Here is a 53420-nt window from a genome sequence, read left to right as displayed (position 1 = left end):
GCCCAGCGGCAGCTGGTGTTGCGGCAACTGTTCAAGGCGGGGCGCAACCGTACCCGATGCTTCCTCAGATCGGATTGCTGCACGCTGCATTGGGTTCCGAGCTGTCGGACTTCTTAAAAGGTGACGAAAGCGCCGAGAAGGCGCTTGCCGATGTTGAGGCAGCATACAGGACAGCGGCGAAAGAAGCGGGCTTCCTTCAGTAACTCCCCTGATCGAGCGCGCGAGGGGGGTACTTGTAAGCCCCCCTCAACCTAACACCCACCGACGGGGACATTTGACATGAAGCATCGCACATTCTTCTGGTTCATCCTGCCAACTCTTTCAGCAATGATTTTGTTCATCGCTCTGCCAATTGTTTCTGTCTTTATCCAATCGCTTTTCGTTCAACACGAACAGGTTCTGGTTGTTTCGGAAAGTTGTGGACCTTTTGGATGCAAGGAGTCCACCTCGGTCGATCTTGAGGCGACACAGAAACTTCGTGATGAAGCACCTTTAGGCAAGTTCAATGGATTGGGTACATATACAAACCGCTCGCACTTGGCCTTTGCCGAAATTGGCGAGGCTTGGGCAAACACCGAGACAATGGGCGAGTTCTGGCGAGAGCTGGGTGACCTGCCATTTTATAATGCTCTCACCTTTACCCTAGCATACACGTTCATAGTAACGCCGATGGTCCTCATCCTCGGTATGGCCGTAGCGGTGGGTGTGAACACCCTGCCGCGCAAGCTCAAGGGCGCAGCGATCTTTGTCTCACTCTTGCCCTTCCTTGTCACACCGCTGGTCGGCTCGCTGATCCTGTTCTGGATGGTGGATGGCGACGGTGTCATCGGCGCAACCATTCAAAACATCTTCAATGACCCGAACCTCAGCTTGAAAGCTTCCACCGGTCTCATGTGGTTCATGCTTATGGTATATGGTGTCTGGCACACTTTGCCTTTCAGCTTCATCACATTTTATGCCGGGCTACAAACGGTTCCCGCGGACACAATGGAGGCCGCGCAGATCGACGGAGCCTCGAAGTGGCAACGCTTGGTCTATGTCGTGGTGCCACATCTGATGCCACTCGTGACCTTCGTGACACTGATGCTGATCATGGACAATTTGCGGGTGTTTGAACCGATCGTGAGTTTCTCTGCCGAGGCCCACGCCCGGTCACTGAGCTGGATTATCTTTAACGACCTGCGCGAAAGCGGCAACCCACTCTACGGTTCGGCCGGGGCAACGTCTTTGATCACAATCTTCTTGGTTGTCATCCTGATGATGCCGGTACTCGTTCGCACTTGGCGCGATTTCACGCGCAAATCTCACTGAGGACAAGATCATGGCGAGAAAAGCAGAAACACGCATGACCCCACTGAAACTGTTCTCCTTCACGATGGTAGGGTTATGGCTGCTTATCGCAGCGTTCCCCTTCCTTTGGACCTTCTGGGGAAGTTTCAAGGTGCAAGCCGATTTCCTGTCCAAAGCGGATTGGATGAACGCCGTGCGAGGGACCAACACACTCGAACAAACCGGCAGCACATTCACTGGACAAGGCTATTACGGCGCGTGGGTGACGGAAGATTTTTGGTTCAACTTTAAGAACACCAGCATTGTCGTGTTCTTTACAGTCGTCATTTCCCTGACGTTCGGCACGCTTGGAGGCTATGCGCTGGCGCGCTCGGGTTTTCGGTATGCATTTTGGATTCTCATGGCCGCACTCGTGTTTCGTGCCATGCCACATATAACATTGGTTTCGGGTTATCTGTTGTGGTTCTTCGAGTGGAATGTCTGGGGCATATTGCCGACCACAATCATAGTGTTGGTGGCAATAAATCAACCCTTTACCCTTTGGATGTTGCATTCGTTTTTCAAGAACATCCCTAAAGACATGGACGAGAGTGCCATGGTCGACGGTTGTACACGTTTTCAGGCCTTCAGACACGTGATTGTTCCCGTAATGTGGCCTGGTGTAATCACCACCGGTTTGTTCAGCTTTCTGCTGGCGTATAATGATTTCACCGTCGCCGTGATGCTTCTCAGCGAAGAGAACGAGACGATAATCCCCGCAATCAACAGCTTCATGGGGACCACTCAAGTCGAAGGCAAGGTAATGTATGCGGTTGCCGCCGTGGTATCCGCAACAGCACCGCTGTTTGTCCTGATCCTATTCTTCCAGCGCCAAATCGTAAGCGGTCTGACCGCTGGAGCAGTCAAAGGCTAATACTATGAACGACGCTAGTCCCGTCTCAGACATACACACGCGAAACAAGGCGATCTTGGAGCCTCTTCGAAATGCGATGGTCAATTTTGAACTAAGTAACGTTCGCTCGGCCATTGCCGATATCTTTACGGCAGATGCGGTCATACACATGCCGCACCCGTTTGGTGATTTTTGCGGCCCGACAGACTTTTTCGACGCCTGCTATGTGCCACTTTTCGAAGCAATGCCCGACCTTGAGCGTCGAGATTGGATTGTAATGGCAGGCCGGACCGAGCGGGGGGATGATTGGGTCGGATGCGGCGGCCACTACGTTGGCACCTTTGTAGGGCCGTGGTTGGACATTCCGCCAACCGGGCACCTGACACATATGCGTTTTCACGAGTTCTATCGGATTGTGAACGACAAAGTTGTCGAAATTCAAACCCTTTGGGACATTCCGGAAGTGATGATGCAAGCCCAGGCTTGGCCGATGGCGCCGTCATTGGGGCTAGAGTTTTGCATACCGGGCCCCGCCACAAACGACGGCATCATACCCGGACCGTGGGACGAAGTGAAGGCGAACGCATCCTGCGACCACATCGTTACAATGCTGAAGCATATGAAAAAACACCCGAGTCAAGGCGGCCCCGAAAAGATGGAAATGCCGCGTTTCTGGAGCGAACGCGTCAACTGGTACGGCCCGGCCGGAATTGGCACAGGCCGAGGCATCGCTGGTTTCCGCAATTGGCATCAGATCCCGTTTCTGAATGGGATGCCGGATCGCGGCCGATACGTAGATGAAATAACCTATCACTTCTTCGGTGACGGCAACTATGCAGCCGTGACCGGGTGGCCGAATATGATCCAAACCGTGACCAACGATGGGTGGATGGGTATTGCACCCACGGGCAAACGCATCACCATGAAATCATTGGATTTCTGGCGTCTAGAAAACAATAAGATTCGGGAAAACTGGGTCATGGTTGACCTTCTGGATGCCTATCAACAACTCGGCGTGGACGTTTTTGCGCGATTGCGTGAATTCAACAAGGTGCGCGTTCCGGGTCGACTATCCTACCCGATTGGAGACGCTTGATGCCGTCATACCAAGGACACTAGACATGAACGGTTTTGACCCAAAGTTTGTCGATTTGCCCGACTATATCATCAGCATCACGAAAGAACTGTGGGAAGACCGCCGCATCGCCAAACTGCACGACTATTACGCTCCAGATATTGTCGTTCGCTCGCCCGCGTCGGTTGTTGTAGGCAACAAGGACGTGATCGCAGCGACTATGGCGACGCTTTCGGAGTTTCCAGACCGCAAGTTGCTGGGCGAAGATGTGATTTGGTGTGGTACGCCAGAAGACGGAATGCTGTCATCGCACAGGCTTTTGTCGACAGCAACGCATACGCATCCCGGCGTTTACGGCGCACCCACGGACAAACAACTTCAATACAGGATCATCGCCGATTGCCACGTCATCAACAACCAGATCAACGACGAATGGCTTATTCGCGATCAAGGCGCAATTGTGCGACAATTGGGTCTGAACCCGAAAGAATACGCACGCGATTTGATTGAACGAGAAGGCGGATCTCAATCGATACACAGCACTCAAGGTCAATCGGCTTAACTGGAATATGTTACCTCCGGGCAAACACCCGTGGCCAAAATTGCACGTACATCTGAAAGGTTGTCTCGGACGGCTGTCGGAGAATACACAAAGCGTGATTTTCGACCGCCAGAAAACAATCCTCGATTTTGAGCCGGATGAGCAATTTATCGGGGCTGGAGGCTTCTCCGACTACATCGCCTATGTGTTTAAAGATCGCGGTATCGTTGTTCTGGAAAGCATCTGCAAAGGGAACGCGATCTACGTCTTTGGTGAGAATTGGGCGCAGTTTTCGCGTCTGAGCAAAGCAGAGGTGTTGAACAAAGATCTGCACCTTACGCGGCTGATTCACACAAAAGGTTGGAAAACAAAGTTCGCGCGGCTGATGGACGGTCGCGAAGCTGCGTGACCAGTTACTGGCCCGGTTTCTAGCCGGGCCAAATTCCCTCCTCAAATATCGAAAGCTGAATGAAAATGACCAGAAAAAGAAATACCGAAACCACGAGTAAACGAGTCGCCTCTGCCGCTGCCAAGACTCTACGGAATCCTAAAGCCAGCAAAGCGGCAAAGTCTGCGGCTGGATCGGCTTTGACGCAAGTGCGTAGTCCTAAGGAAGTCACCAGTAAAAGGGCGGCAAGCGCGGCATCTAAAACACTGCGAAACCCGAATGCATCCAAGGCTGCAAAATCTGCTGCGGGTTCGGCACTAACACAGCGACCGAACCGTAAGAAATAGAGGTTTACTCTGCATTAAGCATCGGACGGCTCAGAACCCGCGCTAGGCGACAGCCGCAGACGTGATCTTATCCACTTTGGGCCGTCCGTTGAACTTCGCAAAGCCTGCTTTCTGCGCATTACTGCCATTGTGGACGTATGATGATGCGGCAGCAGCTAACGGCAACTATGTGGCCATTGTGAGTTCCGCGAAACCTCAATATTTCGCGTGGTGCGAACGGCAGCAATGCGGGCTGCAAACGCAGCATTTCAAAACGGCGCTCAATGACCTGTGTGGGCCGAACTTACTAGTTGTGGTGGCATCATCGGTCATCGACTTTTTTTGAGGGCCAGCGGGATTTGGACAAGCCAAACGCCACTGGCCGTCAGGGTGAGGGCGCTGCCCTCCCCCTCCCGCGTTCGCCACGTGGCAGATCAGCAGGAACAGGCGGCTTCGCCGTCTGATCTGCAAATCAGCCCTGATTTCCGGAAGGGAAGTCAGATCAAACGAAACAGTCTGTGGGAGTATGGCAAGGGGGGTGTTGGGTCAGTTTATGACGCAAAAGTCAAATTCGTCTGACGTCCAACAGCACCAAGTGGCGGACCGAGGAGGATTCGAACCCCCGACCCCTTGATTCGTAGTCAAGTACTCTATCCAGCTGAGCTATCGGTCCGCATTGGTGAGGCGGTGTTTAGACCTGAGGCCGAGGGCGCGCAAGTCGATTCTTCAAAAAAACTTCAAAAAGTCATATCGCCGCGTGGAAGCCTTATTTCAAAGGTGGTTCCATCAGGCCCTGTGTCTTTCAGAAACAGGTCTCCGCCGTGACCCCGCACCAATTCTTGCGAAATCGCAAGCCCAAGTCCCGAGCCGCCTTTGCGAACACCACCCTGAAATGGTGTAAACAGATTCTCTCGGGCCTTAGGGGGCAGGCCTGGACCCGTATCGCTGATTTCGATGCACCAGTCGGCTTCAAGCTCAGATGCAGACACCGTTACGCGCCCCGCCTTACCCGAGACCAGAAGTGCTTGCCGGGCATTGCGCACAAGATTCATGACAACCCTGAAAATCTGTTCCGGGTCGGCACGGATAACAAGATCTTCGGGTACGTCGTTCACGATCTCAACGCAGGCATCGGCAATGGCGAGTTGTTCGCTGGCGACAACATCTGCGGTAACGTCCCGCAAGCGCACCATGGTCAGGGTTGGGGCTGGTTCTTCGGCGCGTCCGAACGCCAAGGTGCTTTCGCACAAAGAAACCGCCCGCGTGATCGAATTGACAAGTTTGGGTGCCATTCGCGCCACCAGGGGGTCATTGCTGGCCTCAATTCGATCGGTAAACAGCTGAGCAGACGTCAGAATGTTGCGCAGATCGTGGCTGACCTTAGCCACCGCCCCGCCCAACTGGGCCAGACGTTCACGTTGTTTCAGGGCCTGGGTCAGATCGGTTTGAAGCATCTGCAGGGCCTCTTCGGCCTCGCGCAGTTCGGTCACCTTTGAATTGGGGGAGATGATGCCGCGCGCATCCTCAGGTGCGCTGGCATAGCGCTGCATGTAGCCAACAACGCTTTTGATCGGACGCACCAGTACCACGCGCACAGCCAGAAACAGGAACGAGGCCGTTATGATTGAGATCACAAAGGACAGCCCAAGGATGCGGAGCCCATAATCCGTCATGGCCATGCGCAAGGGCTCACTGTCCATTGTCACTTCGATCAACAGTCCTGCGTCTTTGACCGGTGCGCCGATCACACGGATAACTTCGTTTTCGGGGATGAACAGCCGCGAGACCGCATCACGGATCAGCACCCAAGCGCTGGCATTACGCAAATCAAAGGTCTTGGTGATCTGGGTCGGGATCGGTGAAGACAGCATGAGCTGACGCACCTCGTCGCGGCGCAATACGACGTTATAGACCCCCGCATTTGACAGCAATTCCGCTTCAAGCTCATCAGCCAGCATATCGTCGGCCAACAAAGCAAGCGAGGCGATCTGGGCGCGTTCCAGCCGGTTCAGCAGAAAATCTTCACGGAAACGCGCGATCGAGGGCACAAAGATCAGTACTTCGGCCAACATGACGAAGACCGTCGTCAGGATCAGAAATCGGCCCGACAGCGAGTTCACTTTGCGCTCCTCCTTGGGTCAGGGAATCCAGCGCTGGACGAACCTGACCACTCGTTTAACCATTTGATTCTCAAACAGCCTTGGAGAGAAATAGGCTCCTGCCACACGTTTGTTAAGCTCTCCGACCGTTGGGTAAGGCGAAACCATCGTTGCGATCTGACCCATCTTGAGATTATTGACCAGCGCCAGCGACCACAAGTTGATCAATTCTCCGGCCTGATATCCGACGATTGTCGCGCCCACAGGTCGGCCCTTTACGACCATCACCTTGATGAACCCCTTGGTCTTGCGCTCGGAAACTGCGCGGTCATTGTGATGATAGTCGAACCGGGCAACCTCCACCGCGTCGCCATGCTGTTCACGGGCTTGTGTCTCGGTCAGGCCGACCTGTGCCAGTTCGGGATCTGTATAGGTGGCCCATGGGATATGAGCGGTCTTCGCTTTCGACGGAAGCCCAAATAAGGCAGAGCGGATGATGATCCCCGCATGATATCCGGCGACATGGGTAAATTGCAGCCCACCTGCAACATCACCAATGGCATAGACCTTGCGATTGCTCGTGCGTAAAGAGTCGTCCACCTTGATGCCTGCCCGCGTGCTGTCGATCCCGGCAGCGCCGAGGTTCAGACGGTCGATATTGGCCTTGCGTCCGACGGCCAGCAACAGATGAGAGCCCGCGTAGACCTCATCATTCTCAGTGACCACCTCAATGGTGCCTGCATTTTCTCGGATCTGGGACACCATGGCGTTTTCATGGATTTCGACACCTTCAGTCCGAAGACTATCCAGCACGACGGCTGCAGCTTCAGGGTCGTCTTTGCCCAGCGCACTAAGGCCCTCGATCACGGTCACTTTGCAGCCCAGCCGGATATGCGCCTGCGCCATTTCCATGCCGATGGGACCTCCGCCGATGATCAGCAGGTGCTCGGGCTTATCGCGCAGGTCGAATATGGTCTCGTTGGTGTAATACGGCACTTGATCCAGCCCGGGCAGCGGCGGCACCAAGGGCGATGAACCTGTGGCCACCACGACGCGTCGGGCGGTGATCAGGTGATCTCCGGCCTGTACCTGCGTGGGTGAGATGAATCGGCCGTACTCCCGGATTACCTTGACGCCAAAGCCTTCAAAACGCTCCTGACTGTCCATGGGTTCGATCTGGGCGATAACACTCTGCACATGATCCTTGGCAGCTGCGTAATCCACTTGTGGCATCGCATCCGCGACGCCAAAAGCCGACGCGTGGGCCTGAGCATATGCAGCCTTGCCGCTGGCGATCAGAGCTTTGGATGGGACACAGCCGAAGTTCAGGCAATCCCCACCCATCTTGTGGCCTTCCAGCAGGATGACATCCGCACCCATCTGGCTGGCCCCGGCGGCTACAGACAACCCGCCTGACCCGGCCCCGATCACCAGGATATCGGTTTTCAACTCTTGCATGGATCAGGAGCCCTTTCGACCACGGAGGGATTTGATGACAATCGGCAGCGCTGCCAGCGCGCACAAGCCAATAATTGGCCCGATCACGAAGGGTTCCCATAACAGCGAGACATCCGGGGTTTCGCCGCGATCAAAGACACCACCCAGCCCAACACCGATCCAGGTATAGACAATCCCACCAGGGATGATGCCCAGCGCCGTCGTAATCAGGAAGTTTCGGAACTTTACCCCAACCAATGCGGGCACCAGATTGGCAACGAAGAAGGGCACCACAGGTACAAGACGCAGCAGGAACAAAACCGAGATTTCATTCTCACGCAGCCCGTCCTTCAGTTTCTTGACCGTCCCTTCCGAGGCTTCAAGCTTGGCGGTCAGAGATTCACCCAAACCCCAGCGTGCGGCCAGAAAGATCGTCGAAGCGCCTATGGTTGCGGCAAAAACATTAAAAACCGTTCCTGCAAGCAACCCGAACAGGAACCCACCGGTCATCGAGGCGACCGCAGCGCCAGGCAGCGAGAAAGCAACAATAATGATGTAAATCCCTACGAAAGCCGCAGCCATCGCCCAGTAGTTTGAATCGCGCCAGGCCAGCAACGCCTCGCGATTGTCGCGCAGGGTTTCAAAGGTCAGATAGTCGCCCAGCGCAAAGAACCCCACGGCGGCAACGGCGAGAATCACCACCAATGGGATATGACGTGCCAGCCCGTTGCGCGGGATCTTGGTGGTTTCGTTCATCTGGGTAGCAGGTTCTTGTTCATTCATCTTGCCCACAACATGCGCCGCCCGCGCGCGCTGCAACAGAGGCCTCACGGGGCCTTGATGTTTATGGCACTTAATGTGAGGGATACGCGCTCTGAACCCGGTTTTTGAAATCTTTTGCCCGGGCAGATTACAGATTTGTTGCAAAACGCACCAAAACCCCCACCTAGGGGTTTGACTTACCCCCCGCTACCCAGTAGAGGACGGGCTTCGAACACTAGGGCCAGGCGAATCCGCGCCGCACCCACCGCTATAGATTGGAGACGGAGCGATGAAACGCACCTATCAGCCTTCGAACCTGGTTCGCAAACGCCGCCACGGTTTCCGCGCGCGCATGGCTACCAAAGCCGGCCGCAAAATCCTGAACGCACGTCGCGCACGCGGCCGCAAGTCGCTTAGCGCATAAATCGCTCGACCTTTCAGGTTATGAACATGACGCCGCCGGAGGCCCCTGAGGATGGTAACAACCAGCCGAGGGTGATGCCCCCGGCGGCGTCCGTTTGCGCATCTGAATCATTGACCGTACTGCAGAATCGCTCGGACTTTCTGAAAGCCGCGCGGGCCAAACGGCAAGGCACTGCATCGATGATGGTGCAGGCGCGTAAACGTGGCGCTGATGAGGCTGCGGGCATTCGCATCGGGTTCACCTGCTCAAAGAAGGTCGGCAATGCCGTCGCCCGCAACCGCGCCAAACGCCGCCTGCGTGAAGCCGCGCGAGCCGTATTACTTATTCATGGGCATGCGGGCTGGGACTACGTGTTGATCGGCCGCGCCGAGGTTACCGCTGCACGGCCCTTTGATGCGCTGAAAGACGATTTGCGCTATGCGCTGCGCAAAATACACGGGGGTGGCAAATGACCCTCTTTGCCCATCTCCTCGCCCTGCCCGTCCGGGCCTACCGGTTGATCTTCAGCCCCTGGGTTGGATTTAACTGCCGCTATCAGCCGACTTGTTCCGCCTATGCACTGGAAGCGCTTGATAAACACGGCGCCATCAAGGGCGCATGGCTGGCGGCGCGCCGGATCGGGCGCTGCCATCCGTGGGGTGGCGATGGCTATGACCCTGTGCCCGACGACGAACGACCCTGACCCTTGCCCGGTTCACCCAACTGCGATAGGCCCCGCCCATGTTTGATGAAGCCGACGATATCCATCCGCTTTTTGCCGGTGCGCCTTCAACCACCGAGTTCAAGAAGCTGCGCAAGCGCATCGTGCGCCAGACGCGCGAGGCCATTGAGCAGTACGGCATGGTGGACCGCACCGCCGAAGGTAAAACACCCCGCTGGTTGGTCTGCCTATCGGGCGGCAAGGACAGCTATACCCTTCTGGCGGTGCTCTACGAACTGAAATGGCGCGGTCTGCTGCCCGTGGATCTTCTGGCCTGCAATCTGGATCAGGGGCAACCGGGGTTCCCGGCAACAGTCCTGCCAGAATTCCTAGACCGTATGGGGGTGCCACATCGGATTGAGTATCAGGACACCTATTCCGTTGTGATGGACAAAGTTCCGCAGGGCCGCACCTATTGTGCGCTGTGTTCACGCCTGCGTCGGGGCAACCTCTATCGTATCGCGCGCGAGGAAGGTTGTTCCGCAGTTGTGCTTGGCCATCACCGCGATGACATCCTTGAAACCTTTTTCATGAACCTGTTCCATGGCGGTCGTCTTGCAACCATGCCACCAAAACTGGTGAATGAAGAAGGAGATCTGTTCGTCTATCGCCCGCTGGCCCATGTGGCCGAGGCGGATTGCGAGAAATTCGCCAAGGCGATGAACTATCCCATCATACCCTGCGATCTGTGCGGCAGTCAGGACGGGCTGCAGCGCCAGCAGGTCAAGCAGATCCTAGATCAGTGGGAAAAGAACAGCCCCGGTCGGCGGCAAGTGATGTTTCGGGCATTGACCAATGCGCGGCCTTCGCATCTTCTGGACCCAAAACTGTTTGATTTCGCAAATCTTTCGATCGACCCGATTCAAAAAGACGAAAATTCAGACGAAATTCCCCAGTTACGTTAACGCCTGACTCAGATTGATTTCCTACGGTTGGCTTGCGCGATCCTAGCCCAAGCTGAAGGCCGTAAAATCTATGCGGAAATTCCTCTTTGTCGACCGTTGTTCCGAAACACTGCGGATACTTCTCACCGGACCGCAGGTTCTGGCCTTTATTCCTGCGGCGTGTTTAGCCGCCTTCTGGTTGGGCGGTGAACGGGCGCTTGTTACCACAGCGTTGGGGTTGCCCCTTGCTTTTGCCGTCATCGGAAATTGGGGAAGCCGTTCTTATACAGCCCACAATTCAGGTATGCGCCCCAGCGGCCTGGTTCCATATGACGTATTCCAATCAGAGTTGGAGGCGTTGAGTGAATCGGTCAGCAAATCAGGTGAGAATGCCGCCTGTATCGCAATTGCTTTGGACGGCTATGCCGACCTTCAGGATCTGCACGGTCAGGCTGCCGCCACTCATGTAAAGCAGCAATTCAGTGATCGCATCCTGTCGATCATCCGAAATCAGGACATCTTTTCGCAGATCGATCAGAACCGGTTTCTCATTGGCCTGCATCCCTCCCCACATCTTGATCTGGAAGCCTGCATTCAAATGTCTGGCCGCATCCAAAGCGCAGTCGAAGAGCCACTTTTGTTGAATGGCACAGGAGTTTACCAATCCTGCTCAATCGGGTTCTGCCTGCATTCAGACCTGCGACAGGCCGAGGCTGATGAGTGGATTGGCGCCGCCACCGCTGCACTGTCCGAGGCGCAAAGAAGCGGTCCCTCCACCATACGCGCCTATTCAACCGCGACCCGTCGGCGATCCCTGGTCCGAGCCAATTTGAGAAAAGAGTTCGAGGCGGCATTGGACAATGGAGAGATTCGGCCCTGGTTTCAGCCTCAGGTTTCAACGGATAATGGGAACATCACAGGGTTCGAGGCTTTGGCAAGGTGGGAGCATCCAATAAAAGGTGTTCTCAGCCCGCAGGTATTCCTGCCCTTCGCCGAGCAAGCCGAACTGATGGAGCGGCTAGGCCAAATCATGCGTCACCATGCTTTTAAAGCGATGCAAGCTTGGGATCGTGCAGCATGCGTTGTGCCCCGGATCGGTATCAATTTCTCATCCGATGAGTTGCGCAATCCGGGTCTGATCGACCGCCTGAAATGGGAGTTGGATCAGTTTGATCTGACACCGGATCGGCTGGCGGTTGAGATTCTGGAAACCGTGTTCTCGCGCAGGCCGGATGACGTGATCACGCGGAATGTAACCGGCATGGCTGCGCTTGGATGTTGTATCGACCTGGATGACTTTGGCACCGGACATGCTTCAATCGCCTCTATCAAGCGGTTTGACGTCTCGCGGATTAAAATTGATCGGACGTTTGTCACCAAATCCGATCAGGATCCCAGCCAGCAGCAACTGGTCAGCGCCATTCTGACCATGGCTGAACGCCTGAACCTCGAGACGCTCGCCGAAGGCGTGGAAACGCCCGGCGAGCACGCGTTGATGGCGCAATTGGGCAGTAACCACGTTCAGGGGTTCGGAATTGCAAAGCCAATGCCATTTGAGCAGACCCTGGATTGGATCGCGGCGCATCGTGCCAAGATCAGGGGTGCATCCAAGATCGGTCGCAAAATGGGATGAAATCTGCAATTACGGTGCGCCAAATCCAGCGCCGGAGCGATTTGATGGGCGATTCCGCTTGACCTTTGGGGCTGCACTCTGTTGAACCCACCGGGTGTGTTTCACTGCTCAAGGTGGCTGTCCCCGATGGACGATCAGAACAAAAATCTCATCCTTGCAACCGCGCTCAGCTTTCTGGTGATCCTTGTCTGGTTCGTGCTGTTCCCACCGCCGGAATCAACCACGACGCAGGACGCTGCAGAAATTGCAGCTCTGGAAGGCGACGAGGTGCAAACACCCAGCGCGACCAGCACCGTGGGTGAAGCCACAGCGACCGCCGAGGAAACACTGCCAGAGGAACAAGCCCCTCGCGTCAACATTGACACCCCCCGTCTGAAAGGCAGCCTGTCCCTGTCCGGCGGGCGGATCGATGAGCTGTTTCTGAAAGATTATAAAGTCTCGATCGAAGAAGGCGCGCCTATTGTTGAGCTGCTGTCTCCGGTTGGTTCGGAATCGGCTTATTATGCCCTTTACGGCTGGGCACCGGGTACAGGAGTTGCAGGTGCGGATGTCCCGGGCCCCAACACGCTCTGGACATTGAAAGAGGGTGAGACGCTTGGCGTAGACAACCCCATCACGCTGGCCTGGGACAATGGCAATGGCCTGACTTTCCGCCGCACCATCGCGGTCGACCAGGACTACATGTTCACAGTTACCCAATCGGTTGAAAACGCGACCCAATCCGAGGTGGGCATGGCCCCCTATGGCATTCTTGCACGCCACGGTATTGGTGAAGACGGCGACCTTCCGGGCCTGAAAAACTTCTTCATCCTGCATGAGGGTGTGATCGGCATGGCGGACGGCACGCTGTCAGAAATTGACTATGGTGATGTCCGCGATTTTGACATCGACCCGAACGAACGGGCGCAGGCCGAGGTCTATCAGGTCAAGGAAGATGGCTGGATCGGCTTCACGGACCACTACTGGATGACCACGCTGATCCCAGAGCCGGGCTCGACCTTCAAAGCAGCCGCAAAATATGACTCACGCCGCAAAATCTATCAAACCGAAACGGTGCTGCCGACGCTGACCGTAGCGCCGGGTGAGACTGCCGAAGTGACCACACGCCTGTTCGCTGGTGCCAAAGAATGGGAAGCCATTCGGGAATACCAGGCGGAAGGCGTACAGAAATTTATCGACAGTATCGACTGGGGCTGGTTCTTCTTCCTGACCAAGCCGATCTTCTGGCTGCTGCACAACATCAACCTGCTGATCGGCAACATGGGCTGGTCCATCATCGGCCTGACCCTGATCATCAAGGCGATCCTGTTCCCGCTGGCGTTCAAATCCTACGTTTCGATGGCCAAGATGAAGGAATTGCAGCCCCAGATGGAAGCCTTGAAAGAGGCCGCAGGGGATGACCGCCAGAAGATGCAGCAAGGCATGATGGAGCTGTACAAGAAGGAAAAGGTTAACCCGGCCGCAGGCTGTTTGCCGATCCTGATGCAGATCCCCATCTTCTTCTCGCTGTACAAGGTGATTTTTGTCACCATCGAACTGCGTCAAGCCCCATGGTTTGGCCCGTTCCAGGACCTCAGCGCTCCGGATCCGACCTCAATCTTCAACTTCTTTGGTTGGCTGCCTTGGGCGGCACCGCAGCCTGAAAGCTTCATGGCGCTGATCTTTATCGGTATCCTGCCACTGCTGCTGGGTATCTCGATGTGGCTGCAGCAGAAACTGAACCCGGCACCGACCGATGCAACACAGGCGATGATCTTTGCCTGGATGCCATGGGTTTTCATGTTCATGCTGGGCGGATTTGCCAGCGGTTTGGTGGTCTACTGGATCGCGAACAACACGATCACATTTACCCAGCAATACCTGATCATGCGGAGCCAGGGCTATACGCCCGATGTATTCGGCAACATCAAATCAGGCTTCAAACGAACGCCAAAGACGGACGACAAATGAGCGGTTCGGTCACCAGCATTTGGCGGCACCCGATCAAAAGTCACGGGCGTGAACGCCTTGATCGCATTACCATGATCCCCGGGCATACCATGCCCGGGGATCGTGTTTGGGCGGTTGCACATGAGGCGTCGAAAGCGGATGGATCGGAATGGGCACCCTGCGCCAATTTCAGCCGAGGCGCGAAGGCCCCTCAGTTGATGGCAATCTCGGCGCAGCTGCAAGGCGACTCGGTCACGCTGAGCCATCCCAATCGCCCCGATCTAAGCTTTGAGCCCGACACGCATCAGGATACCTTTCTGGACTGGGTCAAACCGCTGATGCCTGCAGATCGCGCTGCGTCTGCCCGCATTATCCGCGCCGCTAATCGCGGCATGACGGACAGCGATTTTCCTTCGATCAGTTTGTGCAATATGTCGTCGCATCGGGCGGTCGAGCAGAAGCTAGGCAGGGATCTTTCTATCGCTCGCTGGCGCGGAAATATCTGGTTCGATGGCCTGCCGCTGTGGAATGAGTTCGACTGGATTGGCCGCGACATCCGGATCGGCGAGGCCGTTTTTCATGTGCGCGAACGCATCACGCGGTGTTTGGCGACAACCGCCAACCCTGAAACGGGTGAGCGGGATGCCGACACACTGGGTGCGCTGAGCAGCTGGGATCATCAGGATTTTGGCGTTTATGCCGAAGTTCTGGAAGGCGGCACCATTCACACCGGTGACGAGGTTCAGGTTCTATGACCACACTTCCCTTTCCACTAGCTGAAACTCCAGATGAATTCGCAACGGAAACCGGTCGAAAGCTGTTTGCCGGGCCATCCGAATTCGTCAAAGGCGTCGTTGCCATGGATGGCCTGCCTGCCCCCGATCGGCTGGAGGTATGTTTCGCCGGGCGTTCGAATGTCGGTAAATCCAGCTTGATCAACGCGCTAACGGGCACCAAGGGGTTAGCACGTGCCTCGAACACGCCGGGGCGTACACAAGAGATCAACTTTTTCACGCAAGGGCCTGAACTCTATTTGGTCGACCTGCCAGGGTACGGCTATGCGAACGCGCCGGTGAAGGTCGTGGAAAAATGGCAACGTCTGCTGAAACAGTATCTGAGTGGACGTCAGACCCTGCGCCGTGCCTTCGTCCTGATCGACTCGCGCCACGGGGTGAAACCTGTGGACGCCGAGATCATGAAGCTGCTGGATACCAGCGCAGTGACCTTTCAATGCGTTCTGACAAAGGCCGACAAGGTCAAAGCAAAAGACCGGGAAAAGGTGCTGGACCAGGTACGCGCCGCGCTTTCAAAACATCCTGCGGCATTCCCGGAGATCGTGTTGACCTCATCCGAGAAGGGCGACGGCATTCCGACCCTGCGTTCGATCATTGCGCATCTGGAGTGACGCTGTTCAGCAATATACAAGTCATGAGCTAAGGAAGCCGGGTCGCGCCCATCGGGTACGGCCCGTTCAGATTGGCTGTTTCCGCGATCCGGTCTTGGCACCATCCTCCAAACGCCCTAACACAGGGTCCCAGAGGGACAATCAGCCATGAAGACACGAGATATGAACCGGGATTGGATCGCCACCGCCGCCACATTGAACAGCGCCCTGCCCTATCTGCAGCGATACGACGGTGCGATTGTCGTCATCAAGCTAGGTGGCCACGCCATGGGCAGCGACGAAGCCATGGAAAGCTTTGCGCGCGATGTGGTGCTTATGCGTCAGGTTGGCGTAAACCCGGTCGTCGTGCACGGCGGTGGCCCAATGATCAATGCGATGCTCGACAAACTGGATATCCAGTCCGAGTTTGTGGGCGGTAAACGCGTAACGGACAAAGCCACTGTCGAAGTGGTCGAAATGGTACTGTCGGGCCTTGTGAACAAGCGGATCGTGCAGGCGATCAATGCGCAGGGTGGCATGGCTGTGGGTCTGTCGGGCAAGGATGCCCATTTGATGATGTGCGAACAGACCGACGCCTCGCTCGGGTTTGTCGGCACACCGTCCGAGATGAACCCCAAAGTCCTGCATGACCTGTTTGCGCATGATGTTATCCCTGTGATCGCGCCGCTGGGCGCAGGTCGGAATGGCGAAACCTTCAATGTGAATGGCGACACTGCAGCCGGGGCGATCGCCTCAGCTCTTAAGGCAGACCGCCTGCTGCTGCTGACCGATGTAGCGGGCGTCAAGAACGCAGCGGGCGATGTCGTGACCGAGCTCAAGGCTGGCCAAATTCGTGAGATGACGCGTGAAGGCACTATTGCGGGTGGGATGATTCCAAAAACCGAAACTGCGCTGGACGCGCTGCATAATGGCGTTCGGGCGGTCGTTATTCTGGACGGGCGCGCGCCCAATGCGGTGCTGCTCGAACTGTTTACGGAACACGGTGCCGGATCCTTGATCCGTCCTGATTAACGCCATAGTGATCTTCAACATCTTGCACCGGGCATTAACATGCCCGATTGTGAATGTATGGAGAACGAGCCCCTATTTCGCCTAAGCGTGTTTTTGATCCTGTTTGTTGTGTTTGCGGCGGCAGAGACAATTGCGCCAAAACGCTTACGAACCTGTCCGCGAAAAAATCGGTGGCTAACCAATCTATCAATCACTGTTTTGAACACACTGATGCTCAGGACTATGGCGATTGGGTTGCCCTTATTGGCAGTTGGCGCTGCCATTGATGCCGGGAAAAATGGATTGGGCGTTTTTAATTGGCTCGCCTGGCCAGGGTGGGTTGAGCTTATTCTGTGTGTGCTGATTCTGGACTTTGCAATCTGGCTACAGCATCTGATTACCCACAAGGTGCCAATCCTTTGGCGGCTACATCGTGTGCATCACGCCGACCGAGACATGGACGTCACTACTGCAGTCCGCTTTCACCCTGTTGAAATCGGGTTGTCCATGATCCTGAAAATCGGGCTAATCTATCTGCTCGGCGCCAGCGCCCTGGCTGTGATCCTGTTCGAGATCCTTCTTAATGGCACAGCGTTGTTCAATCATTCAAACTTGAAGCTCCCCCTTGCCGTTGACGCTGTTGTACGTAGGATTCTTGTGACACCCGATATGCATCGCGTACATCATTCGGTATTCCGAACAGAGCATGACAGCAATTATGGCTTTGCACTGTCTATCTGGGACCGAATGCTGGGGACTTACATTGCACAACCTCGGGACGGGCACGAACAAATGAGCGTGGGATTGGAATGGCAGGACGATCGACCAACAAAACTGGGCTGGAGCCTGGCTCTGCCCTTCCGCCGTTGATGACCTACGCCAATGTCGAACGAGCAGCCACTCAGGTTGGGCTGATAGTTATGGGTGCACTTCATCCAAGGCCCAGTGAAGCAAAGCAACTTAATGACGGAACCCTAATCCTTCTGGGGGCTGCGGGGGCATTCTGGCCTGCTCTGAAGGCCTCGGCTGAGTGGCAGGATGGCCAACCCGACCCGGTTGATCGCTGGTCCAGACGGGTGATCGGCCAGCTTGCGCAGGACATGAGGGGCACCGCCTACTATCCGTTCGGCGGCCCACCATACGCACCCTTCATTGACTGGGCACTTAAGTCCGGTCGCACCTTCAGCAGTCCAGTCGGGGCCCTGGTGCACGATACGGTAGGGATGATGATATCATTCCGTGGTGCGTTGCATTTTGCGGATGAGTTCTCAATTCCATCCGTGTCTCAATCGTCACCCTGCACAGAATGCCCCGCGCCTTGTGCAACAACCTGTCCGGTTGGGGCATTGAACACCCACAGCTTCTATGACGTGGCAGCCTGTCATGATCATCTCGATACCAAGGCGGGACACAGCTGCATGAACAAAGGCTGCCTCGCCCGGCTCGCCTGCCCTCTCAGCGCCGGCGCAGAGCGCCAGCCAGAGCAATCTGCGCATCACATGAAAGCATTTCACCGATCATGACCTGCACACTGATCCTAATGCGCCATGCCAAGTCCAGTTGGGGCGATCCCTTTGCCGAAGATCACGACCGCCCGTTGAACAATCGAGGACGCAAATCGGCCCCCGCGATTGGGGCGTGGCTGCAAGGCAATGGCTGGCTACCGGATGACGTTATCTGCTCAAGCGCCAAGCGCACGCGGGAAACGTGGGACAGATTGGGGCTGAGCACCCCGAAAATCCGCTTTACCCCCGCCTTGTATCTGACAGGCCCCGATGAGATGTTCGCCGAATTGGCCACAGCCACCGGCGATACCGTACTAATGCTGGGGCATAATCCCGGCATCGCTGCATTTGCAAATCGGCTGGTACGCAACCAGCCCGATCATTCGAGATTCTACGACTATCCGACTTGTGCAACGACTGTAATCCGGTTCGATATCCCCGACTGGAATGCGCTCGAATGGCATCAGGGTGAGGTTCTGGGCTTCACGATCCCACGCGAGCTGCTGGAATAGAAAAAGGCGAGGTCGACACCCCGCCTTCTTAGTTTTCTGATCCGAATTTAGTGTCCCAGAATCTGGCTGAGGAACAACTTGGTCCGTTCGCTCTGCGGGTTGTTGAAGAACTCTTCCGGTTCGTTCTGCTCCACAATCTGACCGGCATCCATAAAGATCACGCGGTTGGCGACCTGGCGGGCAAAGCCCATCTCGTGGGTCACACACAGCATGGTCATGCCTTCCTCGGCCAGTTCGATCATGGTGTCGAGCACCTCTTTGATCATCTCAGGGTCCAGCGCCGATGTAGGTTCATCGAACAACATGATCCGCGGCATCATGCACAGCGAGCGGGCAATCGCCACACGCTGCTGCTGACCACCCGATAGCTGACCGGGATACTTGTCGGCCTGCTCGGGGATCTTCACCTTTTCCAGGAAATGCATCGCGCGCTCTTCGGCCTCTTTCTTGGGCGTCTTGCGCACCCAGATCGGGGCCAGCGTGCAGTTTTCCAGAATGGTCAGGTGCGGGAACAGGTTGAAGTGCTGGAACACCATGCCAACCTCGGACCGGATTTTGTCGATGTTTTTCAGGTCATTCGACAGCTCGGTCCCATCCACAATGATCGTGCCCTGCTGGTGTTCCTCCAGCGCGTTCAGGCAGCGGATCAGGGTAGACTTGCCCGACCCCGACGGCCCCGCGATCACGATCCGCTCGCCCTGATTGACGGTCAGATTGATATCGCGCAGCACGTGGAAGGCACCGTACCACTTGTTCATATTGGTGATTTCGATGGCGATTTCGTCGCTCACCTGCATTTTGGAGCGGTCGATTTCGCGTTCAATTGCAAGTTCAGACATGTGTTGAACTCCTTAACGGTGGCCAGTCTGAAGCTTGCGCTCCAGGTACATGGAATAACGGGACATGGAGAAGCAAACCACGAAGAACAGAACGCCGATAAAGGCAAACAGTTCCCAGTAGACGCCGTTCCAGGCGGTATCGGCGCGGATGCCGTTGGTCAGGCCGATCACGTCGAACAGACCGATGATCGAGACCAAAGTCGTATCCTTGAAAATACCGATGAACGTGCTCACGATGCCCGGGATCGAGATCTTCAGCGCCTGTGGCATGATGATCAGCCGCTGCGCCTGCCAGTAGTTCAGGCCCAGACTGTCTGCGCCTTCGTACTGACCACGCGGCAGGGCAGCCAGACCACCCCGGATCACCTCGGCCATATAGGCGGCCGAGAACAGGGTCATCATGATCATCACCCGCAGGATGATGTCAAAATTAGTGCCCGGCGGCAGGAACAGGTTCAGCAACAGCGATGCCACAAACAGCAGGGTAATCAGCGGCACGCCCCGAATGAACTCGATAAAGCCCACGCACAGGTATTTGACGATCATCAGATCGGACTGACGACCCAGCGCCAGCACGATACCGATAGGCAGCGAAACACCAATGGCCACGACACCCAACAGGATCGCTAGCATAAAGCCACCAAAGTCGCGGCTTTCCACCGGCGCGATACCGATCGGAATGATTGCATTGATTGCGTCAGCCACGGAACCGGCAGCAAACAGCCACCATAGTATGGGCAGCGCAATCGCAAGGATAATCGCGGCAAGAGACCCGGCAACCGGAAGCGCAAACTTGTACGCGAAATACCCGATGGCAAATCCGGCGGCGACCATGAGCGGCCCCCAGATCGACCCACCCCACATCAGCCAAGGCAGCAGGAACGGATAAGCCGCCGTTACAATCAACAGCTTACGCGGCACCTTAGTGAACAACACTGGCGCAATAGCAACCAACAACAGGATGAAGGTCAGGTTCGGACGGAAATAGGCCGGCCATGCCCCTGTTTCAGGCGGGTTCGACCAGGTGGCATCCGGATGCGCCGGATACGGCGGATAGAACCCATATAGCAGCTGTAGCCAACGATCCTTGATCACACCCCAGCAGGCATGACCATGCGTATCGCCCCACGTAGCCATCATGATCTCACGACATTCCGACAGGGAATTGGCGTTCCAAACGGATTCGAACGTCCAGGACAGGATGTTGGAGAGCACATAGTAGATGAAGACCAACGAGACGATCGTCAGGATCGCGTTCAGCCAGCTTGAAAACAGGTTATGCTTGATCCAGCCCAGTACACCGACCTCGGAGGCGGGTGGTGCCTGTTCCGGCAACATTTCCGTGCGGACAAATGAAACATCACTCATATTACCGCTCCACCAGTTTGACACGGTTGTTGTACCAGTTCATCACCGCCGAAATGCTCAGCGAGATGGACAGGTAGACCAGCATCAGCAGCAGAACGCATTCCAGCTCGCGACCGGTCTGGTTCATTGTGATGCCACCCAGCGTACCCGTGATGTCCATATATCCGACCGCGATCGCCAGCGACGAGTTCTTGGTCAGGTTCAGATAGTTCGAGATCATTGGCGGGATGATCACCCGCAACGCCTGCGGCAAGATCACCAGACGCATGGTCCGGCCCGGGCGCAGGCCCAGTGCGGATGCAGCCTCGGTCTGACCCTTGGAAATAGCCAGAATACCAGCGCGCACGATCTCGGCGATGAATGCCGCAGTGTACAGCGACAGGGCCAGCCACAAGGCAATCAGCGAGTTACGAAGGTGGGTACCGCCGCTGAAGTTGAAGCCTTTCAGCTCAGGGTAGCCCAGGTGAAAACCCAGAACGCCCAGCAGGATAGCTGACGGCACGAACAAAAGGCCCAGTTGGATGTGCCAGATGGTCGGGCGATCGCCGGTCTTTTCTTGCGTTGAATTGGCCCAGGCCGAAACCTTGCGCATCGCAAAGATGCTGCCGCCAAACACGATCAGGAAGGCGATCAGGTCAAGCGAAACATCAAAGCGCAGGCTTGAGGTACCGAAAAGGTGGATATCGCCCAATCCGCGCGAGAACAGAAACTCGGGGATATAGACCCCGCGATTTGTGACCGCGACCGTGCCAAAAAGATCCATCGTGGCTTCTGGGTTTTCACCTCGGAAGGCGCGCGGTGATGGCAGGCTTTCAATCAGGATCGCCATGGCGAACACGATCCAAAGCAGCACTGGAACGTTACGGAACATCTCGACATAGACTGTCATGATCCGCGCGATCAGCCAGTTATTCGACAGGCGCAAAACACCGACCATGACACCGATGATCGTTGCTGTGATACAGCCCAGAACTGCAACAACCAGAGTGTTTAGCAGGCCTATAAACGCCGCGCGCAGATGTGTATCGCGCGAGTCGTATTCCAGCAGGCGTTGGTTGATGTCATAGCTGGCCGGTTCGGCAAAAAAGTCGAACCCGACTGTTCTGCCCAGCGTTTCAAGGTTCTGAATGGTGTTGTTGATAATCCAGGCTGCCAGAAGCATGAAACCGATCATCGCTATGACCTGAATGGTCGCAGATCGGTACCGCGTATCATAAAGGAGCATGGACAGCCGGAAGTGCTCCTTCGGCGGGTCAGTGAGTGTCGTCATGACCTATGTATATCCCCGTGCATCCCGGATGTTGGCAGAGTTTGCCTCTGCTCAGATCGTTCCGGGCGTGTTTCTTATGGAAGGAAAAAGGGCGCGGGTTCCCCCGCGCCCTTTTCCGTGGATCTTAGCGGAAAGGCGGTGCGTACAGCAGGCCACCATCGGTCCACTGTGCGTTCAGGCCGCGTGCCAGACCGATCGGGGTTTCCTCGCCGATGTTCTTGGCAAACACTTCGCCATAGTTACCGCCGACTTTGATCGCGCGCTGTGCCCAGTTCGCGTCCAGACCCAGCATCTCACCCAGCGTACCTTCGGTACCCAACAGGCGGTTTACCTCTGGGTTGTCGGTGGCACCGCTGGACATCTCGTCGATGTTCGCAGAGGTTACACCCAGCTCTTCCGCTGCGATCAGTGCGTTCAGGGTCCAGCGGACTACATCGCCCCACTCGTGATCGCCGTGACGGACCAGCGGGCCCAGCGGCTCTTTAGAGATGATTTCGGGCAGGATCACGTGGTCGCCTGCGTTTTCAAAGGTGGCGCGCGTAGCAGCCAGACCCGATGCGTCGGTGGTGTAAACGTCACAGGCACCAGCCAGATACTGCTGCTGCGCTTCGGCGTTGGTTTCGATCGGAACCGGCTCGTAGCTCATGTTGTTGATGCGGAAGAAATCCGCCAGGTTAAGCTCGGTTGTGGTGCCGGTCTGGATGCAAACGGTTGCACCGTCCAGTTCCTTGGCCGAGCTGACGCCCAGTGCCTTAGGAACCATGAAGCCCTGACCATCGTAGTAGTTGATGCCGACGAATTCGAACTTCAGGTCGACGTCGCGGCTGAAGGTCCACGTGGTGTTACGGGCCAGCATGTCAATCTCGCCCGAAGCCAGCGCGGTGAAACGTGTTTTACCGGTGGTCGGGATGAACTCAACGGCGCTTGGGTCGTCCAGAACGGCGGCGGCTACCGCGCGGCATACGGCCACGTCAAAACCCTGCCACTCACCATTGGCATCGGGGCTGGCAAAGCCGGGTACGCCGGTTGCGACGCCGCAGTTCAGCTTGCCGCGGGCTTTCACGTCGTCAACGGTACCCGCTGCAGCTGCGCCAGCAGCCAGGCCGGCAATGGTTGCCACGCCCAAAATTACGGATTTTTTCATTTTTACCTCTTCCTGATTTTCCATCCCTGAATGGAACGGTTCGATCCGGCGCATAGGCGCCAGAAAGGTTACCCAAAAGGTGTCTCCCCTTTAGTGGCCCGAGTTTGGGCGTATTCATCAACAAACGTCAAGGGCTGGATCAGGGAAAACGATAGGTCTTTTCTGCCAGAATCGGACACAAATTCACGATTTGACGAGAATCCGTCTCAGAACGAGAGGTCAAAGAACTGCTTTGCGTGCAGAAAGGCGGCCCGTTTCACTTCGGCGGCGGCATGTGCCTCATCGTCGTGGCCCCATTGTTCGATCTGCCAAAGCTCGTCCAGTCGAGAAATGCGCCATATCTCGTCCGGTTTGCGCCAATTCTGGGCTGCCGCGAAACCAAGAATCAATGATCCCGACAGGCTGACGAGGTCATGAAACGCCGCCAGCTGGAACGCATTCAGTCCATGCACCCGGTCACGCAGGCCGTGCAGCACCTCGGCAGCTTGCGGTTGATGCACCACCCCTGCACGCGGGATCAACCGCGCGCCCAGCACGTCCGCAGCCCAATCCAATGCAGGATCCCAGGCCTCGGACTGCCGCTGCTGCAACGTTTCGGGATGGGTCGCCCGATAACACAACAGATCCGAGTCGCCGTAATCGGCCAGCATATCGGCAACCTCACCATGCTGGTGCCGCACCTTGTCGATCGCCGCATTGGCCGAACGGGTGAATGGCATCGTGGTCGGATCAATTTCCTTTTCCTGTGCATCCCATTCCCGGGCAACGGCCTCGGCCATAGGGCGCGTGGGCAGGTCCAGCGCAGCCTTGGCGGGCGTTTTGACCCGCCGACCATCCAGTTCAACCGTATAGCCCCCGTCGGTCTCAACGACCGTGCTTGTCGTCCAGAAGCGTTTGGGTTTCCAGTCGCTCATCTCTTTAGCCCCAGATCTTGGCCAGTGCGCCTGGCAATTCTTCGAATGTTTCGATCACATGTGTTGCGGTCGTCAGTGCCCGACGATCGTGATAACCCCAGCTAACACCGATCCCGGCAACTTGCGCGGCTGCGGCCATATCCATGTCAAAGCTGGTGTCGCCCACCATGACGGCTTGCGCAGCCGGCACGCCCGTTTCAGCCAAAGCTGTTTCTATCATCGACGGGTGCGGCTTGGACGGGTGGTGATCTGCAACCTGACGAGTAATAAAATGCTGCTGCAACCCATGCCCTTCAAGCAGCGCATCAAGCCCGCGCTGAGATTTGCCTGTGGCCACTCCCAAAAGAACCTCGGGCTGAGCGTGAAGAGCCTCAATCACTTGGCGCGCACCGGGATAAAGCGGCGAGCTTGCGGCGCCCTGCTCCAACCTTTGCGCGTGATAGGCCTGCTTATATCCGTCAACCAATGCGCTTTGTATCCGTTCGGACTGATCTGCTGCCAGACGCGCCATTGCATGGGGCAGAGATAAACCGACGATGGACAGGATGGCGTCACGATCCGGGACCGGCAGTGACTGCGCCTGAAAACAGGCGGTCATTGCCGAAACAATGGCACCCTGACTATCGACCAGAGTGCCATCCACATCAAACAGGACCAGCCGCAATGGAGCGTTCATCGCAACTCCTCAAACGGATCATCTGCAGCGAGGTCTTCGGTCCAGCCCAGCGTATCCCAGCTGTGTTTCATATGATCCGGTAAAGGCGCCGTAAGCGAGATGGGTTTGCGGGTCATCGGGTGTTCAAAGGACAGGCTGCGGGCGTGGAGGTGCAGCTTTTTGCTGATGATACCTCCCAACTGCGCGCCCCAGCCATCGCCGAGGTTTTCCTGCCCCGAGCCGCCATATTTCCCATCGCCAATGATCGGGTGGCCGATCGCCGCCATGTGCGCGCGCAGCTGATGGGTCCGCCCCGTCACCGGCTCCATCGCGACCCAGGCTGCCCGCCCTGCAACGCGATAGAGCGTTGCATAGAGCGTATGCGCGCGTTTCGCGCCGGGCGTATCGTTCACCTCGCTCGGATGAACAGCGATCATCTTCTCGCCTTCGCCATGCTTACCATGCCCCGGTGCCTTGACCAGCCCGGTCTTGATTTCGCCCAGGTACGGAGTTGGAACACCAGCTACCAGCGCCCAATAGATCTTTTGGGTGTTACGATGCCGGAACGCAGCGGTCAGCCCCTTGGCAGCCTCGCGCGTGCGGGCCAACAGCAGTACGCCCGAGGTGTCCTTATCCAAACGATGCACAAGGCGCGGGTTCTCGTCACACCCAAAACGCAACGCTTCGGACAGGCTGTCCACATGGCGGGTTTGACCGCTGCCACCCTGAACTGGCAAGCCATGCGGCTTGTTCAGCGCCAGCACGTGATCGTCTTTATAAATCACGCAAGACTGGATCATCTTTGCGTCAGCGTCCGAAACACGATGCTTTACGACAGCGGGCTTATGGTCGGCGTCTGGCAGCGGCGGCACGCGCACAGACTGCCCGGCCTCTAGCCGCGTCGAAGCTTTGACCCGACTGCCATCTACGCGCAGTTCACCCTTGCGGCACATCTTCTCGATCCGGCCCTGGCTGACATGAGGAAACAGGCGGCGCAGCCAACGATCCAGCCTCTGGTCGCCATCGCCCTCTGCTACGGTGATCACCTGTACGCCGCTCATGCCATTGCCCCTTGTTCCGCACGGCTGATCCGCCCGGATTGTGCTTGTTTCAGTGCCTTAGAAATCATGCGCGTCTGTCGCGCGCATCGGGTGCAGAGTCAAGTCTAGCCCTGATTGCGTTGCGTTCTCAGCTTGGCGAAGTATTCCAGCCGTTTTTTCAGCTCGCGCTCAAAACCACGCTCTACCGGCTGATAGAGAACCGGGCGCCTCATATCATCCGGGAAATAGTTCTGACCCGAGAACCCATCTTCGGCATCGTGGTCATAGGCATACCCTGCACCATATCCCTGATCCTTCATCAGCGATGTCGGAGCGTTCAGGATATGTTTGGGTGGCGGTTCACTGCCCGATTGCTTGGCCAGCCGCATCGCCGCCTTATACCCCACATAGGCCCCGTTCGATTTCGGAGCGAGAGCCAGATACACCAACGCCTGCGCCAGTGCCAACTCGCCCTCGGGCGAGCCCAGCCGTTCATAGGTTTCCCAACTGTGCAGGCAGATCGATTGCGCCTGAGGATCGGCCAAACCGATATCTTCAACCGCCATCCGCGTGATCCTCCGCGCCAGATAGCGCGGGTCTTCGCCGCCGGTCAGCATCCGCGCAAACCAATACAGCGCCGCGTCAGGGTCCGATCCACGCACCGATTTGTGCAGGGCTGAGATCAGATTATAATGCTCATCCCCCGATTTGTCGTATTTTGCGGCCCGCCGCATCAGGCGCGTCGACAATGCATCCGGGTCCAGATCGGCGTCCACTTTCCAAGCAGCTACCTGTTCAATCAGGTTCAGTAGTGCGCGACCGTCGCCATCCGCCATCTCCTGCAGCGCCTCGCGGGCGGCAGACGTTAGTGGCAAGGCGCGGTCAAGCTCTTTCTCGGCGCGTTGTGTCAAACGCTCAAGATCAGCAAGGCTAAGGCGTTCCAGAACCAACACCTGAGACCGGCTGAGTACCGCCGCGTTTAGCTCGAAGGAAGGGTTTTCGGTCGTCGCGCCAACCAGGAGGATCGTGCCGTCCTCCATATGCGGCAGAAACCCGTCCTGTTGCGCTTTATTGAAACGATGGATTTCGTCAACAAATAACAAGGTGCCCTGCCCGTTTTGACGACGGATTTTAGCAGCCTCAAATACCTTCTTCAGATCCGGCACACCGGTAAAAATCGCGCTGATCTGCACGAAATGCAGATCGGTCTCCTGCGCCAGCAACCGGGCGATGGTTGTCTTTCCCACACCCGGCGGGCCCCAGAAGATCAGGCTGGACAGACTACCTGACGCGAGCATCACCCCCAATGGCGCATCTGGTCCCAAAACCTGCTCTTGCCCGATCACCTCAGACAGGGATTGTGGGCGCAAGCGATCCGCAAGCGGCCTGTGCGGCGAAGCGGTTGGTTCCGCAGAACCGGTATCGAACAAATCACTCACGGATCACAACCGAAACCGCAATGAGATTAACCGGCTTCCCCGCTCAATCTCCATCTGTACCCGGCGACCTGGATCGGTCAGGGCCTGAACGATATCCTCCGGTGTCTCGGTTCTGGTTCCGTTGATACCTTTTACGACATCGCCCACACGCAATCCTGCGCGGCCGCCATAGCGGTTCGGATCAACCACTACGACGCCGGTCTGAGACAGCGACAAGCCAAGCTTTACGATCACCGCCGGATTTACGCCCGAAACGATCAGACCTGGCATGACCGTATCCTCGTCCAGCGTAGTCTCATCCGCCGCAGGCGTTTCAGGCGGTTTGATCAGCGCCACTTCAATATCCGAGCGGTCTTCGCCCCGCAGCCGAGTCAGGACCGACTTTCCACCTACCCCGGCAACAGCCATGCGAAATTTCATCTCGGCCGGAGAATTCACCTCGTCTCCGTCGACATGAGTGACAACGTCCCCGACCCGCAGACCCGCTTCTGCCAGCGGACTCAGTTCATGTAAGTCAGAAATCACCACACCGAGAGGGATGGCCATACCCAGAGACTCGGCAATATCTGCGCTCATGTGCTGACCGGCCATTCCTGCCCAAGGACTTACGAAGCTTTCGTTGCCAGACTGCGCCTGCCGCAGGAATTCGGCCACCAAATTGGCCGGAATGGCAAAGCCGATACCGTTCGACCCGCCCGAGCGGGTCAGGATTGAAGTATTGATACCAATCAGATCACCATTCACGTCGATCAGTGCGCCACCGGAATTGCCCGGGTTGATCGCCGCATCGGTTTGAATGAAGTACCCTCGTGCGTTTCCGGTTGCAGTTCCGGTGCGCGCCAAACCTGAAATAATACCTGACGAAACAGTTTGGCCGACGCCGAACGGATTGCCAATCGCCAGCGTCAGCTCTCCTACTTCAACCTGATCGGAATCGCGCATCTGCAGGAACGGCAGACCGTTTGCCTCTTCCAACCGCAAGATTGCGATGTCACTTTCTTTGTCGCCCAGGACGACTTCGGCGGTAAATTCACGACGGTCGGTGGTCACCACCTGAATTTCCGATGCCATCCCCACAACATGGTAGTTTGACACGACATATCCATCACCCGTGAGGATCACGCCAGAGCCCAGAGAATTCTGAACACGAGGGCGTGGTGTCCCAAACCCACGACCAAAGAAGTCCTGAAAGAACGGGTCAGAAAACAGCGGATTTGCCCGTCCTTCTCGCACGATCTTGGCGTAGATATTCACAACGGCCGGAGCGGCCTGCTTCACGACAGGCGCGAACCCGAGGCTGATTTCGGTCTGGCTTTTTGGTACTTGCGTCTCTGCAGCTGCCGGTGTCGCGCCCATCAGCAATACAAGGGAACACAATATTCTTAGCATAATTGGCCCTCCGGCAACTTCGCCAACCGGATATGCGGGGCCGATGCCGAGATTGCAAGCGACATAACCCGCTGCCTTCGACAATGCCGAGGACCTACCGCTTTCTTTTGAGCTATTCGCACAAATACACAGCTTCAGCATTATGGCTTCGCAAAGCGTTGCAAAAGTTTCACAGGGAGTTGTGTTATGTGTTGGACTTGGCGCTGAATCCAATCAGAGGGAACGACCATGCACAAAGACCGGGAATTGACCTTTGCAACGGCCCTTGCCTCTCATCATCAAAAAAAGAGCTTTGTGCGGGAAGAGCACGCCCACGAGTATTACCAGGCCTCACTACTGAGCGCCGTCATGCAGGGCGTCTATGACGGGACTGTTTGCATCGGTCAGCTGCTGGAACACGGAGATTTCGGTCTCGGCACGTTCAACGCCCTGGACGGAGAAATGGTGGTGCTGGATGGTGTCGCTTATCGCCTGGATGGGGAAGGCAAAGCGACAATTGCGGATAACGGCGCGCTGACACCATACGCAGCCGTCATTGACTTCAAACCAACGATTTCGCTTGCGTTGGATTCTCCGGTTAACAAATCCGATTTCGAGGAGGGTTTGGATGACATGGCCGATGCAAAGAACCTGTTTTATGCGGTTCGTTTCACCGGATTGATCAAACACATTAGGTATCGAAACGTTTTGAAACAGGAACGGCCATACAGACCTTTGCTGGAAGTCGTCAAAACGCAGGCCGAGTTTGAATTGGAAAACGTGGAGGGAACTATTCTCGGGTTCCGCTGCCCTGACTACGCAGTCGGGATCGGCGTACCGGGTTACCACTTGCATTTCATCTCTGACGACCGGACCACCGGTGGGCACGTACTTGATTATACATTGACCCGGGGAGAGATCGAAATCGATCACACCTCGTCTCTTCATCTGGAACTGCCAGAGACAGAGGATTTCTCTGACGCCAATTTGTCCGCGGGAGCGTCAGCGGATGGCATTCTGAAAGCCGAAAGCAATTAAATTTGGACCGCCTTGGATTGTCACACGGAGCAAAAGAAAACCCCCGCGTCTGCGACGCGGGGGCTGAAACTCAGATATAGCCAAGGCTTATTCTTCGTCTGCGGCCTCTTCAGCGGCAACACGAGCTTTGTCAGCTGCGCCTTTGGCGTCGATGTCGCGGTCAACGAATTCGATGATCGCCATCGGTGCCATGTCGCCATAGCGGAAGCCTGCTTTTAGGATACGGACATAACCGCCCTGACGCTCGGCGTAACGAGGGCCCAGAACTTCGAACAGCTTGGCGACGTCTTTGTCTTCTTTCAGCTGTGCTGCGGCCTGACGGCGGGCGTGCAGGTCGCCGCGCTTGCCCAGAGTGATCAGTTTTTCAACGATCGGGCGCAGTTCTTTTGCCTTGGGCAGAGTTGTTTTGATTTGCTCATGCTCGATGAGCGAGCCAGCCATGTTTGCAAACAGAGCTTTGCGGTGCTCATGAGTACGGTTCAGGCGGCGATAACCACGTGCGTGACGCATTTTCTAGTTCCTTCTTTCGCGTTTTGCTTTGTCTGGCCGGCGATGCGTGTCACCGGCTCTCCTTGGGGCGGAAGTGCCCATATGGTCCCCGGCAGCCCGGGCATTTGTGAAGACGCGCTTAGAACGCGTCTTCGAATTTCTTGGCCAGATCTTCGATGTTGTCGGGCGGCCAGTCCTCGACATCCATGCCGAGGTGCAGACCCATGCCGGATAGCACTTCCTTGATCTCGTTCAGCGACTTGCGGCCGAAGTTCGGAGTGCGCAGCATCTCGGCTTCGGTCTTCTGGATCAGATCGCCGATGTAAACGATGTTGTCGTTCTTCAGGCAGTTTGCCGAACGGACCGACAGTTCCAGCTCGTCCACTTTCTTCAGCAGCAGCGGGTTGAACTCCAGACCATCGTCCTCGTCCTGGCGGCCAGCCGATTCCGGCTCGTCGAAGTTGACGAAGATTGACAGCTGATCCTGCAGGATGCGTGCGGCAAATGCCAGCGCGTCTTCCGGCGTGATCGAACCGTCGGTGTCGATCTTCAGGGTCAGCTTGTCATAGTCCAGAACCTGACCTTCACGGGTCGGCTGAACGTCATAGGCAACCTTTTTGACCGGCGAATAGATCGCGTCGATCGGGATCAGGCCGATGGGTGCGTCTTCGGGCTTGTTCTTCTCAGCCGAGACATAGCCCTTGCCGGTGTTGACGGTCAGCTCCATGAACAGGTCTGCGCCATCATCCAGGTGGCAGATGACGTGATCACGGTTCAGAACCTCGATGCCAGCGCTTTCGCTGATGTCGCCAGCGGTAACTACTGCGGGGCCTTTGGCATTGATCGACAGGCGCTTGGGGCCTTCGACTTCCATGCGCAGCGAAACGCCTTTGAGGTTCAGGATGATGTCGGTGACGTCTTCACGTACACCGGCAACCGAGCTGAACTCGTGCAGGACGTTGTCGATCTGAACGCTGGTGATGGCCGCGCCTTGCAGGCTGCTCATCAGAACGCGGCGCAGCGCGTTACCCAGAGTCAGACCAAAGCCACGCTCAAGCGGCTCGGCAACCAGGGTTGCCTGACGTGCCGGATCGTTGCCCGGCTTGCCGTCAAGCTGGGTCGGCTTGATCAATTCTGCCCAATTCTTATGGATCATGTAATCCCTCCATTCCTGTCCGCGCCCCATGACCAACAAGGTGCAGACGCCCGAGGTTCAAAATGACGTGCTGGGGCCGTGCAAAAACACAGCCCCAGCCTAATTCAAAATCGCTTAGACGCGACGACGCTTCGGCGGACGGCAGCCGTTATGAGCGATCGGGGTCACGTCGCGGATCGACGTGATGTTGAAGCCCACTGCAGCCAGCGCACGCAGAGCCGATTCACGACCCGAACCGGGGCCCTGAACTTCGACTTCCAGCGTCTTGACGCCATGTTCCTGCGCCTTTTTGCCTGCATCTTCTGCAGCCATCTGAGCGGCGTAGGGGGTCGATTTCCGCGATCCCTTGAAGCCCATGGTACCGGCAGACGACCACGAGATGGCGTTGCCCTGTACGTCCGAGATCAGGATCTTGGTGTTGTTGAAGGTCGAGTTCACATGGGCAACGCCCGATGCGATGTTCTTACGCTCTTTGCGCTTAACGCGAGTCTTGTCACGTGCCATCAGTCAGACCCTCCCCTATTTCTTCTTACCGGCAATGGCCTTTGCGGGGCCTTTGCGGGTACGAGCATTGGTGTGGGTACGCTGACCGCGAACCGGCAGGTTGCGGCGGTGACGCAGACCGCGATAGCAGCCCAGGTCCATCAGGCGCTTGACGTTCATCTGAACTTCACGACGCAGGTCACCTTCGACGGTGAAGTTTGCATCGATGTGCTCGCGTATGGCCAGAACTTCGGCGTCGGACAGTTCATTGACGCGACGGTGCGCTTCAATGCCTACGGCTTCGCAGATCGCTTTGGCCGAAGTGTTTCCGATACCGGTGATATATGTGAGGGCGATTGGTACCCGCTTTGCAGTCGGGATGTTTACGCCGGCAATACGTGCCACGTGTCACTTTCCTTTTTGTTGCGGTTCCGTAACTCCGGAACCTTTTTTCACAACACTTGACCGTGGCAGTGACGCCAGAGGGTCCAGTATTATTCGAGGTGGTCGGGGCAATTGGGACGAATCCCGCATGCGATCTTGATTCCCTTTAGGGATGGGGGTCGATATGGGCTTTTGGCGGTGCCGTCAAGCCCATATTGATATCAGCCTAGAACCGCCTTGATCGACGCGGTGACTTCCTTGATATCCGCCAGCCCGTTCACCGGACGCAGATCGCCTTTGGCGTAGTAATAGCCAATCAGCGGCGAGGTCTTCTTGTAGTATTCCATCAGGCGCGTACGAAGGCTGTCTTCGTTATCGTCGGCGCGACGGACGAAGTCATTCTCCTTGCCGCAATTGGTGCATTTGCCATCCGCAGGAATCGGCTTGGTGTTGTCGTTATAGACCTCACCACATCCGCCGCAGGTTGACCGCGCCGTGATCCGGTCCACCAGCGCGTCATCGTCCACACGCATCTCGATCACCGTATGCAGCGACTGGCCCAGCTTGGTCAGCAGAGCCGACAGCGCGTCTGCCTGTGCCAGCGTCCGGGGGAAGCCGTCAAAGATGAAACCGGCACCTTTTTCGGTGGTCAGTTTCTCTTCAATCAGGCCGATCACGATCTCATCGGTGACCAGCTTGCCCGCGTCCATGATCGCAGCAACCTTCTGGCCCATTTCCGTGCCCGAGGTTTTCGCCTCGCGCAGCATGTCTCCGGTGCTGAGTTGCACCATACCGCGGGTTTCAACCAGGTGACGCGCCTGCGTTCCTTTGCCTGCCCCCGGGGGGCCGAGAAGAATGATGTTCATCGACGAGCAGCTCCCTTTCTGCCGCGTTTCTTGCCTTTGCCGCGCAGCTGGGACTTTTCAATCAGCCCTTCGTATTGATGCGCCAGCAGGTGGCTCTGGACTTGTTGGATCGTGTCCATGGTCACAGAGACGATAATCAGAACCGAGGTACCACCGAAATAGAACGGGATAGCAAACTGGCCCCGCAGGATTTCAGGCAGCAGACAAACGGCCGCCAGATAGGCCGAACCCAGAACCAGCACGCGGTTGACGACGTATTCCAGATACTCGGCGGTTTTCTTGCCCGGACGGATACCCGGTACAAAACCGTTCTGCTTTTTCAGGTTGTCCGCCACATCGTCCGGCTTGAACGACACGTTGAACGTGTAGAAATAGGCGAAGAACACGATCATCGAAGCGAAGAACAGCAGATAAAGCGGCTGTCCGGGGCCGAAGTTGGCCAGCAGCCACGACATCACCGGGCCATTTGTGGCGCCCGACGAGAAGGTTGAGATCGTTACCGGCAGCAACAGCAGCGAGCTTGCAAAGATCGCAGGGATCACACCCGCCGGGTTCACTTTGACCGGCAGGTGGCTGGAGCCGCCTTCGTAGACTTTCATACCAGCCTGACGACGCGGGTATTGGATATGGATCTTGCGCAGGGCCCGCTCCATGAACACCACAAAGGTGATCACGGCGATGACCATGATGATCACACCCACGATCACAGCGGGGCTGATCGCACCGCTGCGGCCCGAAGCGAAGAACTGCGCCAGAGCTGCGGGAACCTCGGCGATGATGCCGACGAAGATGATCAGAGAGATACCGTTGCCGATGCCGCGTGCGGTGATCTGCTCGCCCAGCCACATCAAGAACATGGTGCCGCCGACCAAAGTGATCATGGTCGACATACGGAAGAACATGCCCGGATCGGTCGCAAGATCGCCCGATTCCAACGAAACCGCCAGACCATAAGCCTGAACGGTAGCCAGAGCCACGGTACCGAAACGGGTGTATTGGTTGATCTTCTTGCGCCCTTGCTCGCCCTCTTTCTTGAGCTGTTCGAGCGCGGGAACCATCGATGTCAGCAGCTGCACGATGATCGAGGCCGAGATATAGGGCATGATGCCGAGGGCAAAGATACCCATCCGCCCCAGCGCCCCGCCGGTGAACATCGAAACCATGCCGCCGATGCCCTGCCCCGCTTGCTCCATGAACTCACGCAGGGCTTGCCCGTCGATACCTGGGACCGGAATGAAGGTGCCCAGACGATAGACGATCAACAAACCCAGCGTGAACAGGATGCGGTTGCGCAGATCGGTGGCTTTGCCCAAAGCAGCCCAGCTTGTGTTGGCTGCCATTTGTTCTGCTGCTGATACCATAAATCGGTCTCTCTTATGAAAACACCGCCCGGAACCGTTTTCCGGCTCGGGCGGCGTCTTGGAAAACTCTGAGGTCTATGTAAGCGGGTCTTGGCCCGCTCACAAGCGCTTACTCTGCCGCAGCAGCTTTTGTGACCGTCAGTGAACCGCCCGCTTTCTCAACTGCCTCAACAGCAGATTTCGAAGCACCTGTGACTTCCAGGTTCACTTTGGCGGTGATTTCACCTTTGGCCAGAACGCGGACACCGTCCAGCTTGCGGCGGACCAGACCGGATGCAACCAGCGCGTCCTCGGTGATCGCAGCTTTGGCATCCAGCTTGCCGGCGTCGACAAATTTCTGGATCAGACCCAGATTGATAACGGCGAATGCCTTGCGGTTCGGCTTGTTGAAGCCACGCTTGGGCAGGCGCTGGTACAGCGGCATCTGGCCGCCTTCGTAGCCATTGATGGCCACACCCGAACGGGATTTCTGGCCTTTGATACCACGGCCACCCATTTTACCTTTGCCGGAACCGGGGCCACGGCCAACGCGGGTGCGTTTCGGTGCGGCGCCAGGATTGTCGCGCAATTCGTGCAGTTTCATATCGCTTCTCCTAAGCCGGATGTGACCCCCGAAGCGTGATGGGCCAACCACGGCGTTTCTTGGTTTTGATTCTCGTGGATAGAAATCCACCGGAGCGCTCTACAGCGTTGCGGCTTTGGTTGCAAGGTTTGTTGTGTCCTGGTTACAAAAACCAAAAGAGGCGCCGAAATGGTGCCTCTTCATCGGTGAGTGATGGGGGTGTTACGCGCAATATGCGTGGTCGCGTGCAATATCTGCGATATCACAACGGCGAACGCCGATATCGTCCAGCTCGCGGTTGCTCAGGCTTTGCAGTTCGCGATAGGTGCGGCTGTATTCTGCAGCCCGTGCGCGGTTTTCTTTTACGCGTTCAACAAAGCTCGCAATACGAGCGCTCAAGTTGAAACCGCCATGTGTCAGTGTAGCTGTATGTGCCATATCTAATTTCCTTTCTGTTCCGGGGCGTATTCCCCGGGCGTTTCCATTTGTTCCTTTGTGGACAAGGCTCAGATAGGAGTGTTCGATACCGCTAACAACGCGCGTTTTGGTCTAGCCGGTATGCGTTTGGTGAATGGCGGTGAAACCTCAGCAGCGCATTTTCAAACGCTTTCGAATGATGGTATTGATGTTTGATATTGGGGGATCGCCTTATGATACGCAGAGATTTTCTCGTTTTTGGCGGCGCAACCTGCCTGGCTCTTGGAGGCCAAACCGTATCTTCTCAAAGCTGGAGCGAACGGTATGGGCGTTCTCAGCCCATCGAAGTTACGAAAGTTGATCTAAACGGGCTGATTCCGGGGCAGCAATTGCTCATCAAGTTTCGGGACGGCCCGGTCACCGTCCGATATCGGACTCAAGAAGAAGTCGACGCGGCACGATCAACGCCCCTGACAGAGTTGCCTGACAGATTTGCACGAAATGCAAATCTTCGAGCGGATGCCCCAGCGACAGATGAAAATCGATCATTCGGAGAAGATGGGCGCTGGTTGGTATATCGTCCCATTTGCACGCACCTGAACGTAATCACCCTCCCAGCGATACAGCCCTCTGGATACGATCCATATTGGATAAACTGCCCATTACATGGAGGCAGATACGACTAGGCAGGGCGCGTCAGAGCCGGCCCAGCGCCTGAAAACCTATCAGTCCCTCCAGTGCGTTTTCTTCCCAATGGAGTCTTGGAAATCCGCTCTCGCGACAGCTTTAGTAACGAAAAAGCCGTACGCGAGTCGCATCCGTCTGATTGGTAGAAAAAACGCCCCCGACATCGTCGAGGGCGCTTCAATTACTTCAAAGAGTTCGCGCTTAGCCGCGCTCTTCGATGATCTCAACCAGATGCGGGATCTTGTTGACCATGCCGCGGACCGAAGGAGTGTCCTCCAGCTCGCGGGTGCGGTTCATCTTGTTCAGGCCCAGGCCGATCAGGGTTGCGCGCTGTTCGGCGGGGCGGCGGATCGGGGAGCCGATCTGCTTGACGACGATGGTTTTTGCCATTGTTCGCTCTCCTTACGCTTCTGCTTCGGCAGCAGCCGGTGCTTCGTCCCGCTTGGGCAGGATGTCCGCAACCTTTTTGCCACGACGTGCGGCAACCGAACGCGGGCTCTGCTCTTTCTGCAGGCCGTTGATGGTGGCGCGGATCATGTTGTACGGGTTCTGCGAGCCCAGCGACTTGGACACAACGTCCTTAACGCCCAGCATTTCGAACACAGCACGCATCGGACCACCGGCGATGATACCGGTACCTTCAGGTGCGGTGCGCATAACCACTTTACCAGCGCCGTGACGCCCCTCGATATCGTGGTGCAGAGTACGACCTTCGCGCAGTTGCACGCGGATCATCTGACGCTTGGCTTGTTCAGTCGCCTTACGGATGGCTTCAGGTACTTCTTTCGCTTTACCTTTGCCAAAGCCGACGCGGCCTTTCTGATCGCCGACAACCACCAGAGCGGCGAAGCCAAAGCGCTTACCACCTTTTACGGTTTTCGACACACGGTTGATTGCGACCAGACGATCTGCAAATTCCGGTGCTTCTTCACGGTCGCGGCCACGGCCCCGACGGTTTTCACGTTCTGCCATTTGGCATCCCTTTTCTCATGTGGCGCATGCGGCGCCGTTTAGTTCAATCCAAGTGAGCCCCGACTGTCGCCGAGGCCCCCGGATCATCGGGGCAGCCGCAAAGCTGCCCGCAAGTCTTAGATCTTCAGACCACCTTCACGCGCGGCGTCGGCCAGAGCCTTCACCTTGCCGTGGAACAGGAAGCCGCCACGATCGAAATAGGCCTCTTCGACGCCCGCCTTTTTGGCACGCTCGGCGATGGCCGCGCCCACTTTGGTGGCCGCTTCGACGTTGTTCTTGCCCACAACGCCCAGATCCTTTTCCAGGGTCGAGGCTGCGGCCAGGGTCACGCCACGTACGTCGTCGATCAGCTGAACAGAGATGTTCTTGTTCGAACGGTGTACTGACAGACGCGGACGACCCGCGTTGACCTTGCGAAGTTTGTTCCGAACGCGCAGGCGGCGCTTCAGAAACAGGGTTCTTTTGCTGTTTGCCATTGTCTGCGTCCTTACTTCTTCTTGCCTTCCTTGCGGAAGATGAACTCGCCCTTATAGCGGATGCCCTTGCCTTTGTACGGCTCGGGACGGCGCCATTCACGGATCTTGGCCGCGACTTCGCCCACCTGCTGCTGGTCGATACCTTCCACAACGATCTCGGTCTGCTTCGGCGCGGTGATGGTGACACCTTCCGGAGCAGTGAAATCAACATCGTGGCTGTAGCCTAGGTTCAGCTTCAGGGTATTGCCCTGCATCTGAGCCCGGTAACCAACACCCTGGATCTCCAGCTCTTTTTTGAAGCCGTTTGTTACGCCTTCAACAAGATTGGCGACCATGGTGCGGCTCATGCCCCACTGCTGTCGCGCACGCTTGGACATGCCACGGGGATCGATCTTGACCACGTTGTCTTCAACCGACAACGTAACGTCGTCGGTGGCGGTGAAGCTGCGGGTGCCTTTCGGACCTTTCACTTCGATGGTCTGACCCGACACAGAGGCGGTAACGCCGCTGGGCAGCTCGACCGGTTTTTTACCAATACGAGACATTGCAGACCTCCTTAGAAGACGGTGCAGAGCACTTCGCCGCCAACATTGTTGGAGCGAGCGTTTGCGTCCGACATCACACCTTTCGGAGTGCTGACAATCGACACGCCCAGACCCTGACGGACCTGCGGGATGTCATTGACGCCCATGTAGACGCGACGGCCAGGCTTGGAAACCCGCTTGAGTTCGCGAATAACAGGGGTGCCTTCGTAGTATTTCAGGCTGATTTCGATGGCCGGATGACCGTTTTCACCGGTCGTCGCTTCGTAGCCACGGATGTAACCTTCGTCCGCCAGCACGTCCAGAACCCAGCCGCGCAGCTTGGAAGCCGGGGTGGAAACGGTGGACTTGCCGCGCATTTGCGCGTTGCGGATACGGGTGAGCATATCGCCGATAGGATCATTCATATCTATGTCTCCCTTACCAGCTCGATTTCACCATGCCGGGGATCTGACCAGCAGAACCCAGCTCGCGCAGCGCGATACGGCTGACCTTCAGCTTACGGTAGTAAGCGTGGGGACGACCGGTCAGCTGACAACGGTTGTGCAGACGGGTAGCCGAGCTGTTGCGCGGCAGTTTCGCCAATTTAAGACGCGCTTTGAAGCGCTCTTCCATCGGCTTGCTCTCGTCATTCGCGATTTCTTTCAGCTCGGCACGCTTTGCGGCATATTTGGCCACCAGGCGTTCGCGCTTCTTCTCGCGTTCGATCATTGCTTTTTTAGCCATGTCTCAATCCTCCCGGCGCTTACGCGTTGAACGGCATGTTGAATGCTTTCAACAATGCCTTTGCTTCAGCGTCGGTTTTCGCTGTGGTGGCAATTACGATATCCAGGCCCCAGACCTCGTCGACCTTGTCGAAGTCGATTTCCGGGAACACGATGTGCTCTTTCATGCCCATGGCAAAGTTGCCACGACCATCGAAAGACGGCTTAACACCGCGGAAGTCACGAACGCGAGGCATCGCGATGGTGATCAGACGATCCAGGAATTCGTACATCCGGTCACCGCGCAGGGTCACTTTCGCACCCAGCGGCATGTCTTCACGGACGCGGAAACCCGCGATCGACTTCTTCGCCTTGGTTGCAACGGCCTTCTGGCCAGCAATCGCAGTCAGGTCCTCGACAGCAGCTTTCGCTTTCTTCGAGTCTTTGACAGCCTCAGCACCACAACCGATGTTCAGAACGATTTTTTCCAGCTTGGGCAGCTGCATGTCGTTCTTGTAGCCGAACTCTTCTTTCAGAGCGGCACGGATGGTTTCGGCGTACTGAGCTTTCAGACGCGGGGTATAGTTTGCGGTATCAAGCATCGATCACGTCCCCTGTGGTCTTAGCGAAGCGCACCTTCTTGTCGCCTTCCATACGGAAGCCAACGCGGGTTGCTTTGCCGTTTTTGTCCAGCAGTGCCAGGTTCGACAGCTCGATCGGGTTTGCCTGAGGCAGGCGACCACCTTGCGAGGTTTGCGACTGACGGGTGTGGCGGATGGCGATGTTGATGCCATCGACAACGGCTTTACCGGCTTTCGGGTCAACCGAGGTGATAGTTCCCTCTTTGCCCTTGTCCTTGCCGGCCAGCACGACGACCTTGTCGCCTTTGCGGAGTTTAGCAGCCATGATTACAGCACCTCCGGAGCCAGCGAGATGATTTTCATGAAGTTCTTGCCGCGCAGTTCACGAACAACGGGGCCAAAGATACGGGTACCTACGGGCTCGTTGTTGTTGTTCAGGATGACGGCGGCGTTGCGATCGAAACGGATCGCGGTGCCGTCTTCGCGACGGACTTCCTTGGCGGTGCGTACGACGACGGCCTTGCGGACGTCACCTTTCTTCACGCGGCCGCGCGGGATGGCTTCCTTCACCGAGACGACAATGATGTCGCCTACGGAGGCGTATTTACGCTTGGAACCACCCAGGACCTTGATGCACTGAACTCGGCGTGCGCCGGAGTTGTCAGCGACATCCAGATTGGTCTGCATCTGGATCATGTGGTTTCTCCCGACCTGTGGGGGCTGGTCTCGTTAAATCCCCCAGGGTTTCGACAAATGAAAAGTCCTGGGGGCTTACGCCTCCAGAACCTCCCAACGTTTCGTCTTCGATTTCGGCGCGCATTCGATGATGCGTACGGTGTCACCGACCTTGAAGGCGTTCTTTTCATCGTGAGCCCGGTATTTCTTGGACTTACGGATGGTTTTCTTCAGAACCGGATGCGTAAAGCGGCGCTCGACGGATACGGTTACGGTCTGTTCGTTGGCGTCGCTGGTCACGGTGCCTTGCAGGATACGCTTGGGCATCTGATTACTCCTCGGATGCCGCAGCAGCGGCCTTTTCGTTCAGAATGGTTTTGACACGGGCAGCATTGCGGCGGGCCGCTTTGATACCGGCTGTGTTTTCCAGCTGACCGGTTGCCTGTTGAAAGCGCAGGTTAAAGCTCTCTTTCTTCAGGTTGGCCAGTTCCTCGCGGAGCTGGTCCGGGGTCTTGTCACGCAGTTCTTGGGCGTTCATCGCCTTTTTCCTTTGCTCAAAACACCAGAAGGCCCCGTACACGGGTCACCTTTGACCTGGTGGATGAATGATAGACATACGAATCGCCCGACAACGCCGGGAGACCGCAGGATGCCGCCGTATAAGGGTTTGGGGGGTGGGTGGCAAGGGAAAGTTTCAAACCGTGTTCGGGCAGATGAAACTACCTGTTTCCAAATTACCGCCGCCCTCTGAAACCGGGCAGCAGATCACTACTGCGACCTTTCTGGATCCCGACAAACGCGGCCAAGTGCTCAGGCACCCTTCTCCTGCATTTTCCGAACCATTTTCAGGCGCGCGCGTCGCGGCAGCAACGGCATGACCCAACCCAGCACAAACGCGAGCGACTTATCGTTGATCACCGTGAGCTTGCCATCGATCATGGCGTCATAGCCGACTTTGGCCACGGCCTCAGCGGTTGCCCCTTTTTGGGCAACAAGCTTCGTGCCCTCAAGATTTGCCGCAGCAGCAAATTCGGTCACGACATAGCCCGGCTCCAGCGCCGTCACAGTGACGCCCTTACCTTTCAGCTCCTCCGCGAGCGCCTGACTGAAACTCGAAACATAGGCCTTGGTGGCAAAATAGGTCGCCTGCAATGGACCCGGCATATGCGCCGCAGTCGAACTGACATTCAGTATCTTTCCGCCACCGCCACTGATCATATCCGTGCCGAACAGATGGCACAAAGATACAAGGGCTTCGACGTTCAGCCGGATCATATCCAGATGGGCCGAAAGGCGGCGATCCAAAAAAGCCCCATGCCCTCCGAATCCAGCATTGTTGATCAGGTAATCGACCGTCAGGTCTTTGCACTTGACGGCCTCATAAAGTTTTTCCGCGCCTCCAACAGCACCCAGATCAAGCGGAATCGCAGTGACAGTAACATCGTGGGCTGCCTCAAGCTCTGATCTGAGGGCATCTAACGCATCTCCGCGTCGCGCACTGATGATCAGATTACCGCCTCGCGACGCATGATAACGTGCCAATTCCCGGCCAATTCCGGATGATGCGCCTGTGACGAGAGCTGTTTTGGTCATAGTATCCTCCGACGAAGTAACTGGAGCGCTTTCACCTTGACGCTTTAAGACGCTTCACTCCCATTTATAGTTGAAGCTAACAGAAATCCGCTCGTCCTCGGCCATATTCATCGGCACCTCGTGGCGCAGCCAGCTTTCCCACAGCAGGACGTCGCCCACCTGTGGCTTCATGTAGATGAAAGGCTGTAATTCCCGACGCCCGCCTTTCAGCCTCGTCGGGGCGGCCATCATACGGCCCGAACGCGGGTCTTCCAGTTTCAGTGCACTGGCCCCTTCCGGCATGGACACATAGGTCGTGCCCGAAATGACACTGTGAGGGTGCAGGTGACTGGCATGCATTCCGCCCTCGGGCAGGATATTGATCCACAGATCCTCAAGCTTCAACGCGCGGTCGTCCAGATCAAACTCCAAATCCTTGGCGAAAGCCGCGACGTGCTGATCCAGCACTTTGACAAGATCGGCAAATATCGGAAATCGCCAAGGCAAATCGGTCAGCGAAGCATAACTGGTGTAGCCGGGATACGCGTTCGCTTCACACCAGTCCTGCCCGGCCTCATCATCTTCAGCAATAACAAGGCATGAACTTTCCAATTCCTCCGCGTCGATCCTGGGATCGAATTCGGACAAGTTTGCGCGATAGAGACGGGTGACGAAGAGTGATTCAATCTGTGCCATGGGCTGGGCATACCCCAGCCCTCTCGGCAAGACCAGCCGCTTAGGTCTTGATGGGCCCTTTGCCACAGCGTGGTATCGGGCGACCTCCGTCGGCATAGGCGAGGCACAGCACGATCTCATCCGGTTTCGGCGCATCTGGGATGTTCAGCGTCATCGTGTCGAAATGATCGAACGACCACGGATTGTCCTTGTGCCCCAGCGGAAGATCAATCGCGCAACCCGGCGCGCCCAGCTTGGCGTTGGACGGTATCACCGCCTCACCTCCGCCCACCGCAGCGCGCATGGGCGCACCGAGTTTGGGGTGGATCACCGCCCCGCCCTGCTCAAGATCGCCGTTCATGCCGACAATCGCGGCTTTGCCGTACGAAACCGGCGGCCCATCAAGCTGAGAAACTGCCTCAGCGGCGAGTTCCGAACCCAGAATGGCGCCGATCTCGAACAACTCTGAAAGATCGTCCGAAAATTGCCCGGCCAGAGGGTTCTGCATCACCGCCAGCGCTGCAACCCGACTGATCGGATCACAAGGTTGGCCCAATTGGTCGGTGCTTATGACTTCCTTAATGAGCATCTTTTTGCGTAGCTGAACCATAGGACCCTCCCATTCCTGCAAGCTAGCCTAGGGGTGCGGCGGAGGGAGGTCGACGTTTTTCACGATCCACGATACACGGGCTGCCGAACCAAAAGAAAACCCCCGCCGGTTTCCCGACGAGGGTCATTCTTGTAACGAGTGGGGTCAAAGCCCCAATCGCTTACCAGTCTTCGCGGACCACAACGCGGGTCTTGATCGGCAGCTTCATCGCGGCCAAGCGCAGGGCCTCGCGGGCGATGTCGTCATTGACGCCGTCAATTTCGAACATCACACGACCGGGCTTTACTTTCGCTGCCCAGAAGTCAACGGAGCCTTTACCTTTACCCATACGGACTTCGGTTGGCTTCGAGGTCACGGGGGTATCCGGGAAGATCCGGATCCAGACGCGGCCCTGACGTTTCATGTGACGGGTCATTGCACGACGTGCAGCTTCGATCTGACGCGCGGTGACGCGCTCGGGCTGCAGTGCTTTCAGACCGTAGGTGCCAAAGTTCAGATCGGAACCGCCTTTGGCGAGCCCCTTGATCCGGCCTTTGTGCATCTTGCGGAATTTAGTACGCTTTGGTTGAAGCATATCTTTCCCTCCTTAGCGACGACCGCCACCAGCACCACGAGGTGCAGGGCCGTCCTGGAGTTCTTGTGCTTTACGGTCACGTGCCTGCGGATCGTGCTCCATGATCTCACCTTTGAAGATCCAGACCTTGATCCCGATGATCCCGTAGGGAGTCATCGCTTCGGCATGTGCGTAATCGATGTCGGCACGCAGGGTGTGCAGAGGCACGCGGCCTTCGCGGTACCACTCGGTCCGTGCGATTTCGGCGCCGCCCAGACGACCAGCGACGTTCACCCGGATACCCAGGGCGCCCATGCGCATGGCGTTCTGAACCGAGCGCTTCATGGCGCGACGGAACGAAACACGACGTTCCAGCTGCTGAGCGATGGACTCGGCAACCAGCTGCGCGTCAAGCTCGGGCTTGCGCACTTCGACGATGTTCAGGTGCAGTTCGCTGTCGGTCATACGAGCAAGCTTTTTGCGCAGAACTTCAATGTCTGCACCTTTCTTGCCGATGATGACACCGGGACGTGCAGTGTGGATCGTAACGCGGCACTTCTTGTGCGGACGTTCGATGATCACACGGGCAACACCGGCCTGCTTGCACTCTTTGTTGATGAACTCACGGATTTTGAGGTCTTCCAGCAGAAGATCACCGTAGTCTTTGGTGTCGGCGTACCAGCGGCTGTCCCAGGTGCGGTTGACCTGAAGGCGCATGCCGATCGGATTGACTTTATGTCCCATTAGGCTTGCTCCTCAACTTGACGCACCTTGATGGTGATCTCCGAGAACGGCTTCATGATCTTGCCGAAACGGCCACGGGCACGCGGACGACCGCGCTTCATGACCAGGTTCTTGCCAACCCAGGCTTCGGCGACGATCAGTTCGTCGACATCCAGGTTGTGGTTGTTCTCGGCGTTGGCGATTGCAGACTGCAGGCACTTCTTGACGTCCTGCGCGACACGCTTGTTCGAGAAAGTCAGGTCGGTCAGAGCCTTCTCAACTTTCTTGCCGCGGATCATCTGCGCAACCAGGTTCAGTTTCTGCGGGCTTGTACGGAGCATGCGCGTTTTCGCCATTGCTTCGTTTTCAGCCACGCGGCGGGGGTTCTTTTCCTTGCCCATGACTTACTTCCGCTTCGCTTTTTTGTCAGCGGCGTGACCGTAATAGGTACGAGTCGGCGAGTATTCACCGAACTTCTGACCGATCATGTCTTCCGAGACGTTGACGGGGATATGCTTATGGCCGTTGTACACACCAAAGGTCAGACCCACGAACTGGGGCAGAATGGTGGAACGACGCGACCAAATCTTGATGACTTCGTTGCGGCCCGACTCGCGCGCTGCTTCGGCTTTTTTCAGCACGTAAGCATCGACGAAAGGACCCTTCCAAACAGAGCGAGACATAGATTAACGTCCCTTCTTCTTGGCGTGCCGCGAGCGGATGATCAGCTTCTGGGACGCTTTGTTCTTGTTGCGGGTACGCTTACCCTTGGTGTCCTTACCCCACGGAGTAACCGGCGTACGGCCACCCGAGGTACGACCTTCACCACCACCGTGCGGGTGGTCGATCGGGTTCATTGCAACACCACGAACCGACGGACGAACGCCCTTGTGGCGCATACGACCGGCTTTACCGAGGTTTTGGTTGCTGTTGTCGGGGTTGGACACGGCACCAACGGTGGCCATGCATTCCTGACGGACCATGCGCAGCTCGCCCGAGCTCAGACGGATCTGAGCGTAGCCGCCATCGCGACCAACGAACTGAGCGTAAGTACCGGCCGCACGTGCGATCTGACCGCCTTTACCAGGCTTCATCTCGATGTTGTGGACGATGGTACCAATGGGCATGCCCGAGAAGGGCATTGCGTTGCCCGGCTTGATGTCGGCCTTGGCGGATGCCACGACTTTGTCACCAACAGCCAGACGCTGCGGAGCCAGGATATATGCCTGCTCGCCGTCTTCGTATTTTACCAGTGCGATGAATGCGGTCCGGTTCGGGTCATATTCGATCCGCTCGACGGTTGCCGCGACATCAAATTTGTTCCGTTTGAAGTCAACGATCCGGTAGAGACGCTTTGCGCCACCGCCGCGGCGGCGTGAAGTGATCCGTCCGGTGTTGTTCCGGCCGCCCGATTTGGTCAAACCCTCAGTGAGAGACTTGACCGGACGTCCTTTCCAAAGCTCCGAACGGTCGATCAGCACCAGCCCGCGCTGGCCCGGCGTCGTCGGCTTGTACGACTTGAGTGCCATGCTTTCTGTCTTCCGTTTAGCAAGTGCGGGGATTTTCCCGCTATGTGATAGGCCCCCGTAGGTGCCAAGGGTATAGGGCCCCGAAGGTCCCCGGTTACAAATATCAGAGGCCCCGGAACGAATCCGAGGCCGCAAGATTGGGAGCGTGTAACAGGGTTGGGGGTGGGTGTCTATAGGGTTCTTTAACGCTAATCCTCTTGACCCAACCTAAAACAGATACCTTTAGCAATAGTCACTTCTTGCTTGCCGCGTCTTCTGCAAACAATTCAGGTTCCTCAAGCTTCTGACCCGTCTGCTGTTCATAGTGTTCAAGTGTTTTTGCAAGAGCCGATTTCAAGAATTGCGCCGTCCTATGGGTAAGATGAATACCAACTAGTTCCAACGTTGTGTTGTCGATCTCCTCGACCCCCAAAATTACCTTCACGCCGTTGTCACTGAGTGCGATATTTATCGCATCACACGGGATATACCTGAAATCACCAGACCTTTTTACCACTTTAGCCTGAGACTGCTTCGTATCGTTCATAGTGTTGTTCCTCAGCCGAGCTTTTTATAGTGAAACTTAAGTTGCTACCGCTTCCTGCTTGAACTACTTCACTCGCTTGCCTGCGGCTACAGTTGATAACCATCGGCTCCCATTTAGCCGCTTCCATCGTTTCAGCCAGACATTGTGCTGGACCCCTGTTGGACTTACCGCGTGAAAGTTCATCCACACACCGGACTTCAAAAAAGTCTCCTTTAACCGCAAAAATTAATTCGCTTAAGGTGTCCAGAGTCAGATTTCCTGGCCCTGCGAGCCAACGTGTGATTTGCTCTGGCCGCTTGCCTAGCATTTGGGCCAATTCAGCTTTGCTCAGACCGCTTTCCTGGAAAAGCTCCAAAAGGAGACTGTGCGCTTTGTTTTTGTTGCGCCCGCGAACAAACCCTAAATCGTACTTATTTATCGCCTTCCCACGTTCGGGCTTAGACAACGAACGCCTTTTCAGAGATGAAGTCATGAATGTTGCCTCCTATTAATCTAGATTGCTCTGGAAAGAGCCGGTCCCATAGAACGATCGCATCTTCACGAGCTTGAGCCCATTGCCGGCTACCTCGCCCGCCTAAATCCATACGTCTTCGAGTAAGTAGCGCTACGAATATATCGCACTGAAAAAACGCCCCAAATACTCGAATTGCAGGTGACGGTGCCACACTTCGTATAGTCCAAATCCCGTACTCCTGAGGGTCTACGCGAGCCATGAATGCCATGTCATCTTTGTCATATGGCTGCATACCTATTGGAACAGTATCTCCCGTTACAAAACGATCAAAATCTGCTCCAAGAAACGCATATCTATGCGCTAGAGACTGATCATTCCAAGTTTCCTCATCAAACTCATCATTAATTTCGTCTGTTATGAACAAAGTTCGTTCACAAGAATCTCCGACTATCTGAGGCTCCCAAGGCAGCAGGCCGCCCTCAAGCACTCTTTCTTCCAAGATGGTGTGCATTGATTTTAAAGTCAATCCCCTTAACGATGTGATACCATACCGCACAAAATTGAATCTCAATCGGACTTTACCCCTTAAGTTGTGAGGCAACCACAAAAAACCCGCTTTCGCGGGGACATTTATCTCTCTCCAAAGACGGGTCCGATCAGAGATCGATGGACACGTCGATGGTGTTCCCCTCTTCCAGGGTTACATATGCTTTCTTGACGTCTTTCCGCCGGCCCATCTGGCCGATCACCCCAACGAACGCCTGCGGCACAGCGGCTCGGACTCCACCGCGACCCTCTGCTTGAGCTTGATATGCCCCAGCACCTCGCGAAAGGCACGGTGTTTGGGTTTGCCTTCCAGATAATCCGCCAGTTTGAGCAGGTTGATCGGGTGCTTCGCAATCAACGCCTCGATCCGCTGCACAGCCTCGTCCAGCTCAAAATGATCCACGTACTGACAGGCCACCTGCGTCGGCGTCAGCAGGCAGTAATCCTGCGGGCGTTTCTCAGTATAACGCGTGATGTCGAAGGGCGACGCGCCGAGGGCGTGGAACTTGGGGATGTGCACGCGCATATCGGCCTCGGCGTGCTCCAACACCGTACCCGAGGTCTGGCGAAACCCCAGCGGACCAAGCTTACCGACCACATGATTGCGCATCGCCGGAGAGATCATGTCCACATCCGCCCGGTCGTATTTCAGATCATCGAATACCGAGAGCAGCCCCAGATTCTCATCAGCGATCTGGAAATAGGGCTCAGCGCTGAACGCCCGCATCTGGTCCAGCACCTGCGCGCGCACAGTTTCAGGGTCTGAAACGAAATCGGCCCCGGCGGGTTGAACCGCCGGGGCCGTGAATAGTCGCAGTAAGCGTCGGATCAAAGACCGGTGCTCACGTCGATTGTGTTACCCTCTTCCAGGGTCACATATGCTTTTTTGACGTCTTTCCGACGGCCCAGCTGGCCGCGGAACCGCTTGACCTTGCCTTTGGTCACGGTGGTGTTCACCGCTTTGACCTTCACACCAAACAGAGCCTCAACGGCCTCTTTGATCTGCGGCTTGTTGCTGTCGATCGCCACTTCAAAGACAACCGCGCCGTTTTCGGACGCCATGGTCGACTTTTCGGTGATGACCGGCTTGCGGATCACGTCGTAGTGTTCTGCCTTCGCGCTCATTTCAGACGAGCCTCCAGTGCTTCGACAGCCGCTTTGGTGAGCACCAGGGTGTCACGCTTGAGGATGTCATAGACGTTTGCGCCCATCGACGGCAGGATATCCAGGCCTTCGATGTTCTTGGACGCTTTCAGGAACCCTTCGTTCACGGTCGCGCCGTCGATGACCAGAGCACGTTTCCAGCCCAGGTTTGCAACCTGTTTGGCCAGAGCGGCGGTCTTGCCTTCGGCTTCGGCGTTTTCGATCACAACCAGTTCACCGGCCTTGGCTTTCGCCGACAGAGCGTGGCGCAGGCCAAGCTTGCGGAACTTCTTGGGCAGGTCGTGGCCGTGCGAACGCACGACGGGGCCTTTGTAGATACCACCACCGCGGAAGATCGGCGCATTACGGTCACCATGGCGGGCGCCACCGGTGCCCTTCTGGCGATAGATCTTCTTGGTCGAGTAGCTGGTTTCCGAGCGGGTCTTGACCTTGTGGGTACCGGCCTGCGCGTTGTTACGCTGCCAACGGACCACACGGTGCAGGATGTCCGCACGCGGCTCGAGACCGAACAGATCGGCGTTCAGCTCGATGTCGCCGGCTTTGCCGCCGTCCAGTTTGATTACATCAAGTTTCATGCTTCACCACCTTCCGCGGGCGCTTCTTCCGCCGGTGCTTCGGTTGCGGCACCTTTTACGGCTGCCGGGAACGGCAGACCTTCGGGTGCTTTCTTCTTGACGGCGTCCTTGACGGTGACCCAGCCCGATTTCGGTCCGGGAACGGCGCCTTTGATGAAGACCAGGTTCCGGTCGGCGTCGGTTTTGACGACTTCCAGGTTCTGGGTGGTGACACGGGCAGCACCCATGTGACCGGCCATCTTCTTGCCTTTGAACACCTTGCCCGGGTCCTGACACTGACCGGTCGAACCGTGCGAACGGTGGCTGATCGACACACCGTGCGAGGCGCGCAGACCACCAAAGTTCCAACGCTTCATCGCACCGGCAAAGCCTTTACCGATCGAGGTGCCTGAAACGTCAACTTTCTGACCTTCCAGGAAGTGTTCTGCCGAAATCTCGGCGCCCACATCGATCAGGCCATCTTCGGAGACGCGGAACTCGGCCAGCTTACGCTTGGGCTCGACCTTGGCAGCGGCATAGTGACCGCGCATGGCCTTCGAGGTGCGTTTTGCTTTGGCAGCACCGGCGCCCAGCTGAACGGCAGTGTAGCCGTCTTTGTCAGCGGTGCGCTGTGCAACAACCTGCAGGTTGTCCAGGTGAAGAACGGTCACAGGGATCTGCTTGCCGTCTTCCATGAACAGGCGGGTCATGCCAACTTTTTTTGCGATAATACCAGAGCGCATAATCTATACCCTCCGATCTTACGACTGCAGCTTGATCTCGACATCCACACCAGCAGCGAGGTCGAGCTTCATCAGCGCGTCAACGGTCTGGGGGGTCGGATCAACGATGTCCAAGAGACGCTTGTGCGTGCGGATCTCGAACTGGTCGCGGGATTTCTTGTCAACGTGAGGGCCACGGAGAACCGTGAACTTCTCGATCTTGTTCGGCAGCGGGATCGGGCCGCGCACGTTCGCGCCGGTCCGCTTGGCAGTGTTGACGATCTCTTGCGTGCTGGCATCCAGAACGCGATAGTCAAATGCCTTCAGCCGAATACGGATGTTTTGGCTTTGCATAGATACAGCCTTTTATCAGGCGTTGAGGTTGAGAGGAGGACAGACGCGCATCGCCAACCCTCATCGAACCCAAAAGGCGGGAATCACCCCGCCTTGATGTTCTTGATGAGAACTCGCGCGTATTAGTGGGGTTGTTGGGGTTTGGCAAGTGTATTCGTAATTAAGTCGGTTTCGAGAAGAGATCTTTAGTTATTCTGTTTTTCCATCCATGTTTCGATCATCGCATCCCACTCTTCGACCGACATCGGCCTTTTGTTCTCAGATGGGTAATCTTGCTGGTACTCAAGAATTTCACTGGATCGTCTTGCCGCGATTGTTTGGGCGACAAACTCGGATGCGGCTCCTTCAAAAAAATCGCTGATTGGCGCGTTTACGTTCGCGCTATTGGTGAATATTGATGAGCGTTTGAAGATAGTTGCCGCGTAGTTGAAACTGTAACGACTTTTGCCCTCGGCGCCACCCAACGTTAAATTGACCAGAGTCTGGACATCAAATGTCGCGCTGATTGCACATATACCGCTTGAGGTGCGAAAACCAAATGCTGACAACGTCGTAACAACTGTTTCGAAGTTTAGAAACTTCGGTTCATAATCGGGCACGAAAATTTCGTTCGCTTCGTAAGTCAGGTAAACTCGCGAACGTATCGACGATGAATTTGTCCAGCAATTGTCCGTAACTTCATCAGCGACTTTCAGAGTGCTGTTTCTAATGAGACCAAGTTCTCCACCCCAATTGACAGACTTAGGAATGTCATCAAAATCCTCATTCTGTGCCGTTGCAACTGAACCACAAAGCAGCGTTATAGTCGTCGACATCAATAGTCGGCTAAACGGAATTTTCATCACAATGCTTTCGCCTAAAAAGTGAAATGGTCTAAACGTTTTTTCAGAGTGGTGCGAGCATGTCGAGGCAGACTTGATATTGACCGTAAAAAAGCTGCCCCGGTTTGGGACGGCCTGCTTTAGTCTTGTCGATGTGCCGGGCTGAACCCCGACCTACCGTGATTACTAGATGACTTTCGACACAACACCGGCGCCGACAGTGCGACCGCCTTCGCGGATCGCGAAGCGCAGACCGTCTTCCATCGCGATCGGCGCGATCAGCTCAACGGTGAAGCCAAAGCTGTCGCCGGATAAAACCAATTCGGTGACGTCTCAGTTCCCAAAACCCACAGGCTAGTTCCTAACAAGCCACGGGGCTTCAACCTTCATGCCTTGATAGACCGCGTGCATGAAAAGGTGTGCAATCACAGGGTCATTTGAAAATGGCGAGAATTGCAGATTTCCCTCTCTGACATCGCCTTCCGCTTCATAGACCACCTCGTCGCCTTTAATCGTTACACGCACTTCAAGCTCCGCCAGTGTTTCCGGATCGACGGCAGTAGGATCGTCCGACAAAATCACAAAGTCCGCGACTTTTCCAACTTCGATAGACCCCTTCTCGTCTTCTTCAAAATGCTGCCAGGCGGGCCAGATTGTCATGGCTTTCAAGGCGGTCATAACGTCGACTCTTTGATGGGGGCCCAAAATGTCACCAGACCGTGTGCGGCGGGTTACCGTCGCGGCGAGAACACGCATGCTGTTCGGAAAGGCGACCGGCGCATCGTGATGCGTGCCGAACATCATGCCACGCTCGTGCAGCCATCCTGTAGGCGAAATATTTTCCGCATTTATCGGCCCGACAGTATGATCCCGGTGCCAATCGCCCCAATAGAACGTATGCATCGGAAAGAGCGACGGAAACACACCAAGGCGCTTAAGGCTTGCGACTTGATCCTCGCGAAGAAACTGACCGTGAATCAGAACTGGGCGGTTGCCGGGATCGCCATACTTGATCTGTGCCTCTTCGAGTGCAGCAATCAGCATGTCAGATGCCCCTTCACCGTTGGAATGCACGAGGATTTGGAAATCGTTGTCGTAACACCAATTCACCGCGTCCTGGAGTTGCTCCATCGTGATGGCTGCGTATCCTGCGTAGCCGGCAGCATAGTTCCCAACCGGATCATAATAGGGTCGATCCCTTAAAGCGGTAAAACCTTGCGGCGAGCCATCAATTGTAAGTTTACAGCCCCCGACCCGAACCCTGTTTTCGTAGCTTTTCGAAGTGTTCGCACCAATAAACTCTTTCGACTCAAGAACATCCGGGAAGGCTACTACATCGATTGGAAGAGCTTCTTCCGCAGCAACTTTCCTGAGAACCTCGACAATCTGACCTGATGATCGGCCTTCTTGCCCGGTCGTATATCCAAACTTTGCCCAAAGGTCTGTTCCAGCTCGGGCAAATGCTGCCAGACCCTCTTCACCCAGATTTCCCAGCAAGGGAACGAGAACAGAAAAGAACGCGTACTCCTCCAGAACACCGTTTGGCTCTCCGGCCTCATCGCGTTGGATCACCCCGCCCGGAGGTGCTTCGGAAGCCGCCGTTATACCAGCCAATTCCAAAGCTTTCGAGTTTGCGACACCTATATGCCCAGACTGATGAATAATGACGACCGGCAAGTCCTCAGACACAATGTCCAGCTCTTGTCGTGTTGGGTGACGGAGTTCCTTTAATTGAGCATTGTCGTAACCAAAGCCGATGATCATTTTGACCTGCTCAACGGCTTGCGCATTCTCCTCGGCCCAGTCAGTCAGCGTGGATTGCAGACTGGCGATATCAATGACATCCCCGTCCGGTGGCGCAAGAAGGTTAGCGGACAGGGCTTGCAGGCCGCCCATGACGACATGTCCGTGGCTATCAACGAAACCCGGAAGCATCGCGCGCCCTTCCAGATCATAGGTTTCGGTTTCCTCACCCTGATGCACCGACAAGTCAGATAGCGACCCGACCGCAAGAATGCGCCCGTCTTTGACTGCGACAGCTTCGGCGGACGGAGCCGTATCGTTCATCGTTACAATTGGCCCGCCCAAATAGATCCGATCCGCAATCTGTTGTGAGGACGCAGAGGTAGATGAGAAAGCAACCGCTGCGACAAGACAAACTGAACGCGCCCAAAAGTGCATCTTATGACCTCTTTCTAATTGCAATGTCTCAATACGAAAGAAGTTAGCATTACTGTTGGCTTAGGCAAAAACGAAAAAGGGCGCCCCGAGGGACGCCCTTTCTTTGTATATTCGCTTACGCGAATTACTCGATGATTTTCGAGACGACGCCGGCGCCGACGGTGCGGCCGCCTTCGCGGATCGCAAAGCGCAGGCCGTCTTCCATCGCGATCGG

The 53420-nt window shown here is 56.3% G+C and carries 69 protein-coding genes, 1 tRNA gene and 4 pseudogenes (1 of these 74 running past the window's edge); 20 read left to right on the top strand and 54 right to left on the bottom strand.

Annotation, left to right across the window (positions count from 1 at the left end; translation table 11 throughout):
- The 6 genes and pseudogenes from ACR0L9_RS00370 to ACR0L9_RS00345 form a co-directional block, all read left to right on the top strand.
- On the top strand, positions 1 to 203 hold the 3' end of the coding sequence (locus tag ACR0L9_RS00370) for an ABC transporter substrate-binding protein (RefSeq protein WP_029622133.1). The gene continues 1042 nt to the left of window position 1, outside the view; 203 of the gene's 1245 nt are visible here — the last part of the coding sequence; the start codon falls outside the window, past its left edge; the stop codon is at positions 201 to 203.
- A gap of 76 nt (positions 204 to 279) precedes the next feature.
- Positions 280 to 1311 (top strand): carbohydrate ABC transporter permease, encoded by a 1032-nt coding sequence (locus ACR0L9_RS00365; RefSeq protein WP_010442719.1) that lies wholly within the window; start codon positions 280 to 282, stop codon positions 1309 to 1311.
- Between the two features lie 10 nt (positions 1312 to 1321).
- A complete protein-coding gene (locus tag ACR0L9_RS00360) occupies positions 1322 to 2203 on the top strand; it encodes a carbohydrate ABC transporter permease (RefSeq protein ID WP_010442720.1) in 882 nt (293 codons plus the stop codon).
- Between the two features lie 76 nt (positions 2204 to 2279).
- Positions 2280 to 3278: an ester cyclase gene (locus ACR0L9_RS00355; RefSeq protein ID WP_480894263.1), complete on the top strand. Its 999-nt coding sequence runs from the start codon at positions 2280 to 2282 to the stop codon at positions 3276 to 3278.
- Between the two features lie 25 nt (positions 3279 to 3303).
- Positions 3304 to 3786, top strand: a pseudogene (locus ACR0L9_RS00350) (ester cyclase); the annotation flags it as partial.
- Positions 3764 to 4207, top strand: coding sequence for a hypothetical protein (locus tag ACR0L9_RS00345; RefSeq protein WP_480894261.1), 444 nt, complete (start codon positions 3764 to 3766; stop codon positions 4205 to 4207). The pseudogene ACR0L9_RS00350 and the gene ACR0L9_RS00345, both read left to right, overlap by 23 nt.
- Positions 4208 to 5108: 901 nt before the next feature.
- On the opposite strand, the gene ACR0L9_RS00340 is transcribed toward ACR0L9_RS00345, so the two are convergent.
- The 4 genes from ACR0L9_RS00340 to ACR0L9_RS00325 form a co-directional block, all read right to left on the bottom strand.
- Positions 5109 to 5185, bottom strand: a tRNA-Arg gene (locus ACR0L9_RS00340).
- Positions 5186 to 5249: 64 nt separating this feature from the next.
- Positions 5250 to 6632: a sensor histidine kinase gene (locus tag ACR0L9_RS00335; protein ID WP_480454529.1), complete on the bottom strand. Its 1383-nt coding sequence runs from the start codon at positions 6630 to 6632 to the stop codon at positions 5250 to 5252.
- A gap of 18 nt (positions 6633 to 6650) precedes the next feature.
- Positions 6651 to 8069: a dihydrolipoyl dehydrogenase family protein gene (locus ACR0L9_RS00330; protein ID WP_480867594.1), complete on the bottom strand. Its 1419-nt coding sequence runs from the start codon at positions 8067 to 8069 to the stop codon at positions 6651 to 6653.
- 3 nt (positions 8070 to 8072) lie between these two features.
- Entirely contained in the window at positions 8073 to 8831 is a 759-nt protein-coding gene (locus ACR0L9_RS00325; protein ID WP_480894258.1) for a TVP38/TMEM64 family protein, read from the bottom strand.
- A 268-nt stretch (positions 8832 to 9099) separates the two neighbouring features.
- Here ACR0L9_RS00325 and rpmH point away from each other — a divergent pair, with 268 nt between their 5' ends.
- The 12 genes from rpmH (at position 9100) to ACR0L9_RS00265 (ending at position 18792) form a co-directional block, all read left to right on the top strand.
- Positions 9100 to 9234 carry a 50S ribosomal protein L34 gene (gene rpmH, locus ACR0L9_RS00320; RefSeq protein ID WP_005980833.1) on the top strand — a complete coding sequence of 45 codons (135 nt, stop codon included), beginning with the start codon at positions 9100 to 9102 and terminating at the stop codon, positions 9232 to 9234.
- A 26-nt stretch (positions 9235 to 9260) separates the two neighbouring features.
- Positions 9261 to 9686, top strand: coding sequence for a ribonuclease P protein component (rnpA, locus tag ACR0L9_RS00315; protein ID WP_480894256.1), 426 nt, complete (start codon positions 9261 to 9263; stop codon positions 9684 to 9686).
- Complete coding sequence (yidD, locus tag ACR0L9_RS00310) at positions 9683 to 9916, top strand: membrane protein insertion efficiency factor YidD (protein WP_170508727.1); 234 nt, start codon at positions 9683 to 9685, stop codon at positions 9914 to 9916. The genes rnpA and yidD overlap by 4 nt, the downstream gene beginning before the upstream one ends.
- 38 nt (positions 9917 to 9954) lie before the next feature.
- Entirely contained in the window at positions 9955 to 10839 is an 885-nt protein-coding gene (gene ttcA / locus ACR0L9_RS00305) for a tRNA 2-thiocytidine(32) synthetase TtcA (protein WP_170508729.1), read from the top strand.
- 70 nt (positions 10840 to 10909) lie between these two features.
- Positions 10910 to 12451 (top strand): putative bifunctional diguanylate cyclase/phosphodiesterase, encoded by a 1542-nt coding sequence (locus ACR0L9_RS00300; RefSeq protein WP_480894254.1) that lies wholly within the window; start codon positions 10910 to 10912, stop codon positions 12449 to 12451.
- Positions 12452 to 12577: 126 nt separating this feature from the next.
- Positions 12578 to 14401, top strand: coding sequence for a membrane protein insertase YidC (yidC, locus tag ACR0L9_RS00295; RefSeq protein WP_480894252.1), 1824 nt, complete (start codon positions 12578 to 12580; stop codon positions 14399 to 14401).
- Positions 14398 to 15135 carry an MOSC domain-containing protein gene (locus tag ACR0L9_RS00290; RefSeq protein WP_480894250.1) on the top strand — a complete coding sequence of 246 codons (738 nt, stop codon included), beginning with the start codon at positions 14398 to 14400 and terminating at the stop codon, positions 15133 to 15135. Before yidC ends, ACR0L9_RS00290 begins: the two co-directional genes overlap by 4 nt.
- Complete coding sequence (gene yihA, locus ACR0L9_RS00285; RefSeq protein WP_170392875.1) at positions 15132 to 15785, top strand: ribosome biogenesis GTP-binding protein YihA/YsxC; 654 nt, start codon at positions 15132 to 15134, stop codon at positions 15783 to 15785. The genes ACR0L9_RS00290 and yihA overlap by 4 nt, the downstream gene beginning before the upstream one ends.
- Before the next feature lie 147 nt (positions 15786 to 15932).
- Positions 15933 to 16796, top strand: coding sequence for an acetylglutamate kinase (gene argB, locus ACR0L9_RS00280; RefSeq protein ID WP_170508738.1), 864 nt, complete (start codon positions 15933 to 15935; stop codon positions 16794 to 16796).
- 57 nt (positions 16797 to 16853) lie between these two features.
- Complete coding sequence (locus tag ACR0L9_RS00275) at positions 16854 to 17645, top strand: sterol desaturase family protein (RefSeq protein ID WP_170609963.1); 792 nt, start codon at positions 16854 to 16856, stop codon at positions 17643 to 17645.
- Positions 17645 to 18298, top strand: coding sequence for a ferredoxin (locus tag ACR0L9_RS00270; RefSeq protein ID WP_170597772.1), 654 nt, complete (start codon positions 17645 to 17647; stop codon positions 18296 to 18298). The genes ACR0L9_RS00275 and ACR0L9_RS00270 overlap by 1 nt, the downstream gene beginning before the upstream one ends.
- A complete protein-coding gene (locus ACR0L9_RS00265; RefSeq protein ID WP_480894248.1) occupies positions 18295 to 18792 on the top strand; it encodes a SixA phosphatase family protein in 498 nt (165 codons plus the stop codon). Before ACR0L9_RS00270 ends, ACR0L9_RS00265 begins: the two co-directional genes overlap by 4 nt.
- 47 nt (positions 18793 to 18839) lie before the next feature.
- Here the strand turns inward: ACR0L9_RS00265 and ACR0L9_RS00260 are convergent, their stop codons facing one another.
- The 9 genes from ACR0L9_RS00260 to ACR0L9_RS00220 all read right to left on the bottom strand — a co-directional run bounded on the left by ACR0L9_RS00260 (position 18840) and on the right by ACR0L9_RS00220 (position 28850).
- Entirely contained in the window at positions 18840 to 19631 is a 792-nt protein-coding gene (locus tag ACR0L9_RS00260; RefSeq protein ID WP_304621965.1) for an amino acid ABC transporter ATP-binding protein, read from the bottom strand.
- Between the two features lie 12 nt (positions 19632 to 19643).
- Entirely contained in the window at positions 19644 to 20999 is a 1356-nt protein-coding gene (locus tag ACR0L9_RS00255; protein WP_170392880.1) for an amino acid ABC transporter permease, read from the bottom strand.
- Position 21000: 1 nt separating this feature from the next.
- Entirely contained in the window at positions 21001 to 22269 is a 1269-nt protein-coding gene (locus ACR0L9_RS00250) for an amino acid ABC transporter permease (protein ID WP_480588431.1), read from the bottom strand.
- A gap of 124 nt (positions 22270 to 22393) precedes the next feature.
- A complete protein-coding gene (locus ACR0L9_RS00245) occupies positions 22394 to 23413 on the bottom strand; it encodes an amino acid ABC transporter substrate-binding protein (protein WP_170392882.1) in 1020 nt (339 codons plus the stop codon).
- Between the two features lie 206 nt (positions 23414 to 23619).
- On the bottom strand, positions 23620 to 24327 hold the full coding sequence (locus ACR0L9_RS00240; RefSeq protein WP_170567416.1) for an ATP12 family protein: 708 nt from the start codon (positions 24325 to 24327) through the stop codon (positions 23620 to 23622).
- A 4-nt stretch (positions 24328 to 24331) separates the two neighbouring features.
- Positions 24332 to 25003, bottom strand: coding sequence for an HAD-IA family hydrolase (locus ACR0L9_RS00235; protein WP_170465253.1), 672 nt, complete (start codon positions 25001 to 25003; stop codon positions 24332 to 24334).
- Positions 25000 to 26043 (bottom strand): RluA family pseudouridine synthase, encoded by a 1044-nt coding sequence (locus ACR0L9_RS00230; protein WP_480894246.1) that lies wholly within the window; start codon positions 26041 to 26043, stop codon positions 25000 to 25002. The genes ACR0L9_RS00235 and ACR0L9_RS00230 overlap by 4 nt, the downstream gene beginning before the upstream one ends.
- A gap of 104 nt (positions 26044 to 26147) precedes the next feature.
- Positions 26148 to 27461: a replication-associated recombination protein A gene (locus ACR0L9_RS00225; protein ID WP_480894244.1), complete on the bottom strand. Its 1314-nt coding sequence runs from the start codon at positions 27459 to 27461 to the stop codon at positions 26148 to 26150.
- A 3-nt stretch (positions 27462 to 27464) separates the two neighbouring features.
- Complete coding sequence (locus ACR0L9_RS00220) at positions 27465 to 28850, bottom strand: trypsin-like peptidase domain-containing protein (RefSeq protein WP_480894242.1); 1386 nt, start codon at positions 28848 to 28850, stop codon at positions 27465 to 27467.
- A 228-nt stretch (positions 28851 to 29078) separates the two neighbouring features.
- Here ACR0L9_RS00220 and budA point away from each other — a divergent pair, with 228 nt between their 5' ends.
- On the top strand, positions 29079 to 29867 hold the full coding sequence (gene budA, locus ACR0L9_RS00215) for an acetolactate decarboxylase (protein WP_480894240.1): 789 nt from the start codon (positions 29079 to 29081) through the stop codon (positions 29865 to 29867).
- Positions 29868 to 29954: 87 nt separating this feature from the next.
- On the opposite strand, the gene rplQ is transcribed toward budA, so the two are convergent.
- The 9 genes from rplQ to ACR0L9_RS00170 all read right to left on the bottom strand — a co-directional run bounded on the left by rplQ (position 29955) and on the right by ACR0L9_RS00170 (position 36134).
- Positions 29955 to 30377, bottom strand: coding sequence for a 50S ribosomal protein L17 (gene rplQ, locus ACR0L9_RS00210; RefSeq protein WP_170392888.1), 423 nt, complete (start codon positions 30375 to 30377; stop codon positions 29955 to 29957).
- A 118-nt stretch (positions 30378 to 30495) separates the two neighbouring features.
- Positions 30496 to 31512 carry a DNA-directed RNA polymerase subunit alpha gene (locus tag ACR0L9_RS00205; protein ID WP_010437127.1) on the bottom strand — a complete coding sequence of 339 codons (1017 nt, stop codon included), beginning with the start codon at positions 31510 to 31512 and terminating at the stop codon, positions 30496 to 30498.
- 114 nt (positions 31513 to 31626) lie between these two features.
- Positions 31627 to 32016 carry a 30S ribosomal protein S11 gene (gene rpsK, locus ACR0L9_RS00200; RefSeq protein ID WP_008757289.1) on the bottom strand — a complete coding sequence of 130 codons (390 nt, stop codon included), beginning with the start codon at positions 32014 to 32016 and terminating at the stop codon, positions 31627 to 31629.
- Positions 32017 to 32031: 15 nt separating this feature from the next.
- Positions 32032 to 32400: a 30S ribosomal protein S13 gene (gene rpsM / locus ACR0L9_RS00195; protein ID WP_008757392.1), complete on the bottom strand. Its 369-nt coding sequence runs from the start codon at positions 32398 to 32400 to the stop codon at positions 32032 to 32034.
- Positions 32401 to 32600: 200 nt separating this feature from the next.
- A complete protein-coding gene (locus ACR0L9_RS00190; protein WP_480652374.1) occupies positions 32601 to 33245 on the bottom strand; it encodes an adenylate kinase in 645 nt (214 codons plus the stop codon).
- Positions 33242 to 34606 carry a preprotein translocase subunit SecY gene (gene secY, locus ACR0L9_RS00185; RefSeq protein WP_170392890.1) on the bottom strand — a complete coding sequence of 455 codons (1365 nt, stop codon included), beginning with the start codon at positions 34604 to 34606 and terminating at the stop codon, positions 33242 to 33244. The genes ACR0L9_RS00190 and secY overlap by 4 nt, the downstream gene beginning before the upstream one ends.
- A 109-nt stretch (positions 34607 to 34715) precedes the next feature.
- Entirely contained in the window at positions 34716 to 35189 is a 474-nt protein-coding gene (gene rplO / locus ACR0L9_RS00180; RefSeq protein WP_170515937.1) for a 50S ribosomal protein L15, read from the bottom strand.
- A gap of 201 nt (positions 35190 to 35390) precedes the next feature.
- A complete protein-coding gene (locus tag ACR0L9_RS00175) occupies positions 35391 to 35606 on the bottom strand; it encodes a DUF1127 domain-containing protein (RefSeq protein ID WP_170402789.1) in 216 nt (71 codons plus the stop codon).
- Positions 35607 to 36002: 396 nt separating this feature from the next.
- Positions 36003 to 36134, bottom strand: coding sequence for a hypothetical protein (locus ACR0L9_RS00170; protein ID WP_480894933.1), 132 nt, complete (start codon positions 36132 to 36134; stop codon positions 36003 to 36005).
- Positions 36135 to 36151: 17 nt separating this feature from the next.
- Between ACR0L9_RS00170 and ACR0L9_RS00165 the strand changes: the two are divergent.
- Positions 36152 to 36271, top strand: a pseudogene (locus ACR0L9_RS00165) (Rieske 2Fe-2S domain-containing protein); the annotation flags it as partial.
- A 202-nt stretch (positions 36272 to 36473) separates the two neighbouring features.
- Here the strand turns inward: ACR0L9_RS00165 and rpmD are convergent.
- The 32 genes and pseudogenes from rpmD to ACR0L9_RS00005 all read right to left on the bottom strand — a co-directional run.
- Positions 36474 to 36662 (bottom strand): 50S ribosomal protein L30, encoded by a 189-nt coding sequence (gene rpmD / locus ACR0L9_RS00160; protein ID WP_039538297.1) that lies wholly within the window; start codon positions 36660 to 36662, stop codon positions 36474 to 36476.
- Between the two features lie 12 nt (positions 36663 to 36674).
- On the bottom strand, positions 36675 to 37244 hold the full coding sequence (gene rpsE, locus ACR0L9_RS00155; protein WP_155148691.1) for a 30S ribosomal protein S5: 570 nt from the start codon (positions 37242 to 37244) through the stop codon (positions 36675 to 36677).
- Between the two features lie 116 nt (positions 37245 to 37360).
- Complete coding sequence (gene rplR, locus ACR0L9_RS00150; protein WP_170392895.1) at positions 37361 to 37720, bottom strand: 50S ribosomal protein L18; 360 nt, start codon at positions 37718 to 37720, stop codon at positions 37361 to 37363.
- An 11-nt stretch (positions 37721 to 37731) separates the two neighbouring features.
- Positions 37732 to 38265 (bottom strand): 50S ribosomal protein L6, encoded by a 534-nt coding sequence (gene rplF, locus ACR0L9_RS00145; RefSeq protein ID WP_170392896.1) that lies wholly within the window; start codon positions 38263 to 38265, stop codon positions 37732 to 37734.
- An 11-nt stretch (positions 38266 to 38276) separates the two neighbouring features.
- Positions 38277 to 38669, bottom strand: a complete 393-nt coding sequence (gene rpsH / locus ACR0L9_RS00140; RefSeq protein ID WP_010437099.1) for a 30S ribosomal protein S8 — start codon at positions 38667 to 38669, stop codon at positions 38277 to 38279.
- A 13-nt stretch (positions 38670 to 38682) separates the two neighbouring features.
- Positions 38683 to 38988, bottom strand: a complete 306-nt coding sequence (rpsN, locus tag ACR0L9_RS00135; RefSeq protein ID WP_010437098.1) for a 30S ribosomal protein S14 — start codon at positions 38986 to 38988, stop codon at positions 38683 to 38685.
- A 19-nt stretch (positions 38989 to 39007) separates the two neighbouring features.
- Complete coding sequence (rplE, locus tag ACR0L9_RS00130) at positions 39008 to 39568, bottom strand: 50S ribosomal protein L5 (protein ID WP_010437097.1); 561 nt, start codon at positions 39566 to 39568, stop codon at positions 39008 to 39010.
- Positions 39561 to 39872 (bottom strand): 50S ribosomal protein L24, encoded by a 312-nt coding sequence (gene rplX, locus ACR0L9_RS00125; protein WP_010437096.1) that lies wholly within the window; start codon positions 39870 to 39872, stop codon positions 39561 to 39563. The genes rplE and rplX overlap by 8 nt, the downstream gene beginning before the upstream one ends.
- A 2-nt stretch (positions 39873 to 39874) precedes the next feature.
- The gene (gene rplN, locus ACR0L9_RS00120) at positions 39875 to 40243 is read right to left on the bottom strand and encodes a 50S ribosomal protein L14 (RefSeq protein WP_008757934.1); all 369 of its coding nucleotides are present in this window, start codon (positions 40241 to 40243) and stop codon (positions 39875 to 39877) included.
- Between the two features lie 75 nt (positions 40244 to 40318).
- Positions 40319 to 40549 (bottom strand): 30S ribosomal protein S17, encoded by a 231-nt coding sequence (gene rpsQ, locus ACR0L9_RS00115; RefSeq protein ID WP_068340771.1) that lies wholly within the window; start codon positions 40547 to 40549, stop codon positions 40319 to 40321.
- 4 nt (positions 40550 to 40553) lie between these two features.
- Positions 40554 to 40760, bottom strand: a complete 207-nt coding sequence (gene rpmC, locus ACR0L9_RS00110) for a 50S ribosomal protein L29 (protein ID WP_010437082.1) — start codon at positions 40758 to 40760, stop codon at positions 40554 to 40556.
- A 272-nt stretch (positions 40761 to 41032) separates the two neighbouring features.
- Positions 41033 to 41815 (bottom strand): SDR family NAD(P)-dependent oxidoreductase, encoded by a 783-nt coding sequence (locus ACR0L9_RS00105; protein WP_480894237.1) that lies wholly within the window; start codon positions 41813 to 41815, stop codon positions 41033 to 41035.
- 54 nt (positions 41816 to 41869) lie between these two features.
- A complete protein-coding gene (locus ACR0L9_RS00100) occupies positions 41870 to 42490 on the bottom strand; it encodes a 2OG-Fe(II) oxygenase family protein (protein WP_170392899.1) in 621 nt (206 codons plus the stop codon).
- Positions 42491 to 42530: 40 nt separating this feature from the next.
- Positions 42531 to 43079, bottom strand: coding sequence for an amino acid synthesis family protein (locus ACR0L9_RS00095; protein WP_480763625.1), 549 nt, complete (start codon positions 43077 to 43079; stop codon positions 42531 to 42533).
- 160 nt (positions 43080 to 43239) lie between these two features.
- Positions 43240 to 43653: a 50S ribosomal protein L16 gene (gene rplP, locus ACR0L9_RS00090; RefSeq protein ID WP_039538270.1), complete on the bottom strand. Its 414-nt coding sequence runs from the start codon at positions 43651 to 43653 to the stop codon at positions 43240 to 43242.
- A 12-nt stretch (positions 43654 to 43665) separates the two neighbouring features.
- Positions 43666 to 44376: a 30S ribosomal protein S3 gene (gene rpsC / locus ACR0L9_RS00085; RefSeq protein WP_008758042.1), complete on the bottom strand. Its 711-nt coding sequence runs from the start codon at positions 44374 to 44376 to the stop codon at positions 43666 to 43668.
- The gene (gene rplV, locus ACR0L9_RS00080; protein WP_039538267.1) at positions 44376 to 44756 is read right to left on the bottom strand and encodes a 50S ribosomal protein L22; all 381 of its coding nucleotides are present in this window, start codon (positions 44754 to 44756) and stop codon (positions 44376 to 44378) included. Before rplV ends, rpsC begins: the two co-directional genes overlap by 1 nt.
- Positions 44757 to 44759: 3 nt before the next feature.
- Positions 44760 to 45038: a 30S ribosomal protein S19 gene (rpsS, locus tag ACR0L9_RS00075; protein WP_010437056.1), complete on the bottom strand. Its 279-nt coding sequence runs from the start codon at positions 45036 to 45038 to the stop codon at positions 44760 to 44762.
- Between the two features lie 3 nt (positions 45039 to 45041).
- Positions 45042 to 45884, bottom strand: coding sequence for a 50S ribosomal protein L2 (gene rplB, locus ACR0L9_RS00070; protein ID WP_008757664.1), 843 nt, complete (start codon positions 45882 to 45884; stop codon positions 45042 to 45044).
- Positions 45885 to 46116: 232 nt separating this feature from the next.
- Positions 46117 to 46410 carry a hypothetical protein gene (locus tag ACR0L9_RS00065; RefSeq protein WP_170624958.1) on the bottom strand — a complete coding sequence of 98 codons (294 nt, stop codon included), beginning with the start codon at positions 46408 to 46410 and terminating at the stop codon, positions 46117 to 46119.
- Positions 46382 to 46882, bottom strand: coding sequence for a helix-turn-helix domain-containing protein (locus ACR0L9_RS00060; protein ID WP_170624957.1), 501 nt, complete (start codon positions 46880 to 46882; stop codon positions 46382 to 46384). The genes ACR0L9_RS00065 and ACR0L9_RS00060 overlap by 29 nt, the downstream gene beginning before the upstream one ends.
- Positions 46848 to 47375 carry a hypothetical protein gene (locus ACR0L9_RS00055; RefSeq protein ID WP_480894234.1) on the bottom strand — a complete coding sequence of 176 codons (528 nt, stop codon included), beginning with the start codon at positions 47373 to 47375 and terminating at the stop codon, positions 46848 to 46850. Before ACR0L9_RS00055 ends, ACR0L9_RS00060 begins: the two co-directional genes overlap by 35 nt.
- 145 nt (positions 47376 to 47520) lie before the next feature.
- Positions 47521 to 47607: pseudogene (locus ACR0L9_RS00050) on the bottom strand (50S ribosomal protein L23); the annotation flags it as partial.
- Positions 47608 to 47609: 2 nt separating this feature from the next.
- Positions 47610 to 48242 carry a hypothetical protein gene (locus ACR0L9_RS00045; RefSeq protein WP_480894232.1) on the bottom strand — a complete coding sequence of 211 codons (633 nt, stop codon included), beginning with the start codon at positions 48240 to 48242 and terminating at the stop codon, positions 47610 to 47612.
- The gene (locus ACR0L9_RS00040; protein ID WP_010437040.1) at positions 48239 to 48535 is read right to left on the bottom strand and encodes a 50S ribosomal protein L23; all 297 of its coding nucleotides are present in this window, start codon (positions 48533 to 48535) and stop codon (positions 48239 to 48241) included. The genes ACR0L9_RS00045 and ACR0L9_RS00040 overlap by 4 nt, the downstream gene beginning before the upstream one ends.
- Complete coding sequence (rplD, locus tag ACR0L9_RS00035; protein WP_008756644.1) at positions 48532 to 49149, bottom strand: 50S ribosomal protein L4; 618 nt, start codon at positions 49147 to 49149, stop codon at positions 48532 to 48534. Before rplD ends, ACR0L9_RS00040 begins: the two co-directional genes overlap by 4 nt.
- On the bottom strand, positions 49146 to 49871 hold the full coding sequence (gene rplC, locus ACR0L9_RS00030; protein WP_039538255.1) for a 50S ribosomal protein L3: 726 nt from the start codon (positions 49869 to 49871) through the stop codon (positions 49146 to 49148). Before rplC ends, rplD begins: the two co-directional genes overlap by 4 nt.
- A gap of 18 nt (positions 49872 to 49889) precedes the next feature.
- Entirely contained in the window at positions 49890 to 50204 is a 315-nt protein-coding gene (rpsJ, locus tag ACR0L9_RS00025; protein WP_008756422.1) for a 30S ribosomal protein S10, read from the bottom strand.
- A 185-nt stretch (positions 50205 to 50389) separates the two neighbouring features.
- Positions 50390 to 51046 carry a hypothetical protein gene (locus ACR0L9_RS00020; protein WP_480894230.1) on the bottom strand — a complete coding sequence of 219 codons (657 nt, stop codon included), beginning with the start codon at positions 51044 to 51046 and terminating at the stop codon, positions 50390 to 50392.
- 165 nt (positions 51047 to 51211) lie between these two features.
- Positions 51212 to 51352 (bottom strand): annotated as a pseudogene (locus ACR0L9_RS00015) (EF-Tu C-terminal domain-related protein); the annotation flags it as partial.
- A 27-nt stretch (positions 51353 to 51379) separates the two neighbouring features.
- Entirely contained in the window at positions 51380 to 53092 is a 1713-nt protein-coding gene (locus ACR0L9_RS00010) for an amidohydrolase (protein ID WP_480894229.1), read from the bottom strand.
- Positions 53093 to 53330: 238 nt separating this feature from the next.
- A partial coding sequence (locus ACR0L9_RS00005; RefSeq protein ID WP_211330766.1) for an EF-Tu C-terminal domain-related protein occupies positions 53331 to 53420 on the bottom strand: 90 nt, incomplete at its 5' end.

Source organism: Ruegeria sp. I3 (genome assembly GCF_056532525.1).
This window is presented reverse-complemented; position numbering and strand designations above follow the sequence as displayed.

Excerpts from the sequence above, each read along its gene's own strand:
- rpsK (WP_008757289.1), bottom strand. The coding sequence starts at position 32,016 with ATGGCACGTGACAAGACTCGCGTTAAGCGCAAAGAGCGTAAGAACATC.
- ACR0L9_RS00290 (WP_480894250.1), top strand. The coding sequence starts at position 14,398 with ATGAGCGGTTCGGTCACCAGCATTTGGCGGCACCCGATCAAAAGTCAC.
- ACR0L9_RS00245 (WP_170392882.1), bottom strand. The coding sequence starts at position 23,413 with ATGAAAAAATCCGTAATTTTGGGCGTGGCAACCATTGCCGGCCTGGCT.
- yihA (WP_170392875.1), top strand. The coding sequence starts at position 15,132 with ATGACCACACTTCCCTTTCCACTAGCTGAAACTCCAGATGAATTCGCA.
- rpmD (WP_039538297.1), bottom strand. The coding sequence starts at position 36,662 with ATGGCAAAAACCATCGTCGTCAAGCAGATCGGCTCCCCGATCCGCCGC.
- ACR0L9_RS00270 (WP_170597772.1), top strand. The coding sequence starts at position 17,645 with ATGACCTACGCCAATGTCGAACGAGCAGCCACTCAGGTTGGGCTGATA.
- rplO (WP_170515937.1), bottom strand. The coding sequence starts at position 35,189 with ATGAAACTGCACGAATTGCGCGACAATCCTGGCGCCGCACCGAAACGC.
- ACR0L9_RS00055 (WP_480894234.1), bottom strand. The coding sequence starts at position 47,375 with ATGCACACCATCTTGGAAGAAAGAGTGCTTGAGGGCGGCCTGCTGCCT.
- ACR0L9_RS00020 (WP_480894230.1), bottom strand. The coding sequence starts at position 51,046 with ATGAAAATTCCGTTTAGCCGACTATTGATGTCGACGACTATAACGCTG.
- rpmC (WP_010437082.1), bottom strand. The coding sequence starts at position 40,760 with ATGAACGCCCAAGAACTGCGTGACAAGACCCCGGACCAGCTCCGCGAG.
- rplC (WP_039538255.1), bottom strand. The coding sequence starts at position 49,871 with ATGCGCTCTGGTATTATCGCAAAAAAAGTTGGCATGACCCGCCTGTTC.
- ACR0L9_RS00010 (WP_480894229.1), bottom strand. The coding sequence starts at position 53,092 with ATGAACGATACGGCTCCGTCCGCCGAAGCTGTCGCAGTCAAAGACGGG.
- rpsE (WP_155148691.1), bottom strand. The coding sequence starts at position 37,244 with ATGGCAGAACGTGAAAACCGTCGGGGCCGTGGCCGCGACCGTGAAGAA.
- ACR0L9_RS00205 (WP_010437127.1), bottom strand. The coding sequence starts at position 31,512 with ATGATCCATAAGAATTGGGCAGAATTGATCAAGCCGACCCAGCTTGAC.
- ACR0L9_RS00255 (WP_170392880.1), bottom strand. The coding sequence starts at position 20,999 with ATGAGTGATGTTTCATTTGTCCGCACGGAAATGTTGCCGGAACAGGCA.
- rplR (WP_170392895.1), bottom strand. The coding sequence starts at position 37,720 with ATGGCAAACAGCAAAAGAACCCTGTTTCTGAAGCGCCGCCTGCGCGTT.
- ACR0L9_RS00175 (WP_170402789.1), bottom strand. The coding sequence starts at position 35,606 with ATGGCACATACAGCTACACTGACACATGGCGGTTTCAACTTGAGCGCT.
- rplX (WP_010437096.1), bottom strand. The coding sequence starts at position 39,872 with ATGGCTGCTAAACTCCGCAAAGGCGACAAGGTCGTCGTGCTGGCCGGC.
- rpmH (WP_005980833.1), top strand. The coding sequence starts at position 9,100 with ATGAAACGCACCTATCAGCCTTCGAACCTGGTTCGCAAACGCCGCCAC.
- ACR0L9_RS00040 (WP_010437040.1), bottom strand. The coding sequence starts at position 48,535 with ATGAGCGCGAAGGCAGAACACTACGACGTGATCCGCAAGCCGGTCATC.
- ACR0L9_RS00300 (WP_480894254.1), top strand. The coding sequence starts at position 10,910 with ATGCGGAAATTCCTCTTTGTCGACCGTTGTTCCGAAACACTGCGGATA.
- rpsS (WP_010437056.1), bottom strand. The coding sequence starts at position 45,038 with ATGTCTCGCTCTGTTTGGAAGGGTCCTTTCGTCGATGCTTACGTGCTG.
- ACR0L9_RS00065 (WP_170624958.1), bottom strand. The coding sequence starts at position 46,410 with ATGAACGATACGAAGCAGTCTCAGGCTAAAGTGGTAAAAAGGTCTGGT.
- yidC (WP_480894252.1), top strand. The coding sequence starts at position 12,578 with ATGGACGATCAGAACAAAAATCTCATCCTTGCAACCGCGCTCAGCTTT.
- rpsN (WP_010437098.1), bottom strand. The coding sequence starts at position 38,988 with ATGGCTAAAAAAGCAATGATCGAACGCGAGAAGAAGCGCGAACGCCTG.
- ACR0L9_RS00240 (WP_170567416.1), bottom strand. The coding sequence starts at position 24,327 with ATGAGCGACTGGAAACCCAAACGCTTCTGGACGACAAGCACGGTCGTT.
- ACR0L9_RS00095 (WP_480763625.1), bottom strand. The coding sequence starts at position 43,079 with ATGGTTCAGCTACGCAAAAAGATGCTCATTAAGGAAGTCATAAGCACC.
- ACR0L9_RS00060 (WP_170624957.1), bottom strand. The coding sequence starts at position 46,882 with ATGACTTCATCTCTGAAAAGGCGTTCGTTGTCTAAGCCCGAACGTGGG.
- argB (WP_170508738.1), top strand. The coding sequence starts at position 15,933 with ATGAAGACACGAGATATGAACCGGGATTGGATCGCCACCGCCGCCACA.
- budA (WP_480894240.1), top strand. The coding sequence starts at position 29,079 with ATGCACAAAGACCGGGAATTGACCTTTGCAACGGCCCTTGCCTCTCAT.
- rplN (WP_008757934.1), bottom strand. The coding sequence starts at position 40,243 with ATGATCCAGATGCAGACCAATCTGGATGTCGCTGACAACTCCGGCGCA.
- rpsC (WP_008758042.1), bottom strand. The coding sequence starts at position 44,376 with ATGGGACATAAAGTCAATCCGATCGGCATGCGCCTTCAGGTCAACCGC.
- ACR0L9_RS00250 (WP_480588431.1), bottom strand. The coding sequence starts at position 22,269 with ATGACGACACTCACTGACCCGCCGAAGGAGCACTTCCGGCTGTCCATG.
- ACR0L9_RS00230 (WP_480894246.1), bottom strand. The coding sequence starts at position 26,043 with ATGAGCGGCGTACAGGTGATCACCGTAGCAGAGGGCGATGGCGACCAG.
- rplP (WP_039538270.1), bottom strand. The coding sequence starts at position 43,653 with ATGCTTCAACCAAAGCGTACTAAATTCCGCAAGATGCACAAAGGCCGG.
- rpsJ (WP_008756422.1), bottom strand. The coding sequence starts at position 50,204 with ATGCAAAGCCAAAACATCCGTATTCGGCTGAAGGCATTTGACTATCGC.
- ACR0L9_RS00330 (WP_480867594.1), bottom strand. The coding sequence starts at position 8,069 with ATGCAAGAGTTGAAAACCGATATCCTGGTGATCGGGGCCGGGTCAGGC.
- ACR0L9_RS00365 (WP_010442719.1), top strand. The coding sequence starts at position 280 with ATGAAGCATCGCACATTCTTCTGGTTCATCCTGCCAACTCTTTCAGCA.
- rplB (WP_008757664.1), bottom strand. The coding sequence starts at position 45,884 with ATGGCACTCAAGTCGTACAAGCCGACGACGCCGGGCCAGCGCGGGCTG.
- ACR0L9_RS00100 (WP_170392899.1), bottom strand. The coding sequence starts at position 42,490 with ATGGCACAGATTGAATCACTCTTCGTCACCCGTCTCTATCGCGCAAAC.
- ACR0L9_RS00355 (WP_480894263.1), top strand. The coding sequence starts at position 2,280 with ATGGTCAATTTTGAACTAAGTAACGTTCGCTCGGCCATTGCCGATATC.
- ACR0L9_RS00190 (WP_480652374.1), bottom strand. The coding sequence starts at position 33,245 with ATGAACATCATTCTTCTCGGCCCCCCGGGGGCAGGCAAAGGAACGCAG.
- rnpA (WP_480894256.1), top strand. The coding sequence starts at position 9,261 with ATGACGCCGCCGGAGGCCCCTGAGGATGGTAACAACCAGCCGAGGGTG.
- rplE (WP_010437097.1), bottom strand. The coding sequence starts at position 39,568 with ATGCTTGATACCGCAAACTATACCCCGCGTCTGAAAGCTCAGTACGCC.
- ttcA (WP_170508729.1), top strand. The coding sequence starts at position 9,955 with ATGTTTGATGAAGCCGACGATATCCATCCGCTTTTTGCCGGTGCGCCT.
- ACR0L9_RS00360 (WP_010442720.1), top strand. The coding sequence starts at position 1,322 with ATGGCGAGAAAAGCAGAAACACGCATGACCCCACTGAAACTGTTCTCC.
- rplV (WP_039538267.1), bottom strand. The coding sequence starts at position 44,756 with ATGGGCAAGGAAAAGAACCCCCGCCGCGTGGCTGAAAACGAAGCAATG.
- yidD (WP_170508727.1), top strand. The coding sequence starts at position 9,683 with ATGACCCTCTTTGCCCATCTCCTCGCCCTGCCCGTCCGGGCCTACCGG.
- ACR0L9_RS00170 (WP_480894933.1), bottom strand. The coding sequence starts at position 36,134 with ATGATCGATTTTCATCTGTCGCTGGGGCATCCGCTCGAAGATTTGCAT.
- ACR0L9_RS00105 (WP_480894237.1), bottom strand. The coding sequence starts at position 41,815 with ATGACCAAAACAGCTCTCGTCACAGGCGCATCATCCGGAATTGGCCGG.
- rplF (WP_170392896.1), bottom strand. The coding sequence starts at position 38,265 with ATGTCTCGTATTGGTAAAAAACCGGTCGAGCTGCCCAGCGGCGTTACC.
- ACR0L9_RS00265 (WP_480894248.1), top strand. The coding sequence starts at position 18,295 with ATGACCTGCACACTGATCCTAATGCGCCATGCCAAGTCCAGTTGGGGC.
- rpsQ (WP_068340771.1), bottom strand. The coding sequence starts at position 40,549 with ATGCCCAAGCGTATCCTGCAAGGCACCGTGACCAGCGACGCCAACGAA.
- ACR0L9_RS00220 (WP_480894242.1), bottom strand. The coding sequence starts at position 28,850 with ATGCTAAGAATATTGTGTTCCCTTGTATTGCTGATGGGCGCGACACCG.
- secY (WP_170392890.1), bottom strand. The coding sequence starts at position 34,606 with ATGGTATCAGCAGCAGAACAAATGGCAGCCAACACAAGCTGGGCTGCT.
- rplQ (WP_170392888.1), bottom strand. The coding sequence starts at position 30,377 with ATGCGTCACGCACGTGGTTATCGCCGCCTGAACCGTACTCATGAGCAC.
- ACR0L9_RS00235 (WP_170465253.1), bottom strand. The coding sequence starts at position 25,003 with ATGAACGCTCCATTGCGGCTGGTCCTGTTTGATGTGGATGGCACTCTG.
- rplD (WP_008756644.1), bottom strand. The coding sequence starts at position 49,149 with ATGAAACTTGATGTAATCAAACTGGACGGCGGCAAAGCCGGCGACATC.
- ACR0L9_RS00275 (WP_170609963.1), top strand. The coding sequence starts at position 16,854 with ATGGAGAACGAGCCCCTATTTCGCCTAAGCGTGTTTTTGATCCTGTTT.
- ACR0L9_RS00325 (WP_480894258.1), bottom strand. The coding sequence starts at position 8,831 with ATGAATGAACAAGAACCTGCTACCCAGATGAACGAAACCACCAAGATC.
- ACR0L9_RS00260 (WP_304621965.1), bottom strand. The coding sequence starts at position 19,631 with ATGTCTGAACTTGCAATTGAACGCGAAATCGACCGCTCCAAAATGCAG.
- rpsH (WP_010437099.1), bottom strand. The coding sequence starts at position 38,669 with ATGAATGATCCTATCGGCGATATGCTCACCCGTATCCGCAACGCGCAA.